This window comes from Streptomyces sp. NPDC001700 (assembly GCF_053596435.1).
This window is the reverse complement of sequence record NZ_JBSFGE010000006.1, coordinates 342,742-400,412: the sequence shown is the minus strand read 5'-3', so window position 1 is coordinate 400,412 and position 57,671 is coordinate 342,742. Positions and strand designations below refer to the sequence as shown.

Genomic DNA, 57,671 nt, shown 5'->3' with positions numbered 1-57,671 from the left:
GTACCTGTGGCGCGCGATGCGTTCACCGGACTTCACCTTCCGTCAGAAGGCCGGGCTGTTCGTGCTCCTCGGCTGGCGTGAGGTGCAGCCGTGGCTGACCCTGCAGATCCTGCCCGTCCTGCTGTACGCGGCGTGGCACGCGGGCGGCCCCGGCCAACTCGACTGGGCGGTGCCGATCTGCCTGCTGGCCACCCTGTTCACCCTCTCCGCCGGAGTGGTGCAGGCGCTGTTCGCCTGGCGGCTGGCGATACCCGAACTGCGCCGCCGCAAGGCGTGGTTCTGGCGGTATCTCCTCGTGTCGACGTTCTTCTACAGCCACTTCAAGAACATCGTGGCCCGCCAGGCGCTTCTCAAGGAGGTGCTGCGGGACCACCAGTGGCGGGTCACCCCGCGCTCCGGCGGCGACAAGGCGGTGCCCGGCGCATGAGCACCCTGTCCACCGTCAACAACAACCACGGCCGCCCCGCCCCGGCCACCGCCGTGAAGCCCGCGAAGGCCACGACCGCCCGCCGTCGCAACGCCGAGATCCAGGGCTACCGGGGGCTGGCCGCGATGGCCACGGTCGTCTACCACGTGTGGCAGCAGTACTTCACGTACGACGCGGACGGCTCCCATCCGCCGGTGGCCAACCCCTACGCGAACGCGCTCGTCTCGCTCGAGGTCATCGACTTCTTCTTCGTCCTGTCCGCGTATCTGCTGACCCTGTCGTACGCGCGGGCCGCGATCGACGGCGGCTCGACCAAGCCCGCCCGGGTGTTCCTCTTCCGGCGCGCCATCCGCATCGTGCCGCTGTACTTCCTCGCCATCACGTTCATCTGGGCGACCCGCAATCCGTCCCTGCCCGGGGACTGGGGCGATCTGCTCCGGCATCTCACCTTCACCCAGGTCTTCGACAAGGAACAGATCTTCTACACCATCGGCCCGACCTGGTCGCTGTCGCTGGAGATCATGTTCTATCTGGCGCTGGTCGGGCTCGGCCCGCTGGCCGCCCGGATCTGCCGACGGCTGAGCAGCCGGGGTGCGCGGGTGGCGGTGTGCGCCGCCGGATGCGCGCTGCTGTACATCGGGCCGATGGTCTGGATCGCCGTCGCGCACTACGGGTTCGAGGTGCCGCACACCGAATGGCCGGTGTACTTCGGGCCGCAGGCCCGCTTCGGCGGGTTCGCGGCGGGCATGGCTCTCGCGGTGCTGACCGTCGCCCTCGGCGAGCGCGGACGGCTCGGCCCGAAGGTGGCGATCCCGCTGCGAGTGGCGCCGCTGGTGGCGCTGTACGTGCTGTCGCTGGTCAGCGCGGACCCGGAGGACTTCGCCACCACCTTCTACCACCCGCTCTCGGGCCTGATGTGGACCGTGCTGCTGTTCGCCACGCTCCATGTGCGGAAGCAGGGGCGGCTGGAGGCGTGGCTGTCGGCCCGGTGGCTCACCGCGATCGGACTCGCCAGCTACAGCCTCTTCGTCTGGCACGAGCCCATCATGCTCGGCCTCTACGAGGCCGGAGTGCTGCCCTCCGCGGGCCAGGAGGGCTTCCCGCTCGCCGTGCTGACCGTGCTGGTGGTGGCGGTGCCCGCGGCGCTGCTGAGCTACTGGGTCATCGAGTACCCGGCGAGCCTGCTCGGGCGGCTGAAGGACGCCAAGGGGCGGCCGCGGGACTTCTATCCGGAAGTGGTGCGCTAGCGAGGTGCCACCGTAAGTGCCGGTGTGTCATGAGTTGTCCCCGGTGTGCGGCTCTTCGCACACCGGGGACCCATGACTATGATCTGGCTTGTTCTTGACGTGATAACGGGGAGACATCAGCGATATGGGCCGACACAGCCGCCCCACCCCTGCCCAGCAGGCCCGAGCCACATCCCTCAAGGCGGCCGCAGCCCTCGGCGTGGCCGGGACCATAGCCTTCGGCCTTCACTCGTCGGTCGGGGGCGACAAGTCCACCGAGGCCCGCTCCGATGTCCACGCGGCGCAGGAGCAGGTACCGGACATCGAGCCCACGGCCGATGACAAGCCCACGGGCAGCCATATTTCGCCCTCCCAGTCCGCGAAGCCCCGGCCGATCGCGGACCGGACGGACCACACCGACGGCACGAGTGGTGCGGACGGCGGCGGTTCGGGCGGCGGCGGTACGGAGCCCTCCGCGGCGGCCACCCCCTCGCAGACGCCGAGCGCGGACCCCTCCACGCCCTCCGCGCCCGCGCACACCGATGTGGCCACCTCGCCGGCCCAGCGTGCCGACCAGACTCCCACCGAGCCCTCGTCGCCCGCCGGGACACCCAGCGACGACCCGACCGCTCCCGGCACCCCGAGCGGGCAGCCCAGCCAGTCGCCGCAGCCGGGGAACGGCAGCGGCAACGGGAACGGTGTGGTCGGCGGTGTGGTGGATGGCCTCGGTGACACCCTGGACGGTGTGGTCGGCGGCCTGACCGGCGCACTCGGCGGCTGACCGCTCGCCACCCCGCCCCGGACCGGGGCGGGGTGGACTGGCGGGTCTATCCCTTGGCCAGCGCCTTCAGCGCGGCCAGGCTGCCGTTGAACCGGTTGTGGTCACCCACCACCGGTCCGGTCGAGGTGTACTGCCAGAAGGTGTGGGTCTTCCACCCGGACGGCAGCGCCCCCGGCGTGGCCGCGTAGCGCGCCACCCACAGCGGGTTCTTCGAGGCGAAGGCGCCGCTGTTCCCCGTGCAGGACCGCCACCAGCTGGTGGTCGTGTAGATCACCGGATCGCGGCCGGTCCGCGATTTCACCCGGTCGCTGAAGTCCTTGATCCAGCTGACCATCTGCGCCTTCGTCTTGCCGAAGCAGGGCGTGCCGTACGGGTTGTACTCCATGTCCAGCACGGGCGGCAGCGTCTTGCCGTCGTCCGACCAGGCGCCCCCGTTGCGTACGAAGAAGTCCGCCTGCGCGGCGCCACTGGACTTGTTCGGCAGGGCGAAGTGATACGCGCCGCGGATCATGCCTTTCTTGAAGGCGCCGTTGTATTGCGAGGAGAAGGACGGGTTCTTGTACGTCGTGCTCTCGGTGGCCTTGACGTAGGCGAACCGGACGTTCTTGTTCCAAAGGGATGTCCAGTTGACCGAGCCCTGGTGGTTGCTGACATCGACGCCCTCCACCGTCCCGGCGCGCGGGGTGGCCGCCGGGGCCGCCTTCGGGGCGGCCTCGTGCGTGGAGAGGGTCGAGCCCATCCAGTCGCGCTCGGGGTGCGGGACGGACGAGGACGGGGCGGGGCCGGCGGCGGAGTCGGTGTCGGAATCGGTCGTCGACGCCATCGCCGGTACGAGAGTGGCGAGGACGGCGGCGCCGACCGCGGCCCCCAAACCGCCGATGGCATACGGCGAACGCCAGCGCGAGGGGGCCCGGTGTGCGCCCTTTCCGGCCTTTAAGGACATCTGTTCCTCCGGAATTGGTGCTCCGTGGGGAGAGCAGTCCGCACCGAAGGTACGCGCGTAGATGAAACGCGCGGAAGAGATTCTGGAAATTCCTTGGGTTCAACTCCGTTTCACCGCCGACACGTTGGCGATATGAGCGGCGATAAAGTGGAAAGCCTTGAATTTCCGGGGAAATCAGTCCTCCGCGGGCGCGGCGGCATACCCCGCCACCATGGCCCGCGCCGACCGCGTCGCCCGCGCGGCGACTTCCTCCACCACCTCGTCCGGATCCCCGAACACGCCGTCGAGCAGCAGGGTGGCGTACCCGCGGGCGAGCGCCTGCAGCGCCTCCAGCAGCGCCACCGCCGCCGTCCGCTCCTCCGGCACCACCTCGAAGGCGCTCGGCAGCAGCAGGTCCACGAACTCCCGCTTGGCGGTCAGCACCTCGGGGTGGGCGGTGCGCACACCGGGGGCGTAGAGCAGTTCGCATCCGCCCCGGATACGGGCGGCCGCGCGCACGACGCTGCCCGCCATGGTGGCCAGCCGCTCCTGCGGCGACTCGACCGTGGCCACCGCCTCCAGATAGATGGCCCGCAGCCGCCGCGAGACGTCCAGCGCGGCGGCCGCCAGCAGCGCGTCCCGGTCGGCGAAATGGCGGTAGGGCGCGGCGGGGCTGACGCGGGTGCGGCGCGCGGCCTCCGCGACGGAGAAACCGCGCACCCCTACCTCGTCGACGATCTCCAGTGTCGCCCGCACCAGCGCGGCGGCGAGATCGCCGTGGTGGTACGTGGCGCGCCCCTTGCAGGTGGGTGCCATCCGGGCGACCTTACCCGACCGTTTTCCCCTGCTCCGCCGCGCCCGGCCCGCGCTTCCGGGCCTCGGCGTCCGCAGCACGCAGGGCCTCCCGCGAGCGCTCGACGCGGATCGGCAGATCGCGCACCCGCTGCCCGGTCGCATGGTGGAACGCGTTGGTGATCGCCGCCGCCGCGCCCACGATGCCCAGCTCCCCGATGCCCTTGCCGCGCACCGGATTGGGGTTGTCGTCCCGCTCGTCCAGCCAGACCGCCTCCAGCTTCGGGACGTCCGCGTTGGCCGCAACGTGGTAGCCCGCGAAGTCATGGTTGGCGAAGTCGCCGAAGACCGGATCGACCTCGCCGATCTCCAGCAGCGCCATCGACAGACCCATCGTCATGGCGCCCAGGAACTGCGAACGGGCCGTCTTCGGATTGACGATCCGCCCGGCGGCGAACACGCCCAGCATCCGGTCGACCCGGATCTCGCCGGTGTCGGTGTCCACCCGGACCTGTGCGAAGTGGGCGCCGAAGGAGTGGCGGGAGAACGACGCCCGCAGCTCCACGTCCTCGGTGGTGTCCGCCCGCACCTCCAGGCCCCCGTCCGGCACGGCGCCCCCGTACGTGTCCAGCTCCGCCAGCAGCGCACGGCACGCCTTGTCCACCGCCCAGCCCCAGGAGGCCGTCCCCAGCGAGCCGCCCGCGAACGGCGCCGGGCCGAGCGAGGCGCGCCCGATCTCCAGCCGCAGCCGCTCGATCGGCACACCGAGGGCGTCCGTCGCCAGCTGGGTCAGCGCGGTGCGCCCGCCGGTCCCGATGTCCACGGCGCCGATCCGTACCGTGAACGTCCCGTCGGCCTCGGCACGCGCCGTCGCCGACGAGGGGAACACATAGTCCGGGTGGTGCGCGGAGGCGACACCGGTGCCCACCAGCCAGCGCCCCTCGCGCCGGATGCCGGGCTTCGGGTCGCGCAGCGCCCAGTCGAAGCGCGCGGCGCCTTCCCGCAGACACGCCACCAGCCCGCGGCTGCTGAAGGCCTTGCCGCTGTCGGGGTCGACTCCGGTGTCATTGCGGATCCGCAGCTCGACGGGGTCGATCTCCAGCTCGGTGGCCAGCTCGTCCATGGCCGACTCCAGCGCGAACATGCCCGGCGTGTGGCCGGGCGCGCGGAACCACGCCGGGGTCAGCACATCGAGCGGCGCCGTCTTCACCGTCGTACGGATGTTGGGCGCCGCGTACATCACCCGCGTCGACGCCCCCGTCTGGTCCGCGAACTCGGCCATCGCGGAGCGCTGCTGCACCACCTCGTGGTCGATCGCGGTCAGCCGCCCGTCGCGCCCGGCGCCGAGCCGGATCCGCTGGATGGTGGGGGCCCGGTACGGGATCAGCTGGAACATCTGCTGCCGGGTCAGCGCGATTTTCACCGGTCGGCCCAGGTGTTTCGCGGCGAGCGCCGCCAACACGGTGGGGGAGCGCGGAATGCCCTTGGAGCCGAAGCCGCCGCCGATGTACTCCGCGATGACCTCCACCGCGCCCTCGTCGAGCCCGAACACCGCCGCCAGCAGCTGGGAGGACATGAACGGGCCCTGGTCGGAGTTGTACAGCGTCAGCCGGTCCTCGTCCCAGGCGGCGATGGTGGCGTGCGGCTCCATCGGGCTGGTGTGCTCGACGGGGGTGGTGTACATGGCCTCGGTCCGCACCGGAGCGGCCGCCAGCGCGCCCTCGGTGTCCCCGTGTTCGACGAACCCGGGGCTGCCGTCGGTCACCGTCTCGGCGACCTTGGCCCGCTCGTCGTCGAAGCGCAGCACCACATCGTGCGGCTCCCGCTCATAGCTCACCCGCACCGCCGCCGCGCCCTCGCGCGCCGCCTCCAGCGACGTGGCCACCACCGCGGCCACGATCTGGCCGTGGTGCGCCACCTCGGGGGACTGGAGTACGAACAGATCGGGGCTCGCCGGTGCCTCCGTGTTCAGCCGCGGCGCGTTGCCCGAGTCCAGCACCGCCAGCACACCGGGCCGGGCCAGCGCCGGGGCGCCGTCGACCTCCGTCACCCGGCCACGGGCGATGGTGGCCTGCACCGGCCAGACATAGCCGACGTCCGGCGTCGGGAACTCATACGCGTAGGTCGCCGCGCCGGTCACCTTGTCGAGGCCGTCGACGCGGGTCATCGGCGTGCCGACGGTCGGCCGGGTGGTGGTGGCGGTGGTCATGCGCGGTCCTTCCTCACGACGAGATCGCGGATGACCGCGACGATGAGATCGGTGGCCAGGTCCACCTTGAACGCGTTGTCCGGCAGCGGGCGCGCGTGCGCCAGTTCGGCGCGCGCCGCATCCCGCAGCGTCTCCTCGTCCGGCCGATGGCCGCGCAGCCGCTCCTCGGCGGCCCCGGCGCGCCACGGGCGCGGCGCCACTCCGCCGAGCGCGATCCGTACGTCCGCGAGCGTGCCGTCGTCCGCGACCGACACCGAGGCCGCCACGCTCACCAGCGCGAACGCGTACGACCAGCGGTCGCGCACCTTGCGGTACCGCATGGCCGCGCCGACCGGCGGCGCGGGCAGCTCGACGGCGGTGATGAGGTCACCGTGGCCGAGCACGGTCTCCTGGTGCGGAGTGTCGCCGGGCAGCCGGTACAGCTCGGCCACCGGGACGGTGCGCGTCGCGCCGTCCACCGACCGCAGATGCGCCACCGCGTCCAGCGCGACGAGCGCCACCGCCATGTCGGAGGGGTGAGACGCCACGCAGTGGTCGGAGGTGCCCAGCACGGCCAGATCGCGGTGCGCGCCCCCGATGGCCGGACAACCCGACCCCGGCTCACGCTTGTTGCAGGGCTTGGACACGTCCTGGAAGTACACACATCGGGTGCGCTGCAGCAGATTGCCGCCCACCGTGGCCACCGTGCGCAGCTGCCCGGACGCGCCCGCCAGCAGCGCCTGCGCCAGCAGCGGGAAGCGCTCCCGGACACCCGGGTCGCCCGCCAGAGCGCCGTTGCGCACGGTGGCGCCGATCAGCACCGAACCGTCGTCGCGGTGCTCGATCCGGTCGTACGGCAGCCGGGACACGTCGATGAGCAGCCCCGGGTCCGTCACCCCGAGCTTCATCAGGTCCACCAGGTTGGTCCCGCCGCCCAGATACGTGGCGTCGGGCCGCTCGGCCATCAGCGCGGAGGCCTCGGCCGCGTCGCCCGCGCGGGCGTAGGCGAACTCCTTCACCGCACACCTCCGGCGGTGCTCGCGGACCGGGTGTCCTCGGCGCCCTCGGCACCGGCCGCCTCCATGACGGCGTCCACGATCCCGCCGTAGGCGCCGCAGCGGCACAGGTTGCCGCTCATGCGCTCGCGCACCTCCGACTCGTCCAGCTCCGCCGCGCCCGGCACACCGGCCGCGGTGTCCTCGGTGACATGGCTCGGCCAGCCGCGCCGCGCCTCGCCGAGCGCACCGATCGCCGAACAGATCTGGCCCGGGGTGCAGTAGCCGCACTGGAGGCCGTCATGGTCGAGGAACGCCTGCTGCACCGGGTGCAGCCCCTCGGCGTCCGCCAGCTCCGCCACGCCCTCGATCGAGACGATCTCCCGCCCCTCGGCCGCCACCGCGAACATCAGGCAGCTGTTCACCCGCTCGCCGTCCATCAGCACCGTGCAGGCGCCGCATTGCCCGTGGTCACAGCCCTTCTTGGTGCCCGTGAGGCCAACCCGCTCGCGCAGCACATCGAGCAGCGTCGTCCGGTTGTCGATGGTCAGGGGGTGGGTCGTGCCATTGATCCGCAAGCGGATGTCGCTACTCGGAGAGCGATGTGAGAGGCTCATACATTGAATGTATCAACCTCTTACATTCGTGGCGAGGGGAATGGAGTTCCATGCGAGACGTCGAAGCGGAGATGCACCGATGGTGGCGCGACGGTCAGCCCTTCGCCCGGGCCACGGTCGTCGCCACCTGGCACTCCTCACCGCTGCCACCGGGCACGAGCATGCTGGTCGGGCCGGACGGCTCGGCCGTCGGCAGCGTCTCCGGAGGCTGTGTCGAGGGCGCGGTCTACGAACTGGCCCAGGAGGTCACCGAAAGCGGCACCCCGGTCCTGGAGCGCTACGGGGTCAGCGATGACGAGGCGTTCGCGGTCGGCCTGACCTGCGGGGGAGTCATCGATGTGTTCGTCGAGCGCGTCGACCGCGCCGCCTTCCCCGAATACGACGACGTGGCCACGGCGGTGCGCGCGGGCGAACCGGTGGCCGAGGTCATCTGCGTGGCGGTCGACGGCCCCGACCCGGAACGACGGCTCGGCCGACGGCTGGTGGTCCGGCCGGACTCCGCCACCGGCTCCCTCGGCTCGGAGCGGCTGGACGCGGCGGTCGCCGAGGGCGCGCGCGGACTGCTGGCCGGTGGGCGCACCGGCACCCTGCGCTACGGCTACGACGGCACCCGCACCGACGAGGAACTGACCCTGTTCGTGTCGGTGCACGCCACACCGCCCCGGATGCTGGTCTTCGGCGCCGTGGACTTCGCGGCGGCCATGGCCCGTATCGGCACGTACCTCGGCTACCACGTCACCGTCTGCGACGCGCGGCCCGTCTTCGCCACCAAGCGCCGCTTCCCCGAGGCCCACGAGGTGGTGGCCGACTGGCCGCACCGCTATCTGCGCACCGAGGCCGAGGCGGGCCGGGTGGACGAGCGGACCGTGGTCTGCGTCCTCACCCACGACCCCAAGTTCGACGTGCCGCTGCTGGAGGAGGCGCTGGGGCTGCCGCTCGCGTACGTCGGCGCCATGGGCTCCCGCCGCACCCACGAGGACCGGCTGCGCAGACTGCGCGACACCGGTATCGACGAGAACCGGCTGGCCCGGCTCGCCTCCCCGATCGGCCTGGACCTCGGCGCCCGCACCCCCGAGGAGACCGCGGTCAGCATCGCCGCCGAGATCATCGCCGACCGCTGGGACGGCAGCGGTGCCCGGCTGACCTCGCTCACCGGCCGTATCCACCGGCCCGACGCGGTGCGCCCGGCGGCCGAAGGCTGAGACGGGACCCCGGTCCCGGCCGCCGACCGCCATCATGGTCCCCGACCGAAGCGGGCACAGGAGGGGACCACAACAGCCGTGGAGACCGCGCGCAACACCGACGACGACGCCGGTGAACCACGTCAGGACGACCAGACCGCCGCTCCGGTTGGCGGTACGGACGCACCGCCGAAGACCGGCTGGCGCCGCTGGGTCATGGACACCCGGCCGCTGCGCCACCGCCCGTTCCGCCGACTGTGGACATCCACCACGGTCACCGCCGTGGGCAGCCAGCTGACCGCCGTCGCCGTGCCCAAGCAGATCTACGACATCACCGGGTCCTCGGCCTGGGTCGGCTACGCGAGCTTCGCGGGACTCCTGCCGCTCGTGGTGTTCGCGCTGTGGGGCGGTGTGGTGGCCGACCGGATGGACCGGCGCACCCTGATGCTGGTCACCAACGCGGGCATCGCCGTCACCTCGGTGCTGTTCTGGGCGCAGGCCTTCGCCGGTCTCGACTCGGTGCCGCTGCTGATCGTGCTGCTCGCCGCCCAGCAGGCGTTCTTCGGCATGAACTCCCCGGCCCGCAACGCCTCCGTCGCCCGGCTCGTCCCCGCCCATGAGCTGCCCGCCGCGGGCGCCCTGCAGTCCACCGTCGCCCAGACCGGCATGATCGTCGGCCCGCTGCTGGCGGGCGCGCTGATACCCGTCGTCGGCCTGCCCGCCCTCTATCTGGCCGACGCCATCGCGCTCTGCGTCACCCTGTGGGCCGTTTGGCGGCTTCCCGCGCTGCCGCCCCTGCCGTCGTCGGAGGACGGCGCGGGTGGCAGGAAACGGGCCGGATGGCGGGACGTGACCGACGGCTTCCGCTACATCACCGCCCACCGCGTGCTGCTGCTGTCCTTCCTCGCGGACATCATCGCCATGGTCTTCGGCATGCCGCGGGCGCTGTTCCCGCAGCTCGCCTCGCACACCTACGCGCCCTGGGGCGAGGGCTTCGCGCTCGGCCTGCTCTTCGCCGCGATCCCGCTCGGCGCGGTGGCCGGAGGGCTGCTGTCGGGCACCTTCTCGCGGGCCCGCCGCCACGGCCTCATGGTCATCGTGGCGGTGGTGGCCTGGTCCGTGGCCATCTGCGGCGTCGGCCTCAGCTCCAGCCTGTGGTGGGCCGCCGCGTTCCTCGCCGCCGCGGGCGTGGCCGACATGGTGTCCATGGTGTTCCGTGGCGCGATCCTCCAGTCCGCGGCCACCGACGACATGCGCGGCCGGATGCAGGGCGTGTTCACGGTGGTGGTGGCGGGCGGCCCGCGCGTCGCCGACCTGCTGCACGGCACGGCGGGCTCGCTCCTCGGGCCCCGCACGGCGGTCGCCGCGGGCGGAGTGCTGGTCGCCGTGCTGATGCTCGGCCTCGCCGTCGCGGTGCCCGACTTCCGGCGCTACACGGCCTGACGGCCGCCCGTGCGCGCACCCGCATGCGGGCGCGCGCACGGGCCCTGGCCTCAGGCTTCGCGCTCGCTGCGGTCCTGGCCCCAGTAGGTGTGGAACGAGCCGTCGCGGTCGGTGCGCCGGTAGGTGTGCGCGCCGAAGAAGTCCCGCTGCCCCTGCACCAGCGCCGCGGGCAGCCGCTCCGAGCGCAGCGCGTCGTAGTACGCCAGCGCCGCCGAGAAACCGGGCGCGGGCACGCCCAGCTCGACGGAGGTGGCCACCACTCGCCGCCAGGCGTTCTGCGCCTCGCCGAGCGCCTGCGCGAAGTAGTCGTCGGTCAGCAGCGTGACCGGCTTCTGCTCCTTGCCGTACGCCTCGGTGATCCGGTTCAGGAAGCGGGCCCGGATGATGCAGCCGCCACGCCAGATCCGGGCCACCGCGCCGGGGTCGATGTCCCAGCCGTACTCCTGGCTGCCCGCCTCGATCTGGTGGATGCCCTGCGCGTACGCCACGATCTTCGACGCGTACAGCGCCTGCTCGACCTCGTCGGCGAACCGCTCCGCCGCCTCGCCCGTGAGCTGTTCGGCGACGGGCCCGGGCAGCCCCTGCCCGGCGTCCCGTACATCGGCGTGGCCCGACAGCGAGCGGGCGAACACCGCCTCGGCGATGCCGCTCACCGGAACGCCCAGGTCCAGCGCGGTCTGCACGGTCCAGCGGCCGGTGCCCTTCTGCTCGGCCTGGTCCAGCACCACGTCCACGAACGGCTTGCCGGTCGCGGCGTCGGTGTGCGCCAGCACCTCGGCGGTGATCTCGATCAGGTACGACTCCAGGCGGCCGCCGTTCCAGGTGCGGAACACCTCGGCGATCTCGCCCGGCGTGAGCCCCAGCGCGCGCCGCAGCAGGTCGTACGACTCGGCGATGAGCTGCATGTCCGCGTACTCGATGCCGTTGTGCACCATCTTGACGAAGTGGCCGGCGCCGTCCGGGCCGATGTGGGTGCAGCACGGGGTGCCGTCCACCTTGGCGGAGATGCTCTCCAGCAGCGGGCCGAGGGACTTGTAGGATTCCACCGATCCGCCGGGCATGATGCTGGGCCCGTTGAGCGCGCCCTCCTCGCCACCGGAGATGCCGGTGCCGACGAAGTGCAGCCCGCGCTCGCGCAGCGCCGCCTCCCGCCGCCGGGTGTCCTCGAAGTGTGCGTTGCCCCCGTCGATGATCACGTCGCCCTCTTCGAGGAGGGGTGCGAACTCCTCGATGACGGCGTCGGTGGGCGCCCCGGCCTTGACCATGATGACGAGCCGCCGCGGCCGCTGCAGGGCGGCGACGAACTCGGCGGCGGTCTCGGCCGCGACAAAGCTCCCCTCGTGGCCGTGCTCCTCGATCAGCGCCTTGGTCTTGGCGGACGAGCGGTTATGCACGGCGACGGTGTGCCCGTGGCGGGCGAAGTTGCGGGCGAGATTGCTGCCCATGACGGCGAGCCCGGTGACGCCGATCTGGGCGGTGGGCTGGGTGGAGGACGGGCTGGGCATACGGTGTTCCACTCCTGTCACGCGCATCGAAAACTTGTGCGAGGCAGCAACGACGAGAGGGTGCGGATCTTCCCTCTCGATCAGCCGGGTATCGCCTGGTCATAGTTGCACGATGTCCTCGACGCCGGGATGTGTGTCCGAAGAATGCGCACCGAGGGTGTCGCCCTCCGCCGCTCGGGCGGTGTGCCGGGTTGTCGGGTATCCACAAGGTGGACCACAGGTGTCGACCGCCGACCGGCAGTTTTCCGTTAGCCCGCTGTTAGCCGCTTCGGTGAGAGTTCATCATCGCCAGGAGGCGGGACGGAGATTGAGGGTGAGGCACGTGGATTCTGTCATTGTCATGCCCGGTACGGTGGCTGCTCCCCGCGGGGGCGTTCTGTACGACTTCCACAACCGTTACGAGACCGTACGTGAAGCGCTGTCCCGCATCGACAAGGCAGCTCGGGAAATGGGACTCCCCGACATCAGCACCCGGCTGATCGAGCACAACGACATCAGCGACCGGCGCGGCCCCGAGGTGCAGTACCTGGAGATATTCGCCGTCAGCATCGCGACGCACCACATGCTGATCGCCGAAGGTGTCCGGCCCGTCGCGATCGTCGGGCAGAGCATCGGGGAGCTGTGGGCCCTGGCCGCCGCGGGACATCTGTCCGTGGAGGACGCCGCGCGCCTGGCCGTGGCCCGGTCCCAGGTGCTGACCCGGCAGAGCTGGGACGGAAAGATGCTCGCGGTCGGCGTGGACGGCGGCCGGGCGGAGTCGCTCGCCGGGCTGATCAACCATCCCCACCTGGTGGTGGCCTGCGAGAACGCCCCTCGGCAGAGCGTCATCAGCGGCCCCGAGCCGTTGATCGAGCACGTGGAGCGGGTGGCCGACGCGCTCGGCTGGCCGAGCCTCCGCCTGGAGGTCCCGCATCCGACCCACACCCCGGCGATGGCGCAGGCCGCGCGGGACCTGCGGGCGACCGCGCCACGGATTCCGTACGGCGCCGGGCGCTGGCGGGTGTGCTCCCCCTGGCTGGGACGGGACGTCGGCGACGACGACCCGGTCGACCTGGTCGCCGGTGCGCTCACCGCCCGGGTCCGGATGCTGCACACGCTGCGTGAGCTGCACGCGGCGGGTGCCGATGCCTTCGTGGAGTGCGGCGAGTGGCCCGTCGTCACCAAGTTCGTGGAGGCGTCGCTCCCGGGTGTGCAGTGTGTCGTCCCGCTGAGCGAGAGTGACCCGGCCGAAGCCGTCCGGGCACTGGTCGCCGATTCCACCGACGGCGGCCCCGGCCCGTTCCGCTCGCGCCTGCCCGCGCCGTCGAGCAATGGCAACGGCAACGGACACGGTCCTGCGGCGGTGCAGGTGAGCGCGCCCACGGCGCCCGTGTCCTACGTGGCACCCGTCGCCGCCCCGGCTCCGGTTGCTCCGGCTGTCCCGGCTGTCCCAGCGGCTCCGGTCGCCCCGGCTGCTCCGGTTGTCCCGGTTGCCCCCGCGGCTCCGGCTGCCCCGGTCGCCGTCGCGCCGGTCGCGGTCGCCCCGGCTGCCGTCGCGTCGGTCGCCGTCGCGCCGCCGGTCAGCTCGCCGGTGTCCGCCGGGCTGGACTACGAAACCGTGCTGGCCGACTTGCGCACGCTCTACGGCGACTTCCTGGGCTACCCGCCGGACCTGCTCGGTGAGGACGACGGTCTGGAGTCCGAGCTGGGGGTGGAATCACTCAAGCAAGTCGCCCTGCTCGGGCGGGTATCCGACCGATTCGGTCTGCCCAACCTGCGGACGAACTCCTCCCTGCTGACCGTCGGCACGCTGCGCCGGATCGCGGAAACCGTCGTACAGGCCCGGGCGGAGGCTGCCAGCTGATGACCTCGACGGACGACCTGCGGGGCCGGGTCGCACTCGTGACGGGGGCCGCGAAGAGCCTGGGCGCGGACATCGTCCGCCGCCTGGCGCAGCGCGGCGCCCACGTGATCGTCAACTACTTCCACTCCGACGAGCAGGCGAAGCTGCTGCGGGCGGAGCTGGAAGAGGCCGGTCACAGCTGCGAGTTCATCCGCGCCTCGGTGGCCAAGACCAGCGAGATCGACCGGATGTTCGATCTGGTCCAGGAGCGGCACGGCGGCCTGGACATCCTGATCAACAACGCCGCGGGCGGGGCGTTCCTGCCCCTGTTCGACATCGACGACACCTACTGGCAGCGGGCGTGGTCCACCAATGTGATGGCGGCCTACCACTGTTCGCGCCGGGCGGCCGAGCTGATGGCGGGACGCGAGGGCGCGAGCATCCTCTGCCTGTCCAGCGTCGGGGCACACCAGCCGGTCCCGGGTTACGGCCCCGGCGGTGTCACCAAGGCGGCCCTGGAGTCGCTGGTCCGCTATCTGGCGCTCGAACTGGTCGACCAGGGCATCCGGGTCAACACCGTGCTGCTGGGCTCCGTCGCCAGCGAGATCGTCGTCAATCTCGACGACCCGGCGGCGGCGCTCGGCGACCCGGCCCAGACCAGCGACCTGATGCGTCGCACCCTCTCGACGCCGCAGGCGGCCAAGCTGATCGTCCACCTCCTGCACGAGGACACCGGCTTCATCACCGGGCAGACCATCGTGGCGGACGGCGGCATCAGCATCGGCGGGATGCAGGGCCTGCGGCTGCACAGCAGGCTGGCCGACCAGGTGAGTACGCCCGCCCGGCAGCAACCGGTCCCGTCGGCGGCCGTGACGACGCCACCCGAGGCGGCCCGGCCCGCACCGGAACAACCGGCGGTCACCCCGGCGCCAGCACCAGCGCCCGTGGCGGCACCAGCGCCCGAGACGGCGCCCGATACGGCGCCCGAGACGGACCCCGGAGCCGTCGCGGTGGTCGGCCTCGGCGTGGCGCTGCCCGGCGCCAACAACACGGCGGAGTTCTGGGACCGGCTGCGCGAAGGCGTCCTGATCTCCAGCGAGCCGTCCGCCTTCGACCTGAAGCACTTCTGGGCGCCCACCCGGGAGGACACCGACGCCTTCTACGTGCGCGAGGCCGGGTACGTCCAGACCTTCGTCCCCGACCCCGCCTCGATCACCGAACCGGACGGGAACGTCGGCCACCCCGGGTGGCCACGCACCAATAACTGGTTACGGCACTGCACCGTCCAGGCCCTGGCCGGGGTGCACCAGCGCCCCACCGACCGGTGGCTCGCCGCGACCACGGGCATCCACGACCAGACGGGGCTCGGGCCCCAGGGGGTCGTACTGGGCGACGAGTACCGGCGCATGGTGCGCGAGGCGCTCCCCGCCGACCGGGACGGTGACTGGTTGGCCGAGCTGGCCGACCACGCGATCAGCGCGCAGTACGGTGGCGACGGCGGCGATCCGCAGGCCTACCTGCCGGCGTCCGTCTCCCGCAACGCGCTGCGCGGGCTGGTCCCCGCCGACGCGCAGCACCTGACCCTCGACGCGGCCTGCGCCAGCGGGTTGTTCGCCCTGGACGCGGCGGTCAAGGCGCTGCGCGAGGGCTCCGTCGACGTGGCGCTGGCCGGTGGCACCTCGGTGATCGAGCCGATCGGGTTCACGCTCTTCTGCCGGGCCCAGGGCATCTCGTTGAGCGGAAAGATACGCCCCTTCGACCAGGCGGCCGACGGAACCCTCATCGGTGAGGGCGCCGTCATGATCGCCTTGAAGTCGTACGAGCGGGCCGTGGCCGACGGCGACCGGGTGCTCGGTGTCATCCGGGGCACCGGTCTCGCTGCCGACGGCCGGGGCAAGGGCATCCACGCTCCGGCCACGCGCGGGCAGGAGCTGGCGATCGCCCGCGCCTGGGCCGACGCGGGTGTCGAGGCCGACGACGTGGACTGGGTCGTGGCCCACGGCACCGGCACACCGGTGGGCGACGAGATCGAACTGCGCTCGCTGCTCTCCAAGTTGGGGCCGCGTGAGCGGGCGTGCCTGCTGACGTCGAACAAGCAGGTCTTCGGGCACACCGGGGTACTGGCGGGCCTGGTCTCGGTCGCCCACGCGCTGGTCGCCCTCGACCGTGGAGCGGTCCCCGGACAGCCCGTGGTCACCGACCCGCACCCGCTGCTGGGTGACGGCACGCGGCTGACCGTACCGGTCAAGGACGCGCCCTGGCCGACGGACGACGCACGACCGCGCGTGGTCGGGGTGTCGTCGTTCGGCCTCGGCGGAGCGGACGCGCACGTGGTCCTGTCCGACCGCGTACCGCAGGCCGCCCCCGCGCAGCGGCAGGGCGGTGGCGCGCCCGCCGATACGGAGGACCTGGTCGTCGTGGGCTGGAACACCCACCTGCCCGGCCTGGACGCCGCCCAGGTGCCCGCCTGGCTGGGCGGTGACGGCCCGCTCCCGGAGGCCGACTTCGGTACGCCGTACCCGCTGCCGTCTCCGCGCGAGGTGCGCATCCCGCCGCTGACGATGCGGCACATGGACGCCGCCCACCTGATGATGCTCCAGGCCCTCGGCCCGCTGCTGGACCAGCTCGGCGAGCCGGGCACCAGCCTGCGGCCCACCACGGCGGTGGTGGTCGGATCGACGCTGCCGACCACGCACAACACCCGGGCCGCGCTGCGGGTGCACGCCCGCGAGTGCGCCACCGCGTTCGACATCCTGCCCGACCCGGCGCAGGCGCGGACGCTGAGGGAGTACCTCACGAAGGGGATGGCGGAGGCGGCGGGGGTGATCCCCGGCGATCTGAACGAGGACGACTTCACCGGGGCCGTCTCCTGCATCCTCTCGGGCCGGGCCGCCAACTACTACGACTTCCGGGGCCTTGGCACCAGCGTCTACGCCCACCGGGACTCCGCGCACTCCGCGGTCGACCTGGCGCTGCGCCAGCTCCGCCACCGGGCCTGCGACCTCGCCCTCGTCGGCGCGGTGTGTCTGCGGCCGATCAGCGGCTGGGACCGCCACCTCGCCGGTCTGGTGCCGGAGGGCCGGTCCATCGCGGAAGGTGCCGCCGTCCTGGCGGTCACCCGGCGCTCCACCGCGCTGGAGCACAACCTGCCCGTCCTGGGCACGCTCTCCACCGAGATCGACGGCACCGGTCTGCGGCACCCGGCCACGCCCGCGCACTCCCTTCCCGTGCTGGCCGGTGCCGGACACACCTATTTGTCGCTGGACGCGCTGCTGACGGTCGTCAAGGGCGTTGTCACGGGCACGGACACCGTCGTGGCGCCCGCCGCCGCCGGATCGCCGCTCATCCAGTTCACCCGGCCGGGCGGCCCGCGTCACCCCGGCCCGGCGGAGGAAGCCGTACGCACCGAACCGACGCCCGCCGTGCCGGAACACGGCGAGGACTTCACCGGCCGCCGCCAGACCTTCCACCTCGTCCCGACGGACCCGCCGCAGGGAGATCCGGCCACACCGCCGATCCCGGCGGGCACCATCGTCATCACCGACGCCCCGGATCTCGCCGCCGCGGTCACCGGACCGGACATCGCCATCTGGTCGCCGCGGCCCGGCCTCGACGGCGCCATCCATGTGCCGCCCGAAGCGGCGCCCGGCGCCCTGACCGGTCTGCCGTTCATCCCGCGCCACATCCGGGTCCTCTCCCGGTTGCCTGCCCCCGGCGATGGCGGCGACGAGGCCGAGGCCACCCGGCTGGAAGACCTCCAGGACCTCACGTTCACCACACTCCAGGCGGCGTTGCCCGCGCTGCGCACCGGCGGCTCGCTCAGCGCGCTCCTGCTCGGCGCGGTGCCGGACGACCTGCCACCCCCGATGAGCGGGCTGTTCACCGGCCTCGTCCGCTCCGTACGGGCCGAGGTCCCGCAGTGCGGCGGGGTGACCCTGCTCAGCGACGCACCGGACGCCGCGACCGCCCTCGACCAGCTGGCACGGGCGGGCACCGCCCGGGTGCCGACGCACACGCTGGCCTGCCGAGGGGACGGCTGGTTCGCCCTGGCCGTCGCCGACGACCACGCGCCACCGCCCCCGGCGGGCGAGGCCTCGCTGCCGCCCGGCGCGGTCGTGGTGGCCTTCGGCGGCGCCCGGGGGATCACCCCCGAACTCCTCCACGCGATCGCCCGCACCAGCGACCGGCCCCATGTGTACGTCATCGGCCGCACCCCGCTGCCGGAAGCCGACGACACGCTGCCGCCACAGGCCGAGTTCATCGCCGCCGAACGCCGCGAACGCCCCGACGCGTCGGTGGGCGAGCTGCGCGCCCTCTACGAGAAGGCCCAGGCGCGCCGGGAAGTACGCGCCACCGTGCGGCGGCTGGCGGAAGTGTGCGGCCCGGACCGGGTCCACCACCGGGTGTGCGACGTCCTCGACGCCGAGCGCACCGCCGCCGTCCTCGGCGAGGTCATCGACCGGCACGGACAGATCGACGTGCTCATCAACACCGTCCTCGACCTGCGGTCACGGGCGCTGCACGCCAAGACCCTGACCGACTTCCGGGCGGTCCGGGCCACCAAGGCCACCGGCTACCGCAACCTCAAACGGGCCCTGGCCGGGCGCCCGCCCCGGATCTGGTGCAACTTCAGCACCCTGGCGACGCTCGCTCCCGCGCCCGGTGACATCGACTACTGCGCCGTCAACGAATACCTCGCGTACGCGAGCGCCTGGGCACAGCGGCACGGCCCGGACGGCCACCAGGAAGTCGCGGTCCTGTGGAGCGGCTGGCGGGAGGTCGGCGTCGCCAGCAGCGTCACCATGCGGGAAACCCTCAAGCGCAACCAGATGGACGCGTACATCAGCACCGCGCAAGGGTGCGCGCAGTTCCTCTCCGTCCTGACCCGGCCACCGGCGAGCGGGGTGGCGTTCTTCATCCGCGAGGAGGAACGCGTCCTGCTGGCCCGGCGCGGGATCAGCACGTACGGCTCCGCCTCCGGCGAGCTGCGGATCCCCGCCCCGGACGCGCCACCGCCCGCCCCGCCGGATCCGGCGCTGACCACGCCGCTGCTCGACGGTGTCCTCCACCGTGGTGAGAGCTGGGCCGTCTTCACCAAGACCTGGGATCCGAGCACCCTGGCCGAGCAGGACGGGCGGTGGATGCGCCACCACCGGGTCAACGGCGAGTACATGCTGCCCGGCACCTTCACCCTGGAGGCGGCGGCCGGAGCGGCCGCCGCCCTCTGCCCCGGCCTCGTGGTCACCGGGTTCCGTGGTCTGGTCTGCCGGGCGTCGATCACGGTCAGGCTCGCCGGGCCGCCGCGCACCGTCGCGGTGGAAGCCCGGGTCACGAGCCGGACAGGCGATCGCGCCGAGGTGGCGGTCCGGATGACGGCACACCGGATCGGCAAGAACGGCAAGGTGCTGCGCTTCAACGACCTGCTGTGCGAGACGACGGTCGTGCTGGCGGACTGCTTCCCCGCGCTCGCCGGACCCCCCGACTGCTCGTCCTACGCACCCGAACCCGACTTCGCGATGCCGGTCTACTCTCCCGACCCGCCGATCTCGCTCACCGGCCCGTTCGCCGGGACCAGCGACTACGCCCGTGGACCGGACGGGAACAGCGCCAGGTTCGGTCTGGACCACGAGGCCTGGGCTCCGGCCCTGGCCGGGATGACCGTACCGGCGATCCTGCTGGACGCCATGGTGCACTTGCTGTTGCTGCCACCGCCCGGCGACCACCCGCCCCTGGTCGGCCCGATGGCCGGTCTCGACGAGGTCGACCTCGGCGGGCCGGGCGACGACTGCCGGATCAGCGCGGAGAACCCGGACATCCGGCTGCACTGCGAGTTCGCCACCGGAGCCCTCACCGCGGTGTCCGGCGACGGCCGGGTGCTGGCCCGGATCAGCGGGGTCAGCGCACACGCCCTGGACCACAGCGGAGAACTGGTCCGGCCCCACGCTCCCCAGCCCCCCGTTTCGTGACAGCCGAGGAGACAGCGGTGTTGTGGCAGGACATCACGATCGCCGGAACCGGCGCGTGGATACCCCCCATCAAGCGCGAACACGAGCCATGGGACCGACCGGCCACCGGGCAGCCCTCCATGGCGGCGCTCAACGGATTCACCTCGGCCGCCGTCTCGGCGGACACCACGGCGGCCCAGATGGCGGCCCGCGCCGGACTCAAGGCGCTGCGCCACGCGGACGTGGCCGGGGCCGACTTGAGTCTGCTCGTGCACGCCAACTTCCAGGACGAGGACCACTACACGCCCGCGCCCTACCTGGTGCGGGTGCTCGGGGGAGCGCACACCACCGGGATCGAGCTGGGCGCCGCCAGCGACGGCGGAGCCGCCGCACTCGTCACCGCGGCCGAACACCTCACCGCCACACCGGACGCGAAAGCCGCGCTGGTCACGGCCGGTGCCCGGTTCCCGGACGAGCGGTGGGGACACGTCCGGGAGACCGGCTACGTGGCCGGTGACGCGGGCGCCGCCGCCGTCCTCACCCGGGGTACGGGCTTCGCCCGCCTGGTGGCGACCGCCCAGGCCATGGAACCTCAGCTGGAGGTGCTGACCCGGGCCAGGAAGGGGCACACCGGGGTCGGCCTCATCGAGGAGACCGGGCTCATGCCCCACATCGACGCGCTGCAACGGTCCACCCGCCGCTGCGTCGAGACCGTCCTCGACGAGAGCGGTGTGAAACCGGCGGACATCTCGCACGTGGTGCCCATCGCGATCGGGTCGGTCGTGCTCGACCTGGTGCTCTCCGGCTCACCGCTCGGCCTCCGTTCCGACGACACCAGCTGGACGTTCGGCCGCCACCTCGGCCACGCCGGTCCGTGCGACGTCCTGCTCGCCCTCGACCGGATGGTCCACTCCGGCGCGCTGCGGGCCGGGGAACGCGTCCTCGTCGTGAGTTTCGGGCTCGGCTTCCGCTGGACCACCGCCCTGCTCGAGATCACCCGCGATCCCGCCGCCGTGCCGTCGGCCGGTTGATCCGGTCGGGGTCCCCAACGGAATGAGGTTGTCCATGACAGACACAAGCACGGCGACCGCCGCGTCGGTTCCGCTCGCGCCGCGCGCCCTGCCGCTGCTGGGCCACGCGCTGCCCCTGCTCCGCGACCCGCTGGCGTTCATCATGTCCCTGTCCGGGTACCGCACGATGGTCCGGCTCCGGCTGGGCCCGAGTACCGCCGTGATGGTCTGCGACCCGGCCCTCACCCGGCAGGTGTTCCTCAACGACCGCGTCTTCGACAAGGGCGGCCCGATCTACGACCGGATCCGTGAGGTCATCGGCGACGGCCTGTCCACCTGCTCGTACGACCTGCACCGGCGGCAACGGCGGCTGTGCCAGCCGTCGTTCCACCCCACCCGGCTCGCCGGGTACGGGACGGTGTTCGCCCGGGCGGCCGACCTGAAGGCGGAGTCCTGGCGCGACGGCGACATCCTCGACGTCACCCAGGAAATGATGACCCTGACGACACGGGCCACCATGGAGACGATGTTCAGCAGCGCGCTTCCGGCGGAGACCATGCGGCGGGCCCTGGACGACACCGCCATCATCGTGAGCGCGTTCTTCCGCCGGATGATGACACCGGCCTTGCTGCGTCAGCTGCCGACTCCGCAGAAGCGGCGGTACGACCGTGCCCGCAACCGGCTGTCGGCCACCATCGAGCAGATCATCGCCGAGCGGCGGGCCGACCCGACCGACCACGCCGACCTGCTCTCCACCCTGGTCGCGGCGGTCGACGAGGAGAGCCAGGACGGCCAGAAGCAGCTGAGCGACACCGAATTGGCGGACGAGGCCCTCACGTTCTTCCTCGGCGGGATGGAGACCACGGCCATCACCCTGGCCTGGGCGCTGCACCTGCTCGCCACCAACCCGGACGTCCAGCACCGCCTCCAGGCCGAGACCGACGCCGTCCTGGCCGGGGGGAAGCCCGATCCCGCGCAGCTGCCCTCGCTCGGCCTGGCCGCCCGCGTGGTGACCGAGACGCTGCGGCTGTATCCGCCCGCCTGGATGATGACCCGCACCCTCCGGCAGGACGCCGAACTCGGCGGGGTACGGCTCAAGGGCGGCAGCACCCTCGTGCTCAGCCCGTATCTGCTGCACCGCCGGTCCGACCTCTACGACGAGCCCGACCGGTTCGACCCGGACCGCTGGGACGGCGCGCAGCCCGACCGGGCCACCTACATCCCGTTCGGCGCGGGCGCCCGCAAGTGCATCGGGGACCAGTTCGCCCTCACCGAGGCCATCCTGGCGCTGACCGCCATCGTCGCCCGCTGGGAGCTGACCCCCGTCGGCGACCAGCCGTTCCAGCCCAAGGTGGAGACCAGTCTGAGTTCGCGCGGGCTGCGCCTGCGGCTCAGCGAGCGGCGCACGGGCGGCGCCGACGGCGCCGGGTTGCACGCGGCCGCGCCGCGCTCCACCCCCGCCCAGCCATCCGCCCCGTCATCCACGCAGCCGGGCGCCGCCACCTGCCCGGTGAAGCACTCGGAGTGATGCCATGAAGCCTCACCTGAAGCCCCTCGTGAAGCAGCTCCTCAGCTCCCGGCGGGTCAGCCTGCCCGGTGCCGCCCCGGCCGACACCCTGCACGCTCCCTCCCGCCCGTATCCGAACGGGTGGTTCTGCCTGGCCTTCACCGACGAGGTGCGGCCCGGCTCCGTCACCACCCGTCCGCTCGCGGGCTCGGAGGTCGTCCTCTACCGGACGGCCAAGGGCGTGCTGCGCGCCGTACGGCCCCGGTGTCCGCATCTGGGCGCGCATCTCGGGGTCGGCGGCTCGGTCGAGGGCGAGGACATCGTCTGCCCCTTCCACCGGTTCGCGTTCGATCCGGCCGGTGTCTGTGTGCGTACGGGCTACGACAAGCCACCGCCGAAGGCGTCGTTGACGCAGTATCCGGTGTGCGAGGCCAACGGCTCGATCTATGTGTGGTGGCATGCCCTCGGCGTGCCACCGCAGTGGGAGGTCCCGGTCTTCCCCATGGACGACCGGCAGCCGTACAGCCACGACACGTTCGATATCGCCGGTCATCCGCAGGACGTCATCGAGAACGCCTTCGACTGGGGTCATCTCCCGGCGCTGCACGGCCTCCAGGGCCTCGACATCGAGGGCTCGCCGGTGGCCGGGGAACCCATCAGCACCGTCACCGCGACCGCTCGCGGCACCATGATGCGGGGGTTCCGCCAGTCCTACACGCTCACCGTGATCGGACTGGCCACCATCGCGGCGCGCACGGTCCTGCCCCTGGGCGCGGGCAACCTCTACGTGATGCTCCACGCCACCCCGACCAGCCCGGGACGCATCCAGCTGCGGTTCGGTACGAAGCTGGAGCTGAACGGTGTCCCCGGGGTGCCCGAGACGCTGGGGCGCGCGGCGGCGATGCCCGTCGCCCGGCTGCTGAGCGCCGTCCTCCAGCGGGTGGCGAGCGTCGACACCGGCGCGGACCTGCTGATGTGGCACCACCAGGAACACGTCGAGCAGCCCAAGCTCGCCAAGGGCGACGGCCCGATCGGCCGGTACCGGCACTGGGCGCAGCAGTTCTACACGCGGCCCACGGACGGCCTCGTGGCACCACGGCCTTCCCGGAACGAGGTGAGCCGCCCGGAGGTGTGACCGCCGGGCCGGGCCCGAAAGAGACCGGTACCGAAAGAGAGGCGACATGGCAGCGGAGGAGTACGGAACGCCCGGCGCCGGGCAGCGACTGGCGGTGCTCGGAGCGGGGGTGATGGGGACGGGCATCGCCGCTTTGGCGGTCGGTCACGGTGTCGCGGTGTCGCTGATCGACCTGGACCGGCGGCGGCTGGACGAGGCCCCGGCGAGCATCGGCCACCAGGTGCGGACGGCGCGGCTGATGGGCGCGCTGCCGGACGAGGCCGTCCCCGGCGCACTCGTCACCGGGCTGTCCCTCGCTGACCTGGTGACGGCCGGTGACACGGCCCCCAGCGCGGTGATCGAGGCGGTCACCGAGGACGCCGACACCAAGGCGAAGGTCCTCGCGGAGGTGTCCGAACTGGTCGCGCCGGGCACCCCCGTCATCTCCAACACCTCGTCGATACCCATCGACGAACTGGCCGGGATGACGGCACGGCCGGTGGATCTGATCGGCACCCACTTCATGAATCCGCCCTGTCTGATCCGGACGGTCGAGGTCATCCGGGGCACCCACACCGGCGAGGCCACCCTGGCGGCGGTGCGCGGACTGCTCGCCGTGCTGGGCCGCGAGCCGATCGTGGTCGACGACGCGCCCGGCTTCGTCACCAGCCGGATCCTCCACCCCATGATCAACGACGCGGTCCGGGTGGTGGCCGCGGGGACCGCGAGCGCCGAGTCCGTCGACCGGCTCATGCGGGGATGCCTGGGCCACCCGACGGGCCCGCTGCGCACCGCCGACCTCATCGGGCTGGACAACCTGGTCGACTCGCTGTGGGTGCTGCACAGCCGAACCGGCGACGAAGGGTGCCGCCCCTGCGACCTGCTGCTGGAGATGGTGCGGGACGGCCATCTCGGCCGCAAGAGCGGGCGCGGCTTCTACGACTATGAGGGAGAGCAGACATGACGACGTCATCCGACCCCATCGGCGCCCCCGGCACGGTCCAGGCGGACCTGCTGGGATTCCTGGCGAAGCGCACGGGGAAGACCTGGGCGACCGACGCGGACGTCTTCGGTTCCGGTGGGTTGTCCTCGCTCTTCGCCATGGAGCTGGTGGTGCACCTGGAGCGGACGTACGACATCGCCATCCGCGGCGCCGACCTGCGGATGGAGAACTTCCGCACCGTACGGGGCATGGTCGCGCTGGTCGAACGGCTCCGGCAGCCCGCCCCCGGCGGCTCCGGTGCGTGACGCCGTCGCCTCGGCGGCCTCGGCGGTCACCGAGCTGGTCGGCGACCGGGCCTCCGGCTGGGACCGGGCGGGACGGCTGCCCGAGGACGTCGTACGGAAGCTCGGCGCGGCCGGGCAGCTCACGGCCCAGCTCCCGGCGGCGTACGGCGGACTGGGGTGGAACAGCGCGGACAGTGGGGAGTTCACCGCGCATGTCGGCAGTCTGTGCGGCTCGTTGCGGAGCGTCATGACCTCGCAGGGCATGGCCGCGTGGATGGTCGAGCGGCTCGGTGACCCGGCGCAGGCGGCGGCCCTGCTACCACGGCTGACCTCGGGCGACACGGCGGCCGTGGCCTTCAGCGAACCACAGGCGGGCAGCGACCTGTCGGCCATCGCGGCCACCGCCACCGTCGACGGGGACACCCTGGTGCTCAGCGGGCGCAAGAAGTGGGTGACCGCCGCCGACTACGCCGATCTCCTCCTGGTCATCGCCCGGATGGGGGAGGACGGCGCCGTGGTGGTGGTACCGCGGACCGCCCCCGGGGTCCGGGTGCGGCCGGTGGCCGATCCGCTGGGCTGCCGGGCGGCCGGGCACGCGGACGTCCTGCTCGACGAGGTGCGGCTGCCGCTCGACAGCGTGCTGGGCGGCGGGCGGCAGCCGCTGCCGCTGCTCGTGACGACGGCCCTGGCCTACGGCCGCATCTCCGTCGCCTGGGGCTGTGTCGGCATCCTGCGGGCCTGTGTGGCGGCGGCCGCCGAACACGCCGCGTCCCGGCACCAGTTCGGCCGTCCGCTGGGGGAGCACCAGCTCGTCGCCCGCCATCTGGCCGACCTGTGGGCCGCCGAGCAGGTCGCCACCCGGGCCTGCGAGTACGCCAGCCGCTGCTGGGACGACAACGCCGCCGACCTGGCCACCGCCGTCGTGCTGGCGAAGTACGTCAGCGCCCAGCACGCGGCCCGGGGCGCGGCGGACGCGGTCCAGGTGCTCGCGTCGGCCGGGGCGCAGGACGGGCATGTCGTCGCGCGCGCGTACCGCGACGCCAAGCTCATGGAAATCATCGAGGGCAGCAACGAGGTGTGCCAGCTGATCCTGGCCGACGCCGCCACAAGGAGCCGCAGATGAGCGACACCGCCCCGGCGGTCCCGCCCGCGACCGTGAAGTGCCTGGTCTGGGACCTCGACAACACGCTCTGGCAGGGCACGTTGCTGGAGGACGAGAACGTCGTCCTGTCCGACGCGATCCGGGAGGTGATCACCGGCCTGGACGCGCGGGGCATCCTCCAGTCGGTGTGCAGCCGCAACGACCACGACTTCGCGTGGGCGCGGCTGGAGGCGCTCGGCGTCGCCGACTACTTCGTCGTGCCGGAGATCGGCTGGGGGCGCAAGTCGGACGCGGTGCGCCGGATCGCTGAGCGGTTGAACTTCGCTCCCGGCACCATCGCCTTCATCGACGACCAGCCGGCCGAGCGGGCCGAGGTCGCCTACCACCTCCCGGACGTGCGCTGCTATCCGGCGGAGGACGCCGCGACGCTGCTCGGCCTGCCCGAATTCAGCCCGAAGTCGGTGACCGTCGACTCGCGACGGCGCCGGACGATGTACCAGGCCGGGTTCCGGCGCACGGACGAGCAGGCCCGGTTCACCGGCTCGGACGAGGACTTCCTCCGTTCGCTGGACATGGTGATGCGCATCGGGCGGGCCACCGAGGACGAGCTGTCGCGGGTCGAGGAACTGACCCTGCGCACCAGCCAGATGAACGCGACCGGGGTGCACTACCCGGACGAGGCGCTGCGCGCGCTCCTCGCCGACCCCCGCCACGAGGTCCTGGTCACGACGCTGACCGACCGCTTCGGGCCGCACGGTGCGGTGGGGGTGCTGCTGCTCGAGAAGCACCCGGGGGCCTGGCACCTCAAACTGCTCGCCACCTCGTGCCGTGTGGTGGCGTTCGGCGCCGGAACGATCATCCTGAACTGGCTGGTCGACCAGGCCGCCCGGGCCGGTGTCCATCTCCTGGCCGACTTCCGCGCCACCGACCGCAACCGGATGATGGAGATCGCCTATCGGTTCGCCGGTTTCGACGAGCGGCCCTGCGACTGCCAGGGCCCGGTCCCGGGGAGTTCCGGCGAGGACGTCCAGCTGCTGCACCTCGCCGCCGAGCGCCGAGACGCCCCCGCCACGGCCCGGCTGATCGCTTGCGACCTCACCAGAAATTACTTTCCATCAGAAACTAGGTGACGTTGGTCTCGTTTGCCGACTTGGTGTGTGGGGCATCGGAGTTCGTTCCCTAGTGATAAGGCTTCGGCCGTCCGTAAACATAATCTAGGGAATTTCGGGCTCTCGTGGCACCATTGTGGGCGGAGGGGAGGCGAAGTTACGGTATTGGAGTCATTACATTGCCCGGCCGGGAAGAGCATTGTGGCCGGGGGCAATGGCGGAAATGGCTTCGAGAAAGGCATGTCCATTGCACGTGAAGGTATTAGGGCCCGTGCAGTTGATGTCCGGCAGCGGAACTCTCATGCGGGTGGAGACGCGCAAGCGGCGGGCACTTCTTTCCCTCCTGGCGCTGGACGCGAACCGGGTCGTATCCATGGAACGGCTGGTCAACGTGCTCTGGGAGGGCGCACCTCCCAAACACGCCCGCACCGTCGTGCACGGCCACATATCCGCGCTCAGACAGGCGCTCGGCCCCCGCGTGTCCATTGAGACGTGTTCTCCCGGATATGCGCTCACCATTGAAGCGGACCGCGTGGACGCGCACCGGTTCACGCAGCTGGTGGACGCCGCGTCCGAGCGAACCCAGGACATCGACGCCGTCGTTCTGCTGCGTGAGGCCCTGGCGTTATGGCGCGGACAGATTCTGACCGATGTGGCCGGATGCGGCTCCTGGCACGATCTCGCCATTCCCTGGGAAGACGCCCGCCTGAACGCGCTGGAAGCCCTGGCCGAGCGGCTACGGCACACCGGACGGCCCGCCGAGGCTGTGGCGGGCCTGCGGAGCGCCCTGGTCCAGCATCCGCTGCGCGAGACGCTGGCAGCGCAGCTGATGGCCTGCCTGCATGGGGCCGGGCGGCAGGTCGAAGCCCTGGACGTGTACGACACCGTACGGCGGCGCCTGGCCGATGAACTGGGGCTGTACCCGGGCCCCGAACTCCGCCAGGCGCACGCCGCGTTGCTGAGGCAGGACACCGCCACCCCGGCGCGCAGGCGCGCGGAAGCCGACTGGGCCCGCCACGCCGACCAGCGCTCGGACCGCTGCTGCCACGTGTCCTGCCGCCCGCCGAGCCAAGCGGCCGCACAGGGGCAGAGCGGTTCCCAAGCCGCCGCGTACTAGGGGCGCCGGTTCTAGGGGCGCCGGGCCAGCGCCAGCACGCTCAGGCCGAACATCAGGACACCCAGGGGCAGATGCACCGACGGGACGTGCGCGATGCCGAGCACGACCTGGACCGAGGCGAGTACGAGGAACCCTGACGCGTGCCAGACGGGCCGGGGCGAGCCGCCACCCGGCTTCCACGCCAGCACCGCCGCCAGTACGTACAGCATCGACGCCCCGTACATCACCCGGGCTCCGACGCTGTGCAGCGTCTCTCCGTAGGACGCGGTCAGCAGCAGTCCGGCGGACACCGCCTGAAGGAAGATGGTCAGGGTCTGCAGGGCGATCGCGATCCGCAGGAACGAAATGCCGCGCCGTGTGTTCGCCGTCGCCGTCACCTGAGTGGCCATGTCACCGTCTCCCTTTTCCGCCCTCGCCCGGGCAGTGGATCGATAAGGTCTCACCAGCCCGACGACGCGGGCCCGCGAAAGGTAAGGCGAGGGGCGGCCGGAACCATGTGCAGTGCCGGGACCAGCGCGGACGAGATCGCCGGAGCGCGACGTCAGCTCATCAATGTCGCCTACCGGTTGCTCGGTTCGCTGACCGAGGCCGAGGACGCCGTACAGGACGCCTACACCCGCTGGTACGGGCTGCCGCGAAGCCGCCAGGCGGAGATCCTGTCGCCCGGCGCCTGGCTGACGACGGTGACCAGCCGCATCTGCCTGGACCTGCTCGGCTCGGCGCGGGCCCGCCGGGAACGCTATGTCGGCGCGTGGCTGCCCGAGCCGCTGCCCGACCGCACCGAGCGGGACCACGCGGACCCCGCCGACCAGATCGTCCAGGACGAGTCGGTGGCCATGGCCTTCCTCGTCGTCCTGGAGTCGATGACGCCCGCCGAGCGGGTGGCGTTCGTCCTGCACGACGTCTTCCGGTACCCGTTCGCCGAGATCGCCCGCATCCTCGACCGGACCCCTGCCGCCTGCAAGCAGCTGGCGGCCTCCGCCCGGCGGCGGGTGAGCGCCACGCACACTCCGGCGACGGCGACGTCGACCGGCCAGGCCGACGTGGTGCGGCACGTCAAAGAGGCATGGGAGACCAAGGACATCGCATCCCTGGTCACCCTCCTCAACCCGGCCGCCGTGATGACCGCCGACGGCGGCGGCGTGGTCGGCACCGCCCCGCACCCGATCGAGGGCGGCGCGCGCATCGCCCAGTACATGCTCGCCATCGCCGACAAGGCCCCCGGGCTGGAACTCCTGGAGCGATCCGTCAACGGCGCGCCCGGCCTGGTGGCGCAGCGCGCCGGTGTCGTCATGACCGTGGCCTCGTTCGACATCTCCCATGGCCGCGTCACCCGGATCTGGGTGATCCGCAACCCGGAAAAGCTAGGCCCGTGGGCGGGCGCGGTGTGACGGGCACACCGGCGTGTGCCTGGGTGCGTGGCACCTAGGCGGCGTACGGCCTGGTTGGCGGTCGGTGGGGCGCCCAGACTCGAGCGAGCGGAGCGCTTCTGAGACACGACCGGGACGAAAGAGAAGAGCACACCACCATGACCGCACGACGACTCGCTGGCAAGGTCGCGCTGATCACCGGCGCGACGGGCGGAATCGGCGCGGCGACCGCCGAGCTGTTCGCCCGCGAAGGCGCGCGCCTGATCATCACCGATGTGGCCCAAGAACCCCTCGGCGCCCTGGCGCTACGGATCGAGGAGACCGGCGGGGAGGTGGTCACCGCGGTGCTGGACGTCTCCTCCGCCTTGGAATGGGACGACGTGATCAGCACCGTGCGCGAGCGGTTCGGCACGCTGGACGTTCTCGTCAACCTCGCGGGCATCGTGGACTGGCCGGGCATCGAGGACACACGGGAAGACCTGTGGGACCGGGTCATCGACATCAACCAGAAGGGGACCTGGCTCGGGATGAGGGCTGCCATGCCCCTGCTCCGCGCCACCGGCGACGCCTCGGTGATCAACACCTCGTCCGTTCTGGGGATCGTGGGCAGTGGAGCAGCCGCCGCCTACCAGGCGTCCAAGGGCGCTGTGCGCCTGCTGAGCAAGACCGCCGCCGTCGAGTACGCCCGTCAGGGCGTACGGGTCAACTCCATCCATCCCGGTGTCATCGCCACCCCCATGATCCAGGAGCTCTTGGAGGAGCAGGGCGACCAGCAACCGGACATCGTGCGCACCCCCATGCGCCGTGCGGGCCGCGCCGAGGAGGTCGCCTCGGCCATGCTCTTCCTCGCGAGCGACGAGTCCTCGTTCGTCACCGGCTCCGAGCTGGTGGTCGACGGCGGCCTCACCGCCCACTGACCCCTGGGTGGCGGGTGACAGGTGGCGGAGGCGATCGCGTTACGGTGTGGAGCTGACAGCCAGGGGTGAGGGCCTCGTGTCATGCGGCAAGCGGCCGAGTGTTCGTCTTCGGGCTTCGGCGTTCAACACGATTCAAGAGGGAACCAGTGCGAAAGATCATCCTTGACTGCGACCCGGGGCACGACGACGCGATCGCCATGCTCCTGGCGCACGGCAACCCCGACGTCGAGCTGGTCGCCGTCACCACCGTCGTCGGGAACCAGACGCTGGAGAAGGTCACCCGCAACGCCCTCTCGGTCGCCCGTATCGCGGACATCACCGGCGTCCCGTTCGCCGCGGGCTGTCCCCGCCCGCTGGTGCGCACCGTCGAGACCGCCGCCGATATCCACGGCGAGAGCGGGATCGACGGCCCCGCGATGCCCGAGCCCACCCTGTCCCTGGACCCCCGCCACGCCGTCGATCTCATCATCGACACCGTGATGGCGCATGAGCCCGGCGAGATCACCATCGTTCCCACCGCGGGGCTGACGAACATCGCGCTGGCCGTGCGCAAGGAGCCCCGTATCGCCCAGCGGGTGCGCGAGGTCGTCCTGATGGGCGGCGGGTACCACACGGGCAACTGGAGCCCCGTCGCCGAGTTCAACATCAAGATCGACCCCGAGGCCGCCCACATCGTCTTCAACGAGAGCTGGCCGGTCACCATGGTCGGGCTCGACCTCACCCACCAGGCCCTCGCCACGCCGGAGGTCACCGACCGCATCGCCCGGGTGGGCACCGCCCCCGCCACCTTCGTCAACGAGCTGCTGGACTTCTTCGGAGCCATGTACCTCAAGGAACAGGGCTTCGACCACCCCCCGGTGCACGACCCGTGCGCCGTCGCGTACGTCATCGACCCCACCGTCATGACGGTCCGCAAGGCCCCCGTGGACGTCGAACTGACCGGCAACCTCACGCTCGGCATGACGGTCACCGACCTCCGCGCGCCCGCGCCCGACGACTGCCGCACCCAGGTCGCGGTCACCCTCGACCACCAGCGCTTCTGGGACCTGATCGTGGACGCCCTCGAGCGGATCGGTGACGTACGCGCATGAACACCCCCTCCACCGAACCGGACCTCGCCCCGGCGCCCGCGACAGGCGGCACAGGACCCGTCCGGATCTGGGTCCTGGTCACCGCGCTCCTGACGGCCTGCTTCGCCTTCCAGCTCAACGCGAGCATGCTCAGCCCCGCCCTGAAGAACATCGAGGACTCCCTCGGGGCGACTTCGGCCGAAGTCGGCCTGACCCAGACCGCGTTCTTCACCTCGGCGGCCCTCTTCTCACTCTTCCTGCCCCGCCTGGGCGACCTCATCGGCCGACGCCGGGTCCTGGCCGGAATGCTGGCGCTCATGGTCGTCGGCTGTGTGATGGCCGCGCTCGCCGAGAGCGTCCCCGTGCTCTTCGCGGGCCGCGTCATCCAAGGCGTGTCCGGACCCACCGTGCCGCTCTGCCTGATCATGCTGCGCAACGAAGTCCACGAACCGAAGAAGTACGGCACCCTCCTCGGCGTCATCACCGCCGTCAACGGCGGCATCGCCGGAGTCGACTCCCTCGCGGGCGGATACCTCGCCGACCACCACGGCTTCCCGTCCATCTTCTGGACCATGGCCGCCGTCGCCGCACTCGCCACCGTCCTGGTCGCCACGCTCACCCCCGAGTCGGTCGCCACCAAGGCCGCCGATACCGAAAGCCGCATGGACTGGCCCGGAGTCGCCCTCCTGGTCGTCTCGGTCGGGGCGGCCCTGATCGCTCTGAACGAGGCCGGGAAGCTCGGCGGCGCCAACTGGCCGCTCGTCGCCGCCCTGTTCGCCGTCACCGCCATCGCCTTCGCCCTGTTCTGGCGCACCGAGGGCCGCAGCGGCCACCCCCTGGTCGCCACCCACCACCTCAGGCAGCGCTCCACCTGGGCCCTGCTGCTGACCACCGTGCTCACCATGACGGGCGTGTTCGCCGTCATGAACGGCATGGTCCCCGCCTTCGCCCAGGACGCACGGACCGGCTTCGGCATGACCGCAGAACAGTCCGCCTGGTGGACCCTGATCCCGTACGCGCTCGCGGGCCTGGCCATGGGCCCGCTCGCCGGCCGCCTCGCCGCCACCCATGGCTACGGCCGCATCCTGCGCCTCGGCCTCATCGGCTCGGCCGCCACCCTCGTGCTGATGCTCCTCACCCTGCGGGCCGACTCCCGCCCGCTCCTCCTGGCGGCGTCGGTCCTCATCGGCATCACCTACGCGGGCGTCGGCAACATCGTCCTCAACGGGCTCGGCATCGTGCTGTCCCCGAAGGAGAACCCCGGCTTCCTGCCGGGACTGAACGCGGGCGCCTTCAACCTCGGCGCGGGCCTCAGCTTCGCCCTCGTCTACGCCGCGCAGACCGCCGCCCAGCCCGCCGACAAGACGTCCACCACCGGCTACGGCGCGGGCATCATCACGGGAGCCGTCCTCATCGCCGCGGCCTTCGTGACGTCCTTCCTCATCCCCAAGCCGGTGGCGGCGGAAGCGACGGACTGAACACCCCGCGCCCGGTGTCAGTCCCGCCCCCGGCCGGTCAGGGCGGCCGAGGTGGCGCGGGCGAAGGCGTCCGGATTGTCCAGCATGATGTTGTGTCCGCAGTCCGGGACCGGGACGACGGCCACCCCCGCCGCGGCGAGCGCGTCCGCGCCGGGGAGCGGGCCGTCGGCCTCGGGCAGCAGATAGGCGCGCGGAACCTTCAGGTCCAGCAGGAGTTCGCGCATGGTCGGGACGGTGCCTCGGGTGAGGTTGACCGCGCTGCGGTGCAGGCCCTCACGGCCCGCGAGGCGCATCGTGGACCACCAGTGGGGCCCGACCCGGTCGCGGACCTCCTCCCAGCCACCGGCCAGGAACTCCGCCTCGGAGTACGCGGCGATGCCACTGCTGCCACCGGAACCGGACACGCGCGGAATCGGGTCGAGGTTGGCGTCCACCAGCACCAGGCGGGAGACCAGGTGGGGGTGGCGGGCGGCCAGGACGATGGCCACCGAGCCGCCCATGCTGTGGGCGATCACCTCCGCACCGGTGACCCGCGCGGCGCCCAGCGCCTCGGCGAGGGCGTCGGCGTGCTCCTCCAGGGTGTAGCCGAAACTGGTCGGGCGGTCGCTGATGCCATGACCGAGCAGGTCGATCAGCAGCGAACGGTGCCCGGCCAGCAGCGGGTGAAGGGCGATCTCGGCGAAGTAGGCGGGTGACGTGGCGCCCAGACCATGGACGTAGACGCGGGAGGGTTCCCGCCCCGGCAGCTCGACCCAGCGGATCTGGTCACCCTCGGTCGTCACAGCGGCGTTACGCACAGTCCGGCTCCCCTGTCATCACATCGGTGGAGAGATGAGAGTAAACGCCGGAAGCCGAGGCCATGTCAGCTTTCGCGCAATCCCGCCCCTCACGACGTGGCGGCCTCCATCGCCGCTGCTCCGTGGCACGCCGTACGCTCGGGATCACGGAACAGCGGCCGTGGTCGGAGGAACGATGTCAGGCGCGTGTTGCGCCCCCTCCTCAGGGGGCGACGAGGAGATCCCCGAGCCGTCCGCCGCGCCGGCCCGGGCCCCGGAGCGGGACCGGGCGCAGTGGCTGCGCGCCATGTCGCGCATCCCCGGAGGCACGTATCTGATGGGCGGCGAGGACGCCGACGCGTTTCCCGAGGACGGGGAGGGCCCGGTGCGGGAGGTGCGGCTGTCGCCGTTCCTCATCGACGCCACGGCCGTCACCAACCGGCAGTTCGCCGCGTTCGTACGCGGCACCGGCTACCGGACCGACGCCGAGCGCCACGGCTGGTCCTTCGTGTTCTACGCGGCCGTCCACCCCGACGCCCGGCGCATGGTGCGCGACGCCACGGTGGCGCAGGCGCCCTGGTGGCTCGGGGTCGACGGGGCGTGCTGGCAGGCCCCTTACGGGCCGGGGTCGTCGTGGACCGAGCTGGCGAACCACCCCGTCGTCCACGTCTCCTGGCGCGACGCCTCCGCCTACGCGGCATGGGCGGGCAAGCGCCTGCCCACGGAGGCGGAGTGGGAGAGGGCGGCGCGTGGCGGACTGGAGCGCTCCCGCTTCCCCTGGGGGAATGAGCTGCAGCCCCGGGGACAGCACCGCTGCAACATCTGGCAGGGGAAGTTCCCACAGGTCAACACGGGCGAGGACGGATACCTGGGGACCGCGCCGGTCAAGGCGTACCGAGCCAACAACTTCGGCCTGTACAACACCTCGGGCAATGTGTGGGAGTGGTGTTCCGACTGGTGGAGCACCACCTGGCACGCGGCCGACCGCCCGGAGACCCGCGAGGACCCGGCCGGGCCTCCCGCCGGGGAGGCGAAGGTGATCCGCGGCGGCTCCTATCTGTGCCACGCGTCGTACTGCAACCGCTACCGCGTCGCCGCGCGCACCTCCAACACACCCGACAGCAGCACCGGCCACATGGGGTTCCGCTGCGCGGCTGACCTGCCCCGAAACCCCTGAGAAACGGCCCTCCGTGGGCCCGTGGGCGGGGCGTGCGGTGGTTGACACAGGCAACGGGAGAGGGTGAGACTGACGCCCAGATTACTGGTAATACCAGTTAACCCTGACTCGGAGCGTCCTGGATGACCAACGTCTCCCCGCAGCCGCCGTCCGCGAGCGGGACCTTCCAAGGCACCATCGGCACCACCTACGAGGAGTCCACTCCGTGGTGGCCCGAGCAGCAGGCGCCTCCCGAAGACACCCCCAACGTCGTGGTCATCGTGCTCGACGACGTCGGCTTCTCCGACCTCGGCTGTTTCGGCTCGGACATCGACACCCCGGCCATGGACGCCCTCGCCACCGGCGGCCTGCGCTACGCGAACTTCCACACCACCACGCTGTGTTCGCCGACCCGTGCCTCCCTGCTCACCGGCCGGAACCACCACTCCGTCGGTATGCGCATGCTGTCCAACTTCGACACCGGCTTCCCCAGCGGCCGGGGCCGGATCACCACGGCCGCCGCGACCCTGCCCGAGGTGCTGCGCGACACCGGCTTCAACACCATGGCCGTGGGCAAGTGGCATCTGGCGCCGATGGAGCAGACCACCCCGTCCGGGCCGTACACCCAGTGGCCGTTGTCGCGCGGGTTCGAGCGCTACTACGGGTTCCTGGAAGCCGAGACGGACAGCTTCTATCCGGAGCTGTTCTACGACAACCACGCCGTGGATCCGCCGAAGACCCCGGAAGAGGGCTACCACCTCAGCGAGGACCTGGTCGACCGGGCGATCGACTTCGTCCGCGACCAGACGTCCGTCACTCCGGAGAAGCCCTTCTTCCTGTACATGGCGCTGGGCGCGGCCCACGCCCCGCACCAGGCTCCCCAGGAATACCTGGACAAGTACCGGGGCCGGTTCGACCACGGCTGGGACGCGGAGCGCGCCACCCGGCACGCCCGCCAGATCGAACGCGGCATCCTGCCACCCGGCACCGAACTGGCGCCGCGCAACCCCGGGGTCGTCCCCTTCGACGAGCTGTCGGACGACGAGAAGAAGCTGTCCGTGCGCCTCCAGGAGGCGTATGCGGCGATGGTCGACCACACCGACCACCACATCGGGCGGCTGATGGAGTTCCTGGAGCGGATAGGTCAGCTGGAGAACACCATCACCATCCTGCTCTCGGACAACGGGGCCAGCCAGGAGGGCGGGCAGAAGGGTTCCCTCAACCCCACCGCCTTCCAGAACGGCATCTCCGAGGTCTTCGAGGAGATGGTCGCGCGGATCGACGACATCGGCACCACCCGCGCGCACGCCAACTACCCCTGGGGCTGGGCGCAGGCGGGCAACACACCGTTCAAGCGCTACAAGCAGAACACCCACGAGGGCGGTGTCCGCTGCCCGCTCATCGTGAACTGGCCCCGGGGGCTGCCGCACACCGGCGAGGTCAGGCAGCAGTTCCACCATGTCACCGACATCGTCCCGACCCTCTTCGAGGTGCTCGGCGTGCGGTCTCCCGAGGTCTACAACGGCATCCCGCAACTGCCGGTCCACGGCACCAGCATGGCGTACACTTTCGGCTCGCCGACCGCGCCGACGCGCAAGGAAGCCCAGTACTTCGAGATGTTCGGGCACCGCGCGATCTGGCACGACGGCTGGAAGGCCGTCGCCTTCCACCAGCGCGGGACGTCCTTCGACGAGGACCAGTGGGAGCTGTACCACCACGACACCGACTTCTCGGAATGCCACGACCTGGCGCGGGAGCGGCCCGAGCAACTGGAGAAGATGCTCGCCCGGTTCTGGGTGGAGGCGGGGAAGTACGATGTGCTGCCGCTGGACGACCAGGGGTTCGCGTACCGGGCGAAGATTCCGCGCCCCGGCTCACCGCGCCTGCGCACCACCTTCACCTACTACCCCGGTATGGCCCATCTGCCCATCGCCGCGGTGCCACCCGTGATGAACCGCGCGCACCGCATCACCGCGTACGTCGACCGGGCCGTCCCGTTGGACGAGGGTGTCCTGGTGTCCCTGGGCAGCATCAGCAGCGGATACGTGCTGTATGTGAAGGACAACCGGCTGGTCTACGAGTACAACTTCCTCGGCACCCGGTACACGGTCACCTCGACCGAGGAACTTCCCACCGGACCGGCCGAGTTGGCCTTCGAGTTCGTCAAGACCGGTGATATGCGGGGCGTCGGCCACCTCTTCGTGTCGGGCAGGCCGGTCGGCAGCGAGGAGATTCCGCGGGTCCTGCCGCACTTCCTGGGGTGGCAGGGCCTCGACGTCGGCCGGGACACCCTGTCGCCCTCCTCGCCCAGCTACGAGGGCGAGTTCGCGTTCACCGGGGCCTTCGAGAAGGTCGTGTTCACGGTCGCGCCGGACGAAGAGGGCACGGAGCCCTTCGAGCGCGTCGACTGACGGGCCCGCCAAAAGGGGGCGCGACGGCCATGGTGGCCATCGCGCCCCCTTTTAATTGGGCGGCGTAGTACGTCAGTTGGGCGGGGTAAAGCGTCCGTCGATCGCCGTCCAGCCTCCGTCCACGAACAGCTGGCTCCCCGTGACGAACGACGACGCGTCCGACGCCAGGTAGACCACGGCACCGGCCAGCTCATCCGGCCGGGACCAGCGGCCCAGGGCGCTCTTGTTCGCATAGGCCTCCGACCACTCCGGTACGGCCCTGATCTGCGCGGTCAGCGGTGTCTCCACGACACCCGGGGCGATGGTGTTCACCCGCACGCCCGACGGGCCCAGCTCGGCCGCCGCGGTGCGCAGCATCTGGACGAGACCGGCCTTGGTGGCCGCGTACACCCCCTGCCCCGGCTCGACGGCCACCGCGCGGATCGAGCTGAAGCCGATGATGCTTCCGCTGCCGCGCTCCGCCATGCCACGGCCGAACGCCCGCACCAGGTCGAAGGAGGCGCGCAGATTGAGCGCCACGACCCGCTCGAACTCCTCCGCCGTGTAGTCGAGCAGCGGCTTGCGCACGTTCGTCGCGGCGGTGAAGACGAGCACGTCGACATCGCCCAGCTCCTCGGCGGCCCGCGTGATCGCCTCGCCGTCGAGCACATCGAGGGCGTACGGGACCAGGTCCGGCCCCATCGACGCGGACTCCTCGGCCGCCGTCAGGTCACGGTCGGCGCATACGACGGTGGCGCCGTGCGCCGCCAGCGCCAGGGCGCTCTCGCGGCCGATTCCGCTGCCCGCGCCCACCACGACGGCCCGGCGGCCGTCGAGCCTGAACAGGCGGGAGTACGCGGCCGCCGCATCGGTGTGGTTCTGTGCTGCTCGCATGTGGTCCTCACGGCTTCGTTGTCGTCGGGCGGATCACTGCCATACGGGTCACGGTCAGCTCTTCGATGGCGAACCGCGGGCCCTCCCGTCCGGCTCCGGAGTCCTTCACACCGCCGTACGGCATGACGTCGGACCGGAAACCGGGCACCTCGTTGACGACCACTCCGCCCACCTCCAGGCGGTCGAGAGCGGTGAACGCGGTGTCCAGGGCACTGGTGTAGACGCTCGCGTGCAGCCCGTAGCGCGAGTCGTTGACCAGGTCGAAGGCCGTCTCCAGATCGGGGACGGACCGCACCGCCACCACGGGGCCGAAGACTTCCTCGTCCCAGACGGCCAGCGCGCGGTCCGCGTCGAGCAGCACGGTGGGCTCGATCACCCCGTCGGTGACCCTGCCCCCGGCCACCAGCGACGCCCCCGCCTGCACCGCCTCGTCCAGCCACGCGCACACCCGCTCGGTCGACCGTGTGTCGATGAGCGCCGAGACGCGCGTCGCCGGATCGCGGGGATCGCCCATGGCCACCTGCGCCACCCGCTCCGTCAGCCGGGCCACGAACTCCTCCCGCACGGCGTCCACCACGATGACCCGCTGCACGCTGATGCACGCCTGGCCCGACGCGTAGTAGCCGCCGCGCACCACCGCGTCGGCGGCGGCGTCGAGGTCGGCGTCGGCGGCCACCACCAGGGCGGCGTTGGAGCCGAGTTCGAGCAGCACCTTGGTGGGCGCCGCGTCGCGGGCGATCCGGTGGCCCACGGCGGCGGAACCGGTGAAGGACACCGCCCCGATCCGCCGGTCGGTGGTCAGCGCGACGCCCACCTCGGGGCCTCCGGTCACCAGCTGCACCGCGGCCTGCGGCGCGTCGTGGGCGCGCAGCGCCTCGCGGAGGAGGTGCACCAGCCACAGGGTGGCCAGCGGTGTCTGCGGGGCGGGCTTGGCGATGACCGGGCACCCGGCGGCCAGCGATGGCGCGATCTTGTGCGCGGCGAGCAGCAGCGGGTAGTTGAAGCCCGAGATGCCCACCACCACGCCGATGGGCTTGCGGGTCCAGAAGCCGAGCAGCCCCTCACCCGACGGCAGCAGGTCCAGCGGTACCGTCTCCCCGTGCAGCCGGGCCACTTCCTCGGCGGCCGTCAGCAGGGTCAGCAGGGTGCGGTCCACCTCGACCCGGCAGTCGACCAGCGGCTTGCCGGTCTCCAGGACCAGCAGCCGCTCGAAGTCAGCGCGCCGGGCGGCGACGGCCTCGTGCGTGGCGAGCAGCGCGGCTCTGCGGGTGTGCGAGGGGAGCCGTCCGACCCGGTCGCGGACCGCGAGGGCCGCGTCCACCGCCTGCTGCGCCAGGCCGGTGTCCCCGACGGGGGCGTGGGCGACGAGTGTGCCGTCGTAGGGGAAGCGGACGTCCTCGGCGGCGGGCGCCGCTACCCACTGGTCCCCGATGGGAAGGCCCTCGGGAAACTCGTCGACGACGGAGCTTCCGGCTACGACGGAGTCTCCGGCGCGGTTGACGTGGACGGTCACGGTCGGTCCTCCCGGTTGAGATCGGCCGCCGACACTCCGGACAGTGCCTTGGCCAGGGTCGGAACGGCGGCGATCAGCCTGCGTGTGTAGGGGTGCCGCGGTTCCTCGTACACCTGCTCCGTGGCCCCGGTCTCCACGATCCGTCCGTCGTGCATGACGGCGACCCGGTCGCACACATGGCGGACGACGGACAGGTCGTGGGAGACGAAGACCAGGGTGAGGGACAGCTCGTCGACGAGGTCGGCGATGAGGTTGAGCACCTGGGCCCGTACGGACACGTCCAGGGCGCTCACCGGCTCGTCGGCCACGATGACCTTCGGACGCGGGGCGAGGGCGCGCGCGATCGAGATGCGCTGCCGCTGGCCGCCGGAGAACTGGTGCGGATAGCGGTCCGCCGCGTCGGCGCGCAGGCCGACGGCCTCCAGCAGCTCGGCCACCCGCTCCCGGCGGTTCCCGTGTCCCTGCGCGACGAGCGGCTCGGCCACGATGTCGCCGACGCGCATGCGCGGGTCCAGCGAACTCATCGGGTCCTGGAACACGAGCTGGAGCCGTTCACGGACGAACTTCAGCTGTCTCTCCCGGAGCCCGGTGATGTCCCGGCCGTCGATCGCGACGCTGCCGCTGGTGGGGCGGTCGAGCCCGGCCAGGATCCGCAGCAGGGTCGACTTGCCGCACCCCGACTCGCCCACGATGCCGAACCGCTGTCCCTGGGGGATGTCGAAGCTGACGCCGCGCAGGGCGTGCACCGGCGGGCTGGGGCGGCGCAGCGAGGTGCGGGGCCGCCGGTAGTCGCGGGTGACGTCGCGTACGGAGATGGCGTCCACGGCGCCGGGCTGTGACCCGGGGGCGAGGGGAGCGGTGATCGGCTGCTCAGCCACGACCGGCCTCCTGTTTCGTAGGTGCGTCGCTCCCGGGCACCGGGTGGAAACAGGCGTAGCCGGAGTCCGGCCCGGTCGAAATCCAGTCCGGCCGGGTGGCGCACACCTCGGTCGCCTGCGGGCATCGGTTCCGGAAGACACACCCGGCCGGGAACTGCCCCGCCGGGGGAACCGACCCGCCGATGGTGATCAGGCGGCCGCGTTCGTCGACGGTGGTCAGGTCGGACGCGCCGATGAGGCCCTGGGTGTAGCGGTGCCGGGGGCGGGTGAACACCTCCCGGACCGGGCCGGACTCGACCACCCGCCCGCCGTACATGACCAGCACCCGTTCGCAGGCGGTGGCCACCACGGCCAGGTCGTGGGTGATGAAGAGCATGGCCGATCTGCGGTCCTGGACACCCCGCACGATCAGGTCGAGGACCCGGGCCTGCACGGTGACGTCGAGCGCGGTGGTGGGTTCGTCGCAGACCAGGAGCGCCGGGTCGTTCGCGAGGGCGATGGCCAGCACCACCCGCTGCCGCTGGCCGCCGGAGAACTGGTGCGGGTAGGCGTGCGCGGCGGCCTGGGGGTCGGGCAGCCCCACCTGGGCGAGCAGTTCCACGGCGGCGGCGCGGGCGGACGCGCGGTCGGGCCTGGTCCGGTGGATGAGCAGCACCTCGGCGATCTGCCGCCCCACCCTCATCGTGGGGTTGAGGGCGGTCATGGGCTCCTGGAAGACCATGGCGATCTCCTTGCCCCGCACCCGGGACATCCGCGCCTCGTCGGCGCCCACCAGATCGTGGCCGACTCCGGCGAGCCGCACCGAACCCGTGGCCCGCAGCTCCTCGGGGAGCAGGCCCATGACGCTCAGCGCGGTCAGCGACTTGCCCGATCCCGACTCGCCGATCAGGCCGACCCGCTCACCGGCGCGGATGGTGAAGCCGACGTCTTCGACGAGCTTGCGGCCGCCCACCGCCACGTCCAGGTTCCGTACGGCCAGCACGTCGTCGGGTCCGGGCTCGAACCCGGGATCCGATCCGGAGAGGGGTCCGGGGGCCGGTGCCGCCTCGGGTGCCGGGGTCATCGGCGGTCCTCCAGCTTGGGGTCGAAACGGTCCCGCAGGCCGTCGCCGAGCAGGTTGAATCCGAGCACCGCCACCGCGATGGCGATGCCCGGGAAGACGGCGAGCCGGGGCGCCAGCGACAGCAGCTCCTGGCTCTCCTGCAGCATCCGGCCCCAGGAGGGGGTGGGCGGCGGGGTGCCGAAGCCCAGGAAGGACAGCGCGGCCTCGGCGAGTACGGCGATGGCGAAACCGACCGACGCCTGCACGATGATGAGGCTGCTGACGTTGGGCAGGACATGCCGCACCCCGATCGCGAACGGCCCGCGGCCCGCCGCGCGCGCGGCGATGACGTACTCCGTCTTCATCACCTGCAGCGTGCCGCCACGGATCAGCCGGGCGAAGTTGGGGATGGACGCGATACCGATCGCGATCATCGCCACCAGCGTGCCCGCGCCGTACACCGCGGCGAACATGATGGCCAGCAGCAGCGCCGGGAAGGCGAGCAGCAGGTCGTTGCCGCGCATCAGCAGCTCGCCGAACCAGCGGGGCGCCATCCCGGCGACGATGCCCAGCGGCACCCCGATCAGGGCGGCGACCCCGACCGCCACGAAGCCGACGAACAGCGTGGTGCGCGAGCCGATCAGGATCTGGCTGAACACATCGCGGCCGAACTTGTCCGTGCCGAACCAGTACTCCGGCGACGGCTCCCGCAACCGCACCGCGGGATTCACCAGGGTCGGGTCGTGCGGGGTCCACACGAAGGACAGCAGCGCCATGCCGATCACGACCGCGACGATGACACCACCCACCAGGAGGCTGCCCGTCACCGGGCGGCGCCGACGACGGCCGCCCGGCGCCGAAGCGACAACGATCTCCGTGTCCGCAGCACTCATGACGCACGCTCCCTGAGCCGCGGGTCGATCACCAGATACACCATGTCCACCAGGAAGTTCACGAGCAGCACCGCCATTGCGATGATCATGACCACGTCCTGCACCACCACCAGGTCCCGGTTGGCCACGCTGTCCAGCAGCAGGCTGCCGAGCCCGGGGATGACGAAGACCCGTTCGATGACGACGGAGCCCACCAGCAGCGTGGCGAGCTGCAGCGCCAGGACGGTGACCACGGGCACCGCCGCGTTCCGCAGTCCGTGCCGCAGCAGGGCCCGCGTCGGGCGCAGCCCCTTGGCACGGGCGGTGCGCAGATAGTCCTCCCGGAGGACGTCGAGCACGGCGCTGCGGACATAGCGGGTGAGGACCGCCGCCTGCACCAGTCCGAGGGAGAGCGCGGGCATCGCCAGCTGTTTGAGGAACAGGACCGGATCCTGCACCGGGGGTGTCCAGCCGTTCGCGGGCAGCCAGCCGAGCCCCACCGCGAACACGGTTATCAGGAGGATGCCCGCGAGGAACGCCGGGACGGCCACGCCGACTTGGGACACGGCCGAGAGAAGGAGCCCGGAGGCCTTGCGGTGCCGCACCGCCATGAGCGTGCCCATGGGGACCGCCAGGACGCAGGCGAGCGCCATCCCGGTGCCGACGAGCCACAGGGTGACCTGGAGGCGGTCGGCGATCTGCGGGCCGATCGGCGCCTGTGAGATGTACGAGTTCCCCGGGTCGAGCGTCACCAGCCCGTGGACCCAGCTCAGATACTGCTCCACGAGCGGCCGGTCCAGCCCGAACTGCTCGCGCAGTTGCGCCACCGCCGTGTCCGACGCGCTGGTGCCGAGGGCGACGCGGGCCGGATCCCCCGGCAGCACCGCCATGAACGCGAACACCACCACGGAGCTGACGACCAGGCTGGCCAGGAGGATCGCGAGCCGCTGCAGAAGACGGACGGTCATCGGCCTAGTCCACCTTTCCTGACCGGCCCAGGCCGGTGAGATCCAGTGACTCGGACACGGAGTTCACGGGAAGGCCGGTGATGCTCTTGTCCGCCACCATCAGGTTCGGCAGCAGGAACAGCCAGTCGGCCGCGGCGTCCCGGGACAGCAGCCGGGCGGCCGCCCGCATGGAGGTGATCTGCTCCCGCTGCGAGCCCTGGTCCGCCTTCTTCAGCAACGCCTGGAACTCGGGGTTGTCGTAGCGGGTGTAGGCGGTCTTCGCCCCGAACACCGTCTGCATGTCCCGGGGCTCCACATGGCCGATGATGGACATGTCGTAGTCGGCGTTCTTGAACACGGTGGTCAGCCAGGCGGCGGGGAACTCCAGCTGGTCGAGCTTGACCTTGAACCCGGCCTGTTCGAGCTGGCTCTTGACCACGGTGCCGCACGCGGTGGCGTACGGCAGCGTCGGCAGCCGAAGCCGCAGCGTATGGCCCGCCTGGCCGGACTCCTTCAGGAGCTTCTTCGCCTTGTCGCGGTCGTACGGATAGTCGTCGGTGCGGTTCTGGTACCACGGGTCGGTCGGCGGGACCATGCTGCCGATGAGCTTGCCGCGGCCTCCCCAGCAGGTGTCCATCAGCGCCTTGTGGTCGATGGCGTAGCGGACGGCCTGGCGGGCCTTCGGGTTCTTCATCGGGCCCGAGCCGTTGTTGAGGGAGAGGACCACCTCGCCGTTGGTCGTGCCCTCGATGACCTTGTACTTCGGGTTGTTCTGGAAGCGGTACAGGGAATCCGGGGACTGCATCTGGCCGATCACATTGATCGTGCCCGTGAGCAGCGCGTTGTTCATGGCCGTCGGATCCTTGAAGTACTTCAGGGTGACCGACGCGAAGTGCGGTTTCCGCCCCCAGTAGCCCGCGCGGCGGGCCAGGGTGATCGAGTCGCCGCGGTTCCACTTCTTCACCGCGTACGGACCGGTGCCCACCGGCTCGGTGGCCAGCTTCTTCACACCGGTCCGGCTGAACATCGCGCCGACGCGGGTGGTCATCCGGTACAGCCAGTCGTTGCTCGGCCGCTTCAGGGTGACCTTCAGCTCGCCGGGCGACACCGCTCGCACCGTGTCCACGACGTCCATCTGGGACTTCTGCACCAGTGTCCAGTCGGTGGGGACACGTTCGATGGAGAACTTGGCGTCCTCGGCCGTGAACCGTGCGCCATTGCTGAACGTGGCGTCCTTGACCAGGTGGAACGTATACGTTCTGCGGTCCTTGGACAGGCTCCACGACGTGGCCAGCTGGGGCCGTATCTTCCCGGACTGGTCCAGCTTCACCAGGTTCTCGTACACGTTGTAGAGCAGTGCCTGCGGAATGGCGGCGCCCTCGGTCCTGGTGAAGTCGAAGTTGGCGGGCTCGGCGGTGAGGCCGATGTTCAGGGAGTTCTTCCCGACGCCGCCGGTGGCCGTGGACCCGGCCGAGCAGGCCGCCAGAGGAAGACACGCGAGCGTGGCCGCGATCCGTACGACCTTGGTATCCCGCGTCATGGACGCAACCTTCCGATGTGACTGGCCTGACCAGTAAGCTCACTTGTCAGGTACCGTGTCGACTGAAGCTGTCCTTGTCAAGAGTTCGCATACCCCGGGTATGCGCGAGCGAGGGAGAGTGTGCGGGTGCCGACGGAACAGGGCCTGGCCGCCGTGCCGGCCGTCGAGATGGTGGCCGGATTCGCCGATCGGACGCTGTCGCCGGTCGAGGTTCACGACGCCGTTCAGTCGGTGATCGAGGCGCGCGAGGGTGTGCTCAACGCGTTCTGGGTCCGGGACCCGGACGAATCCCGCAAGGCGGCCCAGGCCAGCGAGGCCCGATGGGCGGCGGGGGAACCGCTCGGGCTCATCGACGGCGTACCCGTGACACTCAAGGAGAACATCGCCCGCAGAGGCGTCCCCATGCCCTCGGGCAACGCGGGCACCGAACCGGTCGTCCCCGACGCGGACGCGCCCATCACCGCACGCGTCGCCGAATCCGGCGGGGTGGTCCTCGGATCGACCGTGATGCCCGACTGGGGCATGCTCTCCTCGGGCGTCTCCAGCCGCCACGGCATCTCGCGCAGCCCCTGGAATCCCGGCTGGACCACGGGCGGCTCCAGCTCCGGTGCGGGGGCCGCGGCCGCCGGGGGATACGGCCCGCTCCACGTCGGCACCGACATCGGAGGATCGATCCGGCTGCCGGGCACCTGGCTGGGCCTGGCCACGCTCAAGCCCAGCTACGGGCGGATCCCGCTGGACGCCCCGTACCTGGGCCGCGCCGCCGGGCCCATGACACGCACCGTGGCGGACGCGGCCCTGTTCATGCGGGTCCTGAGCCAGCCCGACCCCCGGGACTGGACGAGCCTGCCGCCGCAGGACATCGAGTGGTCGGCGCTGGACGGCGAGATGCGCGGACTGCGGGTGGGTGTGCATCTGGAGGCCGGGTGCGGGGAGCGGTGCGACGCCGGGATCCTGGCCTCGGTGAACCGTGCCGCCGAGGTCTTCGAGGCGGCGGGAGCCATCGTGGAGCCCGTCGAACCGTTTATGACCCAGGAGCTTCTGGACGACCTGGACCTGTTCTGGCGGGTGCGGTCCTGGAACGACTTCCGCCAGCTGACGCCCGAGGCCCGGCTGCGCGTCCACCCGCACATCATCCGCTGGTGCCAGGGAGGCGCGGACGTGCCGGGCACGCGCGTGCTCCAGTGCTACCAGCAGATCATGGCCATCCAGGCGCGGACCGTGGCGGCCACGGTCCCGTACGACCTGGTGCTCTCGCCGGTGGCTCCGGTGGCGGCGTTTCCCGCCGAGCAGCCGATGCCGTTCTCGGGGGACGCGAAGACCATGGCCCACATCGGTTTCACCGCGCCGTACAACATGTCGGGCCAGCCCGCGGCGACCGTCAACTGCGGTCAGACGGCGGACGGGCGGCCCATCGGCGTGCAGATCGCGGGCCGCCGATTCGACGATCTCGGCGTCTTGCGGGCGGCGGCGTGGTACGAACGGAACCGCCCCGCCGAGGCGGTCCCGCAGTGGCCGGACCACACCACAGGAGAGCACACGGGGAAGGGCACGGGGGAGAAGAGCACATCGACCACGCTCGAAGGGGAGAAGCCTTGAGTGACGGGGCACAGTTCCGGCAGGTCTCGCCGGTACGGCTCTACCAGCGCATCGTCGAACAGATCGAGCAGGCGATCGCGCGCGGTGACCTGAAGCCGGGGCAACGGCTGCCGAGTGAGCGCGAGTTGGTAACGCAGTTCGGGGCGAGCCGCCCCACCGTGCGGGAGGCCCTGCGCGTGCTGGAGAGCAACGGACTCGTCCGCTCGCGCCCGGGCGACCCGAACGGCCCGGAGATCCTGCCGTTCACCCCGGCCGGTCTGACCAAGGAGATGACCCGGCTCGTCCAGTTCGACAACATGTCGATGGCCGAGCTGATCTCGTTCCGCATGATCCTCGACGGCTCGGCGAGCCTGCTCGCGGCCCGGCTGCGGTCCGAGGAGGAGCTGTCCGCCATGGAGCGGACGATCGCGGTCATGGAGGAGGCGATCGAGACCGGGTACGAGGAGTTCAGCGCGGCGGATGTCGCCTTCCACGAGGCGGTGGCCGTGGCCAGCCGCAACTCCCTCATCGAGGTGTGCAACCAGGTGGTCCGGGGCGCCGTCCTCCTGCTGATCTCGGACAAGGTCGCCCACGCGCACAACAGCACGGCCCTGATGCGCGAGTCGCTTCAGCACCACCAGGAGGTGCTGGAGGCCATCCGGCTGAGGGACGGGCTGGCCGCGGCGCGCATCTCGCGCCGCAAGCTCTACGAGTACTACGCGGGCTACGTCCCCGAGGACGAGCGGGAGCCGCTGCTCGCGCTCATGGACGACGAAGAGGCCTGACCCCGAAAACGGCGCGAACACCGAACGGCCCGGACCAGCCAGGTCCGGGCCGTACCCATGGTCGGGACGCGCGTCAGCGGCCGTCGAGGGTGAAGCGGTAGAGCTTGTTGTTGTGGCCGCTCAGGCCCTCGCCCACGTTGGAGATGTAGTAGCCGGAGCCCCAGTACAGACTGCCGTCGACCACGGCGGGTCCGCCGAAGACTGAGCCGCCGCTGGCGAAGTCCCACCGGATCTTTCCGGTCTCGGCGTCCAGTGCGTACATGTTGGTGCCGCCCGGCGCCGACGAGCCCGCGTACATGACGCCGTTGGCACTGGTCACGAAGGAGTCGTCCAGCCACTGGCCGTCTTTGCCCTGCGGGTCGGCGGTCTGCCACTCGATCTCGCCGGTGGCGGCGTCGAGCGACACGAAGAAGCCACTGTTGATGGTGGTCTTGGTGCCGTCGGCCGCGGTGATGGTGTAGGGCAGGTGATCACCGTTGCCGATACCGGCGAAGATGTGCTTCCCGTCGGTGGCCGTGCCCCACAGGATGCCGCCCAGTGGCCCGCCGGGGCCCGCCTGGGTCTCCCACACGACCTTGCCGGTGGCCGGGTCGAGAGCGTAGTAGACACCGCTCTTCTGCCCCACGCCGAGCAGGTCGGTCCGCTTGCCGTCGATCGTGGTGGTGTAGAGGTTCGGAGCGGAGCCGAAGTCGAAGTCCGGGGCCTGGTTGGGCTGGTACATCATCCAGGTGTCGGCGGTCAGGGTGTGGTGAGCCCACTTGAGCTTGCCGGTCTTGAGGTCGAGGGCGAGGACACTGTCGAAGTGGTTGTCCTTGTCCGGCGGGGTGCAGTCGGTCTGCTTGGGATTGAGGCAGACACCCGGCGGAGAGGTGTAGTTGTTGCCCGTGCCCACGAAGAGCAGGCCGGTCTTGTGGTCGACCACGGGCTGGCTGCCCCACACGGCGGCGCCGGTGTAGCCCTTGGGGAGGGTGTACGTCTTCCACAGGATCTTGCCGGTCTTCGCGTCGATGGCCAGCACCGAGCCGCGGAACTTCGGCTCGTCGTGGAGGGTCGAGGCCTTGGAGGACGTCCCCACGTAGATGACGCCGTTGTCCACGGTGGGGGAGGAGGTGATGACGGTCGTCGGATCGTCGTCGACCTTGGTCTTCCAGCGCTTCTCGCCGGTCTCCGCGTCGATGGAGATGAGGTAGGCGCTCTTGGCCTCGGGCGTCATCAGCGTGCCGGTGCCGATGAACAGGTCACCCTTCCAGTACGCGGGGCTGGTCCGGGAGATGTCCCCGGCGATGCCGTCGTAACTGGTGATGGTGTTCGACCAGACCTCCTTGCCGCTGTCGGCGTCGACGGCCCAGAGCTTGCCGCCCCAGTCGGGCACGTACACGGTGCCCTTCACGACGGTGGGGGTGGCGGAGACATCGCCCGCGGTGGTGAAGGTCCACTTCGGCGCCAGTCTGCCCACGTTCTTCGGGCCGACGGTGCGCTCGGTGGCGGCGTGATGGGTGTTGTGGTTGTTCTGTCCCGCGCTGGGCCAGTCGGACTTCGCGGGGACACCTCTGTCCTGGGCGGCCTCGCCTTTGGACTGGGCGGGCTCGACGCCGCTCGCGGCGGGGGCGCCGGTTGACAGGGTGAGTGCGGCGCAGGTGGCCGCCGCGACGGCCAGCCGCCGCCACAGCTTTCGGCCCTGCCCGGGCCATCGGCTCGTACCGGGTTTCATGGAGTGCTTCCCTCGTTCCCTCTGACGCCTTGGGTGGAGTGTCCGGCGGAGTCGCCGGCCACGTGTGGTGGGGTCGGCTCGGCTACCGCGCGGACACGTCCGCGGAGGCGTCGGCCCAGTCGGCGGTCCGTACGTCGACGACACCGGGCGTGTCGTCGGCGCCGATGGCCCTGCCGGAGAGCTGCTGGAGGAAGTGGCGCGCGGGCGCGTTGCGCCGGGTGGGTGAGAAGGGCAGACGCAGGGTGTGGCAGCCGAGCGCACGGGCCTCGGCGCTGAGCAGCCGCAGCATCCGCGTCTCCACCCGGCGGTTGAGGACCCGGCAGCTGAGCAGGAAGACGGGAACGTGCAGGGTGTCACCGTCGGCCTCCGCCACCACGAGCCCGACCGTGCCGTAGTCGCCGAACACATCGCGGACCCGCACCATCCAGCCATGGCCGCCGCCGTCCAGCAGCTGCCGCAGCTCCGGCACCGTGAAGGCCGTGCCCGCCAGGGTGAACTGCGTGGTGCGGGTGGTCAGTTGGGCCGCCCGCTCCAGCAGGGAGTCCGGCAGCCGCTCCATCGTGACCTCGATGGCGCAGCGGGCCAGGAACTCCTCGTAGTCGCGGGCGGACCGCTCCAGGGCCCGGCGCTCCGGCTCGGCCCCGTACCAGTCGGCCCGCAACCGGTCCTCGTCCGTCACCGTGAGCTGGTCGAAGGCCGCCTCGCGGGCCAGCTGGCCCGGCGCCGCGGCCGCGTCCCGGGTCAGCTCCACCACGGCGACCTCGGGCAGCTGGGCGCGCACCGACGCGCATTCCACCGCGTCGTCGTCCACGAAGACGAAGGAGTTCAGCGCCAGCCCCAGCTCCTCGGAAAGCTCCGACAGGTACCGGGCCTTGGGCTCCCAGCCGATCCGGTGGGAGGTGATGTCCGGCAGGGTGAGGACCATGTCCGGGTGGTCGGCGAACACGGCCTGGACATCGGCCTCTTCGTTACGGCTGCACAGGCACAGCAGCTTGCCCCCCGCGCGCTGGTCCCGCATGAACTCCTGGACCGCGCGGTGCCCCGGGCCGATCTCCACCCCGCGCGGCCCGTCCTCGCCGCACACTCCGGACCACAGCGTGTTGTCGCAGTCGAGCACCACGACCTTGCGGGGCCTGCGCCACGTCGTGGCGGCCATCCGTACCAGCCAGTCGGCCAGCGCGTCCAAGTACGCGTCGGTGTACGGGAGATGGGCGATGCGGTCGGCGTACTCGTCGTGGATCTCCGGCACGCCGTAGCGGTCGGCGAGGCCGTCCAGCGGGATGAGGTGCACACCGGGCAGCGGGCCGACGGTGTCGGTGATCCGCCGCGTGGCGGCGCCGATCCACCGCGCCCCGGCGGGGTCGGCCAGGGCACCCGGCGACGGCGGGGCCAGGGCCACCAGCCAGGTCGCCGCGGAGCGGGTGGGCGAGGCGGACAGCGCCGACAGCAGTTCGTCCAGGAGCCGGACGTCGCCCCAGGGGTCCCCGGCGCCCCGGACCAGGTCCTCGACCCGCAGCAGCACGACATTCACCCCGGTGTGGGTCAGCAGCGCACTGCCCGGGTCGAGCAGCGGCTCCACGATCTGGCCGTACGGTGCCGCCACGACCGTACGGTCCGTCCCCTTCAGCGCGCGGTCCATGGCGGCCCTGAGCCCGTCCGCGGTGAAGGTCGCGGCGAGGACGATCCCCGGACGCTTCGCGCCGCTCATCCCGCCCGGCCGTCCAGATGGGCGCGGACGGCCTCGGCGAGTTCCGCCGCGGTCGTGTCCTTTCCGAGCGCGTGCACGGGCAGCTCCACGTCCAGTTCCCGCCACAGGCGCGACAGCACGCGCACCGCCCGCATCGAGTCCCCGCCGAGCGCGGCGAAGGGGATGTCCGGGGCGACCGCGTCCAGGCCCAGCACCCCCCGGAACGCCTCCAGCACCGAGTCCACTTCGTTCGTTTCCCTCACGAGAACACCCTCGTTCCGGCCACGATCGGCCAACGCATATGGCAGAAAGGTGAAGCATCCCCATCGGCCGTCACCAGACGGCCGGATCTGGAGCGTAAGGATCGCTCACCGGACGCCGCAACTGCGTTCACGGCGGCGGACGTTCACGTAACGTGGCCAGCACCTCGGCTACAATCCACCGCCTGCCAGAAGCCGAAACAGAAGAAGGAACCATGCGTAAAAACGGGTTGGCCAGCCTCGTTCCCTTTTACTTCATCATCCTGATCGACAATCTGAGTGTCAGTCTCATCATTCCGGTGCTGATTCCCATCTCTTATGACGCCCATACCGGCATCATGAGCAGCGGAGGAACCAGCACCCGCGACCTGTTCTACGGAGTCGCCATCGGCAGCTATTCGTTAGCCATGTTCTTCGGCGCACCGCTGCTCGGCTCCCTGTCCGACCACTTCCGCCGCAAGAAAACCCTGGCCCTGTGCCTGCTGGGGCTGGCGCTGGGCTACGCGCTGACCATCTGGGCCATGCTGCGCCGGGACGCCTACATGTTCGTCGCCGGACGGGTGATCGGCGGCCTCTTCTCCGGCAGCCTGCCGGTCGCCCAGGCGGCCATCCTCGATGTCACGCCGAAGGAACGCCGGGTGAACTCCATCGGGCTGATCATGTTCTGCGTCTCGACCGGATACGTGGTGGGCCCGCTCATCGGCGGCTACCTCAGCGACCCCACCCTGGTCTCCTGGTTCACCCTCAAGACCCCGTTCATCTTCGTCGCCGGTGCCACGCTGCTGAACCTGCTCATCCTGCTCGTCGCCTTCCGTGAGGCCCCGGCGCCGAAGCCCGCGGGCCGCATGGCCTTCCCGAACCCTGTGAAGCACCTGATGGAGTCCTTCTCCTTCCCCGGGGTCAGGCTGCTCTCCGCCGTCCTGCTCTTCATGTCGCTGGGCTGGACGGCCTTCTTCCAGTTCATCGGCCTGTATCTGACGGCGAACGAGGGCTTCGACCAGCGCGGGGTCACCAACCTGATCTCGGTGGTCGGCGTCGGTCTCGCGGCCGCCTTCCTCTCCCTGGTGCCGCTGTCGATGAAGTACCTCAAGCCACATGTCGCGGTGACCGGCGCGCTGGCCGGGATGGCCGTGTGCATCGCCGGTACCGCGCTGACCGGCTCGTCGATCGCGCTCTACGCCCTGTGCCTGGTGGGCGCGGTCACCTACGGCATCTCGTACAGCGGTCTGGTGGGCATGATGTCGGCGGCCGTGGCCGACAGCCACCAGGGCTCCGTCATGGGCACGGCCGGTGCCATCGCGGCCATCTCCGCGGGGCTGTCCGGCGTCGTCTTCGGCATCATCGACGGGTCGAGCGCGGTTCCCATCTTCTCCGCGGCGGCCTTCGTCGTCCTCGCCTTCGCGCTCATCGCCGTGCGGGGGATGGGCGGCAGCGGCGCCCAGGGGGCCCAGGAGAGCGCGGATACGACCTCCATGGTCTGACCCGCGTTTCCGTCTGCCCGTCACCGCCCGGCCGGGACCGCGTCGAGGGCGTCCTCGCCGATGATCTGCGGGACCCCATCGGCGGGTCCGGCGGCCATCAAGCGGCGCACGAGTCTCGCAGCCACCGGCTCCACCGGCCCGGCCGTCTCCCGGGCGCTGGGCGAGTTCGTCTGCTCGGTCCGCAGCATCCCCGGCCGGGCGAGGAGGAACGCCACCCCGGGGTGGTGCCGGGCGGCCCAGTGGACCAGGCCCTCCACGGCGGACTTGGCCGCGACGTAGTGCGGCCAGTCCCGGGGCGGTTCGCGCAGGGCGGCCGAGGAGATCACCAGGCAGCTGCCCCGCCCGGGCTCCAGGAGGTCCAGCAGCCCCGCCATGGGCGCGCTGACCAGCCGCGTCGAACCGGTCAGGAACGCGTCCATCCGGTCCAGGTCGGTCGGTGCCAGGCCCAGGGTGTGCAGGGGCGGGGCCGCGCTGCAGACCAGGAAGTCGAAACGGCCGCCCGCGCGCTCGACACGGGCGCGCACCTCGCCGCTCCAGTCCGGGTCCGCGGCGTCGCCGGGTACGGAGTGCAGGCGGCCCGGCAGCCCGTCGCCGTCGGCCCGCAGGGAGTCCGGAAGGGCGCCCCGGTGCCCGACGTAGACCTCGCACCCCTGCGACGCCAGCGCCAGGGCCAGGGCCGCGCCCAGCCCACGGCTGCCGCCGACGACCACGGCTGAGTTGCCCCGCAGCAGGGTGGACGGAGTCAGGTGGGTGCTCAGCGCGGCCGATGTCGCCAGGGGAGCGGGCGCACGTACCACCGCCTCGATCTCGGCCTCGGCGACGACCTCCCCGTCCGCCGTGATTTCCCCGCCGATCGACACCAGCCCGATACGGTGGTCGGTATGGAGGATGCGGGCGGTGTACGACAGCCGCGCGGGGCCGGAGGCCGTGACCGGAAGGAACCGCAGCGCCACCCGTCCGAGGAGGCAGTTCTCACCCGGCAGCCGCATCCCGCCCAGATAACCCGCCCACAGCAGGCAGGCCAGCGGCGTCCGCCCGAGCAGCCGGGAGGCGGCCGGGAACCGCTCGCACAGCGCGTCGATCCCGTCCGGGCCGTACGCGCCGGACACCGTGGTTCCGGGCGGCAGCTCCGCGATCGTGTGCGGGGCCGCCGACCGCTCCGGTGGTACGGGAAGCGGATCCAGGTCCGGCGGGGCGCCGGGGCGGATCCGCACGGTCAGACAGGTCCGGTCGCCGTCGAGCAGCCGGTATCGGCCACCGTCGAGTGTGTCGGAGCGGTAGCGCACCCCGGGGAAGACGGGGTTGCCGAAGTCGGCCTCGACGGCCGTCACCCCCGCCGCGTCCGGCGCCTGTTCGTCCAGCGTCGCCAGGGCCGCGAGGACGCCGTGCGCGACGGTTCGGCCGAACGGTGTGCGGCGGGCGTAGCCGGGGGAGCGGTGCAGCGGGTTCCGGTCGCCGCTGATCCGGGCGAACAGCGCCACGTCGTGATCCGAAAGCAGCACGTGGATACCTCCGATAAGCGTCGTCGTGCGGACGCCGTGGACGGGGTGAGTATCGCGGACGCCGGGGTGTTCAACCGCGGCACGGCAGCAGTTGAACACCTGACAGGAACGGAGCCGACCGTGCACGGTGGTGACAAATGATCGCCGCACGGCATCATGGGATTTTCCAGAGGCCTGGGCGGGCGAAAGGTCTGTACGCATGACGCAACGTCAGGCGAGCGCCTACGAAAGCTTTCAGTGGCACCGGTACCACCAGATTCCCGATGACCCGGGACTCACCATCAGCTACGTTTACGCGTTGACCGGAGATGTCGACATCAGCCGTCTCGACGACGCATTACGAGAGGTGGTTTCGACCGCCTTTCCGCGGCTTCTCTCCTATTTCACCGACGTCGGCGGAACGCTCATGGCGCGCAGCCGTCCGGCGCCCCGCCGGATAGTGCGGCGCTGCGAGCGGCAGGACGAACTCCTCGACCCCGGCGGCATCGATCCCACCGGCCAGGAGCTGTTCCGCTTCCGGTGCTGGCAGGCGGGCCCGGAAGAGCTGTGGCTGCGCCTGGACTTCAGCCATGTGGTGTTCGACGGTGGCTGCTACGCCCCGTTCATCGCCGCGCTCAGCGCCTGCTGGCAGGGGGACGCGCCGGTGCGGGAGCGGTCCTTCGGCGCGGTGCGGCAGACCGCCGCCGCCGAGGACGAGGCCTACTGGCGGTCGATGCTGGCGGGCCGACGGCTGCACCAGCCACTGCCCTTCTCCTCCGCGGCGCCCCAGCCGACCGGCCGCCCCATCGCGGTCAGGGAAACGCTCACCGGTGAGCGGGCCGACGTCATCCACCGGTTCCTGCGCCACCACGAGCTGAGCCTGTTCCAGTTCGTGGTGGGCGTCACCGGTGCCCTGACGCACACGTACGGCGGCGACGACCAGAGCGTCGTGGTCGCGCACACCGTGGACACCCGGGCGTACGGAGCCCCCTATGGCTGCCACACCAACCTGCTGCCGCTCTGGCTGGACATCTCGGCGGACCGGCCCGCGCTGTCGGTGTTCGAGCAGGTCCGCGCCCGGCGCGAGGAGCTGAGGGACCACCAGGGCTTCCCCACGCTCGACCTGCTCTCCCTGGCCACCACCGGCCAGGGAGCCACGGCGGCTCTGGGGCACAGCGTCCTCAACCTCGTGGTGAACGCGTCCTCCGCCATGCTGCCGACCGCGGTGCCGCAGCTGCGGGGACTGGAGGTGTCCTGGGTCCGCAAGCCCGAGACCGGCAGTTCGAGCGAGCTGAGCGTCAACTTCAGCTCCGACGAGCAGGGCATCCACCTCTCCTTCGACTCCTCCACGCGCGTGATGTCGCCACCGGCCCTGTCGGCGCTGGCGACCAACTTCTGCCGCATGGCCCGGTTCATGGCCACCGAACCGCACCGCCCGCCGTCGCGGTGCGACCTGTCGCGCCCGCCGGAACCGGTGGCCGAGGGAGCCATACGAACCGCCCCGGACACCCAGGGCCTGGGCGAGGCCCTGATCGCCACCGCCGGGCGGGAGCCGGACCGGGTGGCCGTGGTGGACGACCACCGGTCACTCACCTACGGCGAACTGCTCGGCGCCACAGACCGGCTGAGCGGCGACCTGGCGGGGTCCGGGAAGGAGCCGATCGGCATCTTCCTGGAGCGGTCGGCGGCGATCCCCGTCGCCTACCTGACCGCGCTCGCGCTGCGGCGTACGTTCGTACCGCTGGACCCCCGACTGCCGGACGCCCGGCTCGCGTACATGGCGACGACCGCCGACCCGGGCGTGATCCTGGTGGACGCGGCGACCCGGGACCGGGCGGCGCGGCTGTTCCCCCACGTACGGACGCGGGAGGTGGACGCGGCCCCAGCGCCCGGTGCCTACGATCCGTTTCGGCCACCGGTCCCCACGGACGAGGACCGCACCGCCTACGTGATGTTCACCTCCGGGTCGACCGGCACCCCCAAGGGCGTGGCGGTGAGCGAGCGCGGCCTCGTGAACTTCCTGCACTCCGTGCGCGAGGATCCCGGCATGGGCCCGGACGACCGCATCGTGGCCCTGACACCGATCGGCTTCGACATCTCGCTGCTGGAGATCCTGCTGCCGCTGCTGTGCGGCGCGAGCGTCCAGGTGCTGTCCGAGGAGGCCAGGACCAGCGGGTCCCTGCTCGCCGAGCGCATCGACGGCAGCGGGGCCACCGTCGTCCAGGCCACGCCGTCCACCTGGCGCATCCTGAAGGCCACCGGATGGCGGGCCGCCCGGCCCATGACGCTGCTGTGCGGCGGGGAGGCCCTGGACCGCGACCTCGCGGACTATCTGCTGAGCCAGGGCGCGGCCGTCTACAACATGTACGGGCCGACCGAGGCGACCATCTGGGCGAGCTGGCAGCGCGTCACGGACGCCCGGCGCATCCACCTGGGAGAGCCCGCGCAGCACACCCGGTACTACGTGGTGGACGCCGAGGGGCGGTCCGTCGCCCCGGGCATGCGAGGCGAGCTGCTGATCGCGGGCGACTGCGTGGCCCAGGGGTATCTGAACGCCCCGTCGACCGCCTTCGGCGTGCTGCCCGACGGCACGCCCTCCTACCGGACCGGCGACCTGGTCCACTACGAGGGGCCGTCGCACCTCACCTACGTCTCCCGCGACGACGGCCAGCGCAAGGTCAACGGACACCGGATCGAACTCGGCGAAGTGGCGGCCGCGGTGACCGCCCAGGCGCCGTCCGCCACCGTCGTCGCCGTCGTCCGGCCGGAGCCCGAACCGCACCTGCGCTGCTTCGTGTGGCTGCCCGCCACCGAGGACTTCGACGCCGGGGTGGTGCGGGAGCGGTGCCGGGACACGCTGCCGTACTACATGGTGCCGCAGGCCGTGCACCGGCTCCGCGAGGTCCCGCTGACGGCCAACGGCAAGACCGACGTGAAGAAACTGACGGAGGCGCCCCTGTCTTCGCTGGGCCTGTACCCGGAGGACGAGACCTCCCCGCCGGAGCGGGCCCCGCGCGAGACCGGCGAGACGGGACCCGGAGACCTCCTCTCCGAGCTGCGCCAGCTCGTCGCCGCCGAACTGGGCCTCGCGCCACCGGACGCCGACCGGCCCCTGGGATATCAGGGCGTCACCTCGCTCGGCTACAACATCCTCGCCACGAAGATCAGCGAACGCTACGGAGTCGTCGTCCACGCGCACGACTTCTACCGCCTGAACACCCTGCGCAACGTCGCCGACACCGTCGTCCGGCAGGCCGGAGACCGGCGGCCCGGCCAGGGGCAGGACATCCGCCCGACGGCCGCGCCACGCACGGGGACGGACCCCGCCGCACCCGGCGCCGACGACCGCCTGGCCATCGTCGGACTCTCGGCGGTCCTGCCCGGCGGGCCGGACCCCGACGCGTTCTGGCGGACCCTGGTCGACGGCAGGGACTGCGTCACACCGGCCAGTGACGGACGCGGCCTGCCCGGCGAGGTCGCCGGATTCCTGCCCGGGGTCAAAGGGTTCGACGCCCGGTTCTTCTCCATCTCGCCACTGGAGGCCAGCTGGATGGACCCACGGCAGCGGCTGCTGCTGCAGTCCGTCTGGCACACGCTCGAAGACGCCGGGTACGCCCCGTCCGAGCTGAGCGGATCGCGCACCGGCTGCTACATGGCGGCCACCGGCAACGACTACGCGCTGCTCCAGGCCAGGGCGGACGCCCGGCAGATGCCGTACTCGCTGGTGGGGCACTCCATGAGCCTCATCGCGGGCCGCGTCTCCTCCTGGTTCGACTGGCACGGCCCCTCGACGACCCTCGACACCGCCTGCTCCG

Annotated in this window: 44 protein-coding genes (2 of these 44 only partly in view); 25 read left to right on the top strand and 19 right to left on the bottom strand. The window is 71.4% G+C overall.

Features of this window, described 5'->3' with window-relative positions; translation table 11 throughout:
* From ACWC5C_RS15130 to ACWC5C_RS15120, 3 genes are all read left to right on the top strand, one after another.
* Window positions 1-427 carry the end of a glycosyltransferase gene (locus ACWC5C_RS15130; protein ID WP_450875835.1) on the top strand. It extends 1,946 nt beyond the left edge of the window, so the window shows 427 of its 2,373 coding nt (coding positions 1,947-2,373); the start codon falls outside the window, past its left edge; its stop codon occupies window positions 425-427.
* Window positions 424-1,674 carry an acyltransferase family protein gene (locus ACWC5C_RS15125; RefSeq protein WP_450875834.1) on the top strand — a complete coding sequence of 417 codons (1,251 nt, stop codon included), beginning with the start codon at window positions 424-426 and terminating at the stop codon, window positions 1,672-1,674. The genes ACWC5C_RS15130 and ACWC5C_RS15125 overlap by 4 nt, the downstream gene beginning before the upstream one ends.
* Before the next feature lie 124 nt (window positions 1,675-1,798).
* Window positions 1,799-2,434, top strand: a complete 636-nt coding sequence (locus ACWC5C_RS15120; protein WP_450875833.1) for an extensin — start codon at window positions 1,799-1,801, stop codon at window positions 2,432-2,434.
* A 46-nt stretch (window positions 2,435-2,480) separates the two neighbouring features.
* Here the strand turns inward: ACWC5C_RS15120 and ACWC5C_RS15115 are convergent, their stop codons facing one another.
* The 5 genes from ACWC5C_RS15115 to ACWC5C_RS15095 all read right to left on the bottom strand — a co-directional run bounded on the left by ACWC5C_RS15115 (window position 2,481) and on the right by ACWC5C_RS15095 (window position 7,948).
* On the bottom strand, window positions 2,481-3,377 hold the full coding sequence (locus tag ACWC5C_RS15115) for a lysozyme (RefSeq protein WP_450875832.1): 897 nt from the start codon (window positions 3,375-3,377) through the stop codon (window positions 2,481-2,483).
* 174 nt (window positions 3,378-3,551) lie between these two features.
* Window positions 3,552-4,172: a TetR/AcrR family transcriptional regulator gene (locus ACWC5C_RS15110; RefSeq protein WP_450875831.1), complete on the bottom strand. Its 621-nt coding sequence runs from the start codon at window positions 4,170-4,172 to the stop codon at window positions 3,552-3,554.
* A 10-nt stretch (window positions 4,173-4,182) separates the two neighbouring features.
* On the bottom strand, window positions 4,183-6,357 hold the full coding sequence (locus tag ACWC5C_RS15105; protein WP_450875830.1) for a xanthine dehydrogenase family protein molybdopterin-binding subunit: 2,175 nt from the start codon (window positions 6,355-6,357) through the stop codon (window positions 4,183-4,185).
* Window positions 6,354-7,355 (bottom strand): FAD binding domain-containing protein, encoded by a 1,002-nt coding sequence (locus tag ACWC5C_RS15100; RefSeq protein WP_450875829.1) that lies wholly within the window; start codon window positions 7,353-7,355, stop codon window positions 6,354-6,356. Before ACWC5C_RS15100 ends, ACWC5C_RS15105 begins: the two co-directional genes overlap by 4 nt.
* Window positions 7,352-7,948 (bottom strand): (2Fe-2S)-binding protein, encoded by a 597-nt coding sequence (locus tag ACWC5C_RS15095; RefSeq protein ID WP_450875828.1) that lies wholly within the window; start codon window positions 7,946-7,948, stop codon window positions 7,352-7,354. The genes ACWC5C_RS15100 and ACWC5C_RS15095 overlap by 4 nt, the downstream gene beginning before the upstream one ends.
* 50 nt (window positions 7,949-7,998) lie before the next feature.
* On the opposite strand from ACWC5C_RS15095, the gene ACWC5C_RS15090 reads away from it, so the two are divergent.
* Together ACWC5C_RS15090 and ACWC5C_RS15085 are read left to right on the top strand one after the other, a co-directional pair.
* Entirely contained in the window at window positions 7,999-9,150 is a 1,152-nt protein-coding gene (locus ACWC5C_RS15090) for an XdhC family protein (protein WP_450875827.1), read from the top strand.
* Between the two features lie 78 nt (window positions 9,151-9,228).
* The gene (locus tag ACWC5C_RS15085; protein ID WP_450875826.1) at window positions 9,229-10,572 is read left to right on the top strand and encodes an MFS transporter; all 1,344 of its coding nucleotides are present in this window, start codon (window positions 9,229-9,231) and stop codon (window positions 10,570-10,572) included.
* Window positions 10,573-10,622: 50 nt separating this feature from the next.
* Here ACWC5C_RS15085 and gndA read toward each other — a convergent pair whose 3' ends face one another.
* Entirely contained in the window at window positions 10,623-12,077 is a 1,455-nt protein-coding gene (gndA, locus tag ACWC5C_RS15080) for an NADP-dependent phosphogluconate dehydrogenase (RefSeq protein WP_450875825.1), read from the bottom strand.
* Between the two features lie 322 nt (window positions 12,078-12,399).
* Between gndA and ACWC5C_RS15075 the strand changes: the two genes are divergently transcribed.
* The 10 genes from ACWC5C_RS15075 to ACWC5C_RS15030 all read left to right on the top strand — a co-directional run bounded on the left by ACWC5C_RS15075 (window position 12,400) and on the right by ACWC5C_RS15030 (window position 28,030).
* Window positions 12,400-13,920: an acyltransferase domain-containing protein gene (locus tag ACWC5C_RS15075; RefSeq protein WP_450875824.1), complete on the top strand. Its 1,521-nt coding sequence runs from the start codon at window positions 12,400-12,402 to the stop codon at window positions 13,918-13,920.
* Window positions 13,920-19,865 (top strand): SDR family oxidoreductase, encoded by a 5,946-nt coding sequence (locus tag ACWC5C_RS15070; protein WP_450875823.1) that lies wholly within the window; start codon window positions 13,920-13,922, stop codon window positions 19,863-19,865. Before ACWC5C_RS15075 ends, ACWC5C_RS15070 begins: the two co-directional genes overlap by 1 nt.
* 17 nt (window positions 19,866-19,882) lie before the next feature.
* Window positions 19,883-20,875, top strand: a complete 993-nt coding sequence (locus ACWC5C_RS15065; RefSeq protein WP_450875822.1) for a 3-oxoacyl-[acyl-carrier-protein] synthase III C-terminal domain-containing protein — start codon at window positions 19,883-19,885, stop codon at window positions 20,873-20,875.
* A 34-nt stretch (window positions 20,876-20,909) separates the two neighbouring features.
* The gene (locus ACWC5C_RS15060; RefSeq protein ID WP_450875821.1) at window positions 20,910-22,382 is read left to right on the top strand and encodes a cytochrome P450; all 1,473 of its coding nucleotides are present in this window, start codon (window positions 20,910-20,912) and stop codon (window positions 22,380-22,382) included.
* A gap of 4 nt (window positions 22,383-22,386) precedes the next feature.
* Window positions 22,387-23,496 carry a Rieske 2Fe-2S domain-containing protein gene (locus tag ACWC5C_RS15055; protein ID WP_450875820.1) on the top strand — a complete coding sequence of 370 codons (1,110 nt, stop codon included), beginning with the start codon at window positions 22,387-22,389 and terminating at the stop codon, window positions 23,494-23,496.
* 46 nt (window positions 23,497-23,542) lie between these two features.
* The gene (locus tag ACWC5C_RS15050; protein ID WP_450875819.1) at window positions 23,543-24,439 is read left to right on the top strand and encodes a 3-hydroxyacyl-CoA dehydrogenase family protein; all 897 of its coding nucleotides are present in this window, start codon (window positions 23,543-23,545) and stop codon (window positions 24,437-24,439) included.
* Window positions 24,436-24,723 carry an acyl carrier protein gene (locus ACWC5C_RS15045; RefSeq protein WP_450875818.1) on the top strand — a complete coding sequence of 96 codons (288 nt, stop codon included), beginning with the start codon at window positions 24,436-24,438 and terminating at the stop codon, window positions 24,721-24,723. Before ACWC5C_RS15050 ends, ACWC5C_RS15045 begins: the two co-directional genes overlap by 4 nt.
* Window positions 24,716-25,825, top strand: coding sequence for an acyl-CoA dehydrogenase family protein (locus ACWC5C_RS15040; RefSeq protein ID WP_450875817.1), 1,110 nt, complete (start codon window positions 24,716-24,718; stop codon window positions 25,823-25,825). Before ACWC5C_RS15045 ends, ACWC5C_RS15040 begins: the two co-directional genes overlap by 8 nt.
* Window positions 25,822-26,934: an HAD-IIIC family phosphatase gene (locus ACWC5C_RS15035; RefSeq protein WP_450875816.1), complete on the top strand. Its 1,113-nt coding sequence runs from the start codon at window positions 25,822-25,824 to the stop codon at window positions 26,932-26,934. The genes ACWC5C_RS15040 and ACWC5C_RS15035 overlap by 4 nt, the downstream gene beginning before the upstream one ends.
* A gap of 286 nt (window positions 26,935-27,220) precedes the next feature.
* Window positions 27,221-28,030: an AfsR/SARP family transcriptional regulator gene (locus ACWC5C_RS15030; RefSeq protein WP_450875815.1), complete on the top strand. Its 810-nt coding sequence runs from the start codon at window positions 27,221-27,223 to the stop codon at window positions 28,028-28,030.
* A gap of 11 nt (window positions 28,031-28,041) precedes the next feature.
* Here ACWC5C_RS15030 and ACWC5C_RS15025 read toward each other — a convergent pair whose 3' ends face one another.
* On the bottom strand, window positions 28,042-28,419 hold the full coding sequence (locus ACWC5C_RS15025) for a hypothetical protein (RefSeq protein ID WP_450875814.1): 378 nt from the start codon (window positions 28,417-28,419) through the stop codon (window positions 28,042-28,044).
* Window positions 28,420-28,524: 105 nt separating this feature from the next.
* Here ACWC5C_RS15025 and sigJ point away from each other — a divergent pair, with 105 nt between their 5' ends.
* From sigJ to uriT, 4 genes are all read left to right on the top strand, one after another.
* Window positions 28,525-29,421, top strand: coding sequence for an RNA polymerase sigma factor SigJ (gene sigJ, locus ACWC5C_RS15020; protein WP_450875813.1), 897 nt, complete (start codon window positions 28,525-28,527; stop codon window positions 29,419-29,421).
* A 137-nt stretch (window positions 29,422-29,558) separates the two neighbouring features.
* A complete protein-coding gene (locus ACWC5C_RS15015) occupies window positions 29,559-30,317 on the top strand; it encodes an SDR family NAD(P)-dependent oxidoreductase (RefSeq protein ID WP_450875812.1) in 759 nt (252 codons plus the stop codon).
* Window positions 30,318-30,463: 146 nt separating this feature from the next.
* Complete coding sequence (uriH, locus tag ACWC5C_RS15010) at window positions 30,464-31,408, top strand: uridine-preferring nucleoside hydrolase UriH (protein ID WP_450875811.1); 945 nt, start codon at window positions 30,464-30,466, stop codon at window positions 31,406-31,408.
* Window positions 31,405-32,865 (top strand): uridine transporter UriT, encoded by a 1,461-nt coding sequence (gene uriT / locus ACWC5C_RS15005; RefSeq protein WP_450875810.1) that lies wholly within the window; start codon window positions 31,405-31,407, stop codon window positions 32,863-32,865. Before uriH ends, uriT begins: the two co-directional genes overlap by 4 nt.
* Before the next feature lie 17 nt (window positions 32,866-32,882).
* Here uriT and ACWC5C_RS15000 read toward each other — a convergent pair whose 3' ends face one another.
* Complete coding sequence (locus tag ACWC5C_RS15000; RefSeq protein WP_450875809.1) at window positions 32,883-33,662, bottom strand: alpha/beta fold hydrolase; 780 nt, start codon at window positions 33,660-33,662, stop codon at window positions 32,883-32,885.
* A 175-nt stretch (window positions 33,663-33,837) separates the two neighbouring features.
* On the opposite strand from ACWC5C_RS15000, the gene ACWC5C_RS14995 reads away from it, so the two are divergent.
* A complete protein-coding gene (locus ACWC5C_RS14995; protein ID WP_450875808.1) occupies window positions 33,838-34,818 on the top strand; it encodes a formylglycine-generating enzyme family protein in 981 nt (326 codons plus the stop codon).
* A 122-nt stretch (window positions 34,819-34,940) separates the two neighbouring features.
* Window positions 34,941-37,208, top strand: a complete 2,268-nt coding sequence (locus tag ACWC5C_RS14990) for an arylsulfatase (protein WP_450875807.1) — start codon at window positions 34,941-34,943, stop codon at window positions 37,206-37,208.
* 72 nt (window positions 37,209-37,280) lie between these two features.
* Here the strand turns inward: ACWC5C_RS14990 and ACWC5C_RS14985 are convergent, their stop codons facing one another.
* The 7 genes from ACWC5C_RS14985 to ACWC5C_RS14955 are packed head-to-tail and all read right to left on the bottom strand — an operon-like array spanning window position 37,281 to window position 44,873.
* Window positions 37,281-38,081 carry an SDR family NAD(P)-dependent oxidoreductase gene (locus ACWC5C_RS14985; RefSeq protein WP_450875806.1) on the bottom strand — a complete coding sequence of 267 codons (801 nt, stop codon included), beginning with the start codon at window positions 38,079-38,081 and terminating at the stop codon, window positions 37,281-37,283.
* A gap of 7 nt (window positions 38,082-38,088) precedes the next feature.
* Window positions 38,089-39,594 carry an aldehyde dehydrogenase family protein gene (locus tag ACWC5C_RS14980; RefSeq protein ID WP_450875805.1) on the bottom strand — a complete coding sequence of 502 codons (1,506 nt, stop codon included), beginning with the start codon at window positions 39,592-39,594 and terminating at the stop codon, window positions 38,089-38,091.
* Window positions 39,591-40,472 carry an ATP-binding cassette domain-containing protein gene (locus tag ACWC5C_RS14975; RefSeq protein WP_450875804.1) on the bottom strand — a complete coding sequence of 294 codons (882 nt, stop codon included), beginning with the start codon at window positions 40,470-40,472 and terminating at the stop codon, window positions 39,591-39,593. The genes ACWC5C_RS14980 and ACWC5C_RS14975 overlap by 4 nt, the downstream gene beginning before the upstream one ends.
* On the bottom strand, window positions 40,465-41,535 hold the full coding sequence (locus ACWC5C_RS14970; RefSeq protein ID WP_450875803.1) for an ABC transporter ATP-binding protein: 1,071 nt from the start codon (window positions 41,533-41,535) through the stop codon (window positions 40,465-40,467). The genes ACWC5C_RS14975 and ACWC5C_RS14970 overlap by 8 nt, the downstream gene beginning before the upstream one ends.
* Window positions 41,532-42,407, bottom strand: coding sequence for an ABC transporter permease (locus ACWC5C_RS14965; protein ID WP_450875802.1), 876 nt, complete (start codon window positions 42,405-42,407; stop codon window positions 41,532-41,534). Before ACWC5C_RS14965 ends, ACWC5C_RS14970 begins: the two co-directional genes overlap by 4 nt.
* Window positions 42,404-43,354: an ABC transporter permease gene (locus ACWC5C_RS14960; protein ID WP_450875801.1), complete on the bottom strand. Its 951-nt coding sequence runs from the start codon at window positions 43,352-43,354 to the stop codon at window positions 42,404-42,406. The genes ACWC5C_RS14965 and ACWC5C_RS14960 overlap by 4 nt, the downstream gene beginning before the upstream one ends.
* Before the next feature lie 4 nt (window positions 43,355-43,358).
* On the bottom strand, window positions 43,359-44,873 hold the full coding sequence (locus ACWC5C_RS14955) for an ABC transporter substrate-binding protein (RefSeq protein WP_450875800.1): 1,515 nt from the start codon (window positions 44,871-44,873) through the stop codon (window positions 43,359-43,361).
* A 126-nt stretch (window positions 44,874-44,999) separates the two neighbouring features.
* Between ACWC5C_RS14955 and ACWC5C_RS14950 the strand changes: the two genes are divergently transcribed.
* On the top strand, window positions 45,000-46,472 hold the full coding sequence (locus ACWC5C_RS14950; RefSeq protein ID WP_450875799.1) for an amidase: 1,473 nt from the start codon (window positions 45,000-45,002) through the stop codon (window positions 46,470-46,472).
* The gene (locus tag ACWC5C_RS14945; RefSeq protein WP_450875798.1) at window positions 46,469-47,236 is read left to right on the top strand and encodes a FadR/GntR family transcriptional regulator; all 768 of its coding nucleotides are present in this window, start codon (window positions 46,469-46,471) and stop codon (window positions 47,234-47,236) included. Before ACWC5C_RS14950 ends, ACWC5C_RS14945 begins: the two co-directional genes overlap by 4 nt.
* A gap of 73 nt (window positions 47,237-47,309) precedes the next feature.
* Here ACWC5C_RS14945 and ACWC5C_RS14940 read toward each other — a convergent pair whose 3' ends face one another.
* The 3 genes from ACWC5C_RS14940 to ACWC5C_RS14930 form a co-directional block, all read right to left on the bottom strand.
* Window positions 47,310-48,947 (bottom strand): outer membrane protein assembly factor BamB family protein, encoded by a 1,638-nt coding sequence (locus ACWC5C_RS14940; protein ID WP_450875797.1) that lies wholly within the window; start codon window positions 48,945-48,947, stop codon window positions 47,310-47,312.
* An 82-nt stretch (window positions 48,948-49,029) separates the two neighbouring features.
* Window positions 49,030-50,655 (bottom strand): HAD-IIIC family phosphatase, encoded by a 1,626-nt coding sequence (locus tag ACWC5C_RS14935; protein WP_450875796.1) that lies wholly within the window; start codon window positions 50,653-50,655, stop codon window positions 49,030-49,032.
* The gene (locus ACWC5C_RS14930) at window positions 50,652-50,897 is read right to left on the bottom strand and encodes an acyl carrier protein (RefSeq protein ID WP_385439179.1); all 246 of its coding nucleotides are present in this window, start codon (window positions 50,895-50,897) and stop codon (window positions 50,652-50,654) included. The genes ACWC5C_RS14935 and ACWC5C_RS14930 overlap by 4 nt, the downstream gene beginning before the upstream one ends.
* A gap of 212 nt (window positions 50,898-51,109) precedes the next feature.
* Between ACWC5C_RS14930 and ACWC5C_RS14925 the strand changes: the two genes are divergently transcribed.
* Window positions 51,110-52,375: an MFS transporter gene (locus ACWC5C_RS14925; RefSeq protein ID WP_450875795.1), complete on the top strand. Its 1,266-nt coding sequence runs from the start codon at window positions 51,110-51,112 to the stop codon at window positions 52,373-52,375.
* A gap of 20 nt (window positions 52,376-52,395) precedes the next feature.
* Here ACWC5C_RS14925 and ACWC5C_RS14920 read toward each other — a convergent pair whose 3' ends face one another.
* Entirely contained in the window at window positions 52,396-53,877 is a 1,482-nt protein-coding gene (locus ACWC5C_RS14920) for an SDR family NAD(P)-dependent oxidoreductase (RefSeq protein ID WP_450875794.1), read from the bottom strand.
* A 298-nt stretch (window positions 53,878-54,175) separates the two neighbouring features.
* On the opposite strand from ACWC5C_RS14920, the gene ACWC5C_RS14915 reads away from it, so the two are divergent.
* A protein-coding gene (locus ACWC5C_RS14915; RefSeq protein ID WP_450875793.1) for a beta-ketoacyl synthase N-terminal-like domain-containing protein crosses the window boundary here: on the top strand, window positions 54,176-57,671 show its 5' portion. Its footprint extends 1,226 nt past the window's final position; only the first 3,496 of its 4,722 coding nucleotides appear in the window; it begins with the start codon at window positions 54,176-54,178; its stop codon lies off the right edge, out of view.

Coding starts and splice junctions, on each gene's coding strand:
- ACWC5C_RS15125 (WP_450875834.1), top strand. CDS start 424: ATGAGCACCCTGTCCACCGTCAACAACAACCACGGCCGCCCCGCCCCG.
- ACWC5C_RS15120 (WP_450875833.1), top strand. CDS start 1,799: ATGGGCCGACACAGCCGCCCCACCCCTGCCCAGCAGGCCCGAGCCACA.
- ACWC5C_RS15115 (WP_450875832.1), bottom strand. CDS start 3,377: ATGTCCTTAAAGGCCGGAAAGGGCGCACACCGGGCCCCCTCGCGCTGG.
- ACWC5C_RS15110 (WP_450875831.1), bottom strand. CDS start 4,172: ATGGCACCCACCTGCAAGGGGCGCGCCACGTACCACCACGGCGATCTC.
- ACWC5C_RS15105 (WP_450875830.1), bottom strand. CDS start 6,357: ATGACCACCGCCACCACCACCCGGCCGACCGTCGGCACGCCGATGACC.
- ACWC5C_RS15095 (WP_450875828.1), bottom strand. CDS start 7,948: ATGAGCCTCTCACATCGCTCTCCGAGTAGCGACATCCGCTTGCGGATC.
- ACWC5C_RS15090 (WP_450875827.1), top strand. CDS start 7,999: ATGCGAGACGTCGAAGCGGAGATGCACCGATGGTGGCGCGACGGTCAG.
- gndA (WP_450875825.1), bottom strand. CDS start 12,077: ATGCCCAGCCCGTCCTCCACCCAGCCCACCGCCCAGATCGGCGTCACC.
- ACWC5C_RS15070 (WP_450875823.1), top strand. CDS start 13,920: ATGACCTCGACGGACGACCTGCGGGGCCGGGTCGCACTCGTGACGGGG.
- ACWC5C_RS15060 (WP_450875821.1), top strand. CDS start 20,910: ATGACAGACACAAGCACGGCGACCGCCGCGTCGGTTCCGCTCGCGCCG.
- ACWC5C_RS15055 (WP_450875820.1), top strand. CDS start 22,387: ATGAAGCCTCACCTGAAGCCCCTCGTGAAGCAGCTCCTCAGCTCCCGG.
- ACWC5C_RS15050 (WP_450875819.1), top strand. CDS start 23,543: ATGGCAGCGGAGGAGTACGGAACGCCCGGCGCCGGGCAGCGACTGGCG.
- ACWC5C_RS15045 (WP_450875818.1), top strand. CDS start 24,436: ATGACGACGTCATCCGACCCCATCGGCGCCCCCGGCACGGTCCAGGCG.
- ACWC5C_RS15035 (WP_450875816.1), top strand. CDS start 25,822: ATGAGCGACACCGCCCCGGCGGTCCCGCCCGCGACCGTGAAGTGCCTG.
- ACWC5C_RS15025 (WP_450875814.1), bottom strand. CDS start 28,419: ATGGCCACTCAGGTGACGGCGACGGCGAACACACGGCGCGGCATTTCG.
- sigJ (WP_450875813.1), top strand. CDS start 28,525: ATGTGCAGTGCCGGGACCAGCGCGGACGAGATCGCCGGAGCGCGACGT.
- ACWC5C_RS15015 (WP_450875812.1), top strand. CDS start 29,559: ATGACCGCACGACGACTCGCTGGCAAGGTCGCGCTGATCACCGGCGCG.
- uriT (WP_450875810.1), top strand. CDS start 31,405: ATGAACACCCCCTCCACCGAACCGGACCTCGCCCCGGCGCCCGCGACA.
- ACWC5C_RS14995 (WP_450875808.1), top strand. CDS start 33,838: ATGTCAGGCGCGTGTTGCGCCCCCTCCTCAGGGGGCGACGAGGAGATC.
- ACWC5C_RS14990 (WP_450875807.1), top strand. CDS start 34,941: ATGACCAACGTCTCCCCGCAGCCGCCGTCCGCGAGCGGGACCTTCCAA.
- ACWC5C_RS14985 (WP_450875806.1), bottom strand. CDS start 38,081: ATGCGAGCAGCACAGAACCACACCGATGCGGCGGCCGCGTACTCCCGC.
- ACWC5C_RS14970 (WP_450875803.1), bottom strand. CDS start 41,535: ATGACCCCGGCACCCGAGGCGGCACCGGCCCCCGGACCCCTCTCCGGA.
- ACWC5C_RS14965 (WP_450875802.1), bottom strand. CDS start 42,407: ATGAGTGCTGCGGACACGGAGATCGTTGTCGCTTCGGCGCCGGGCGGC.
- ACWC5C_RS14960 (WP_450875801.1), bottom strand. CDS start 43,354: ATGACCGTCCGTCTTCTGCAGCGGCTCGCGATCCTCCTGGCCAGCCTG.
- ACWC5C_RS14955 (WP_450875800.1), bottom strand. CDS start 44,873: ATGACGCGGGATACCAAGGTCGTACGGATCGCGGCCACGCTCGCGTGT.
- ACWC5C_RS14940 (WP_450875797.1), bottom strand. CDS start 48,947: ATGAAACCCGGTACGAGCCGATGGCCCGGGCAGGGCCGAAAGCTGTGG.
- ACWC5C_RS14935 (WP_450875796.1), bottom strand. CDS start 50,655: ATGAGCGGCGCGAAGCGTCCGGGGATCGTCCTCGCCGCGACCTTCACC.
- ACWC5C_RS14925 (WP_450875795.1), top strand. CDS start 51,110: ATGCGTAAAAACGGGTTGGCCAGCCTCGTTCCCTTTTACTTCATCATC.